The organism is Haliea atlantica (assembly GCF_054779855.1).
This window is the reverse complement of sequence record NZ_BAAGXL010000018.1, coordinates 1-42,842: the sequence shown is the minus strand read 5'-3', so window position 1 is coordinate 42,842 and position 42,842 is coordinate 1. Positions and strand designations below refer to the sequence as shown.

The following is a 42,842-nucleotide window of genomic DNA, read 5'->3' as shown; positions in this document are numbered from 1 at the left end:
TCGGTGCGCGGTAGGATGCCCCAGCATGTGGTCTAATTCCACTCAGAGTGACGAGGAGCCCCGGATTTTCTGCCGGCGTCCCCGGTGGCCGCGCCCTTGCTCTCGGCCCGGTCAGTTCCTGGGCATGCCGCGATTCCGCCGGGATATCATGTTAAGGTTGTGTTCAGCTAAAACGGCAGACGTGGAGTCAACAGGCAGTCAGCAGGATGTTTAACAGGCTTTCAGGTACGACAATCGCGGCCGCACTGCGCGACAAACCGATGGTCGCAGTCGGTGGGGTGGTCGTGCTGTTCCTCTTCGGTTGGTGGTTTTTCGCAGCGGATTCACGTCCCCTGCCGGACTTCTCGCGCTACGACCAGGTGCCGGAACTGAAACAGGCCTTCTATGACTACCTGACGCCGATTGTACGCGAGCAGAACGACCGGTTGCGCGAGGAGCGCCGCTCCCTGCTGGCTCTGGCTGACAAACAGCAGCTCGGGGAGCAACTCAATCTGCTGGATCGCTGGCGGGTGCGGCGTCTCGCCGAGACCTATGCAGTGCCCGAGGAGCTGACGGTTGCGGAGCAGCTGGAGATCCTGCTGCAACGTGTCGATGTGGTCCCCCTGGAGCTGGCCCTGGTGCAGGCGGCCAAGGAGTCAGCCTGGGGGCGTTCGCGTTTTGCGGTCAAGGCCAACAACCTCTTCGGCCACTGGTGTTTTGAGCCCGGTTGCGGTCTGGTGCCGCTGGCCCGCGGCACGGGGAAGCGCCACGAGCTCCGCGTCTATGCTTCGGTGAGTGACGCTATCGCCAGTTACATGCACAACCTGAACACGCACCCCAGGTACCGGGCTTTCCACGAGCTGCGCGCGCGCCAGCGCGACCGCGACGTCGCGCTGTCGGCGCGGTTTCTCGCCGACGGCCTGCTCTACTATTCCGAGCGCCGGGAGGACTACGTTCAGGAGGTCAAGGCGATGATTGGCCAGTATCGCGAATTCACCACCCGACAGCTTGAGGACACTCAAGCGTGAGCCTGCGCACGCTTGCGGCGATACTGGCGGTGGGCTTGTTTTCCCTGTCGCCCGTGCTGCGCGCCGCCGACCATGCCGTCATTCTGCTTTACCACCACGTCAGTCAGGAGACCCCGGCCAGCACCAGCGTGACTCCCGAGCGCTTTACCGCACATCTGGACTACCTCGAGGACCATGGCTTCACCGTCATGCCGCTACAGCTTCTTCTGGAGAAGGCCCTGGCGGGAGGGCCGCTACCTGACAATGCCGTGGCCATCACCTTTGACGATGCCTACCGATCAGTGTTCACCGAGGCCGCACCCCGCCTGGCCGATCGTGACTGGCCCTTCACGGTGTTTCTCGCCAGTCAGCCGCTCGACGACCAGGTGCCCGGCTACATGTCCTGGCAGCAGGCCCGGGAGCTGCTTGCCATGGGTGCCAGTATCGGTGGCCACTCCCACAGCCACGATTACCTGGCGCGGCGTCGGTCCGGCGAGAGTGACGCCCAGTGGGCGCAGCGCATAGACGATGAGATCGACCGCAACCGCGAGCGAATCCGTGCGGAACTGCAGGTGGATATCCAGGCCTTTGCCTACCCCTTTGGCGAATATAACAGCCAGCTCAAGGGCGCGCTTTCCCGTCGCCAGCTGCTCGGGCTGGCACAGCAGTCAGGCGCCGTTGGCGCAGTTACTGATCCGCTGCAGATTCCACGCTTTCCAATGGCGAGCGGTCAGGACAGTCTGCAGCGTCTGCGCCAGGGTGTTCACAGCCGGCCACTGCCGGTGGTACAGGAGCGGGTAGATGACGGGGTGCTGAGCATCACGCTTTCCGGTGAGGCCCTGGCCGGGCTGGCCTGTTTCGCCTCAAGCGGTGAGGCCCTGTCTCTCCATCAGATGGGAGAGCGCCGTTACGCTGTCGACTTGCCGCCGACCCGCGGCGGCCGCAACAAGGTCAACTGCACGGCCCCCAGCAGTGAGGGTGCAGGTGAATTTTACTGGTACTCCTATCTTTGGCTGGGGGATTAGGGGCGCCGCTTTTTCTCAGCTGCCGCCACATGCGCGCTTGCCCGGGCCACCGAGTCGGGGTTCAGACTGATCGAGTCAATCCCGCAATCCACCAGGAACTCGGCGAACTCCGGGTCATCGGAGGGAGCCTGGCCACAGATGCCCACCTTGCACCCATGCTGGTGGGCCACCCGGATCACCTGCTCGATCATCCGTTTGACGGCTTCATCCCGAGCGTCGAAAAGCGTTTTCAGAACCGCGGAGTCGCGGTCTATGCCCAGTACTAGCTGGGTCAGGTCATTGCTGCCAATGGAAAAGCCATCAAAACGCCCAGCGAACTGGTCCGCGAGAATCACATTGGAGGGGATCTCGCACATCACATAGATTTGCAGCCCGTCCTTGCCGCGCCGCAGGCCCGCTTCGGCCATGGTGTCAAGAACCCGGTCTGCTTCCGCCGGCGTGCGGCAGAAGGGAATCATCACGATGATGTTGTCGAAGCCCATACTTTCGCGGGCTCGCAGGATGGCGCGACACTCAAGTTGAAAGCCCTCGCGGTACAGGGGGTGGTAATAGCGTGAGGCACCGCGAAAGCCGAGCATGGGGTTTTCTTCTTCCAGTTCGAAGAATTCACCGCCCAGCAGGCCGCGATACTCGTTCGATTTGAAGTCCGACATGCGCACAATGACGGGGCGCGGATACTGTGAGGCAGCAATTCGCGCCACGCCCCGCGCCAGCCCATCGATGAAGTAGTCGACCGGCTGCTGGTGACCGGCATGCAGCTCGGCAATGTCCTTTGCGACCTGTGGATCGCTTACCTTTTCCGGGTGGACCAGCGCCATGGGGTGGACGCGAATCTGGCTGGAGATGATGAACTCGATCCGCGTGAGCCCGATACCGGACACAGGCAGTTGCCACCACTGCAGGGCGCCGTCTGGAAGTGCGGCATTGATCATCAGTTGTGTGCGGGAGTGCGGCAGCTCGGCGAGGCTGATGGAGTCGCAGTCAAAGTCGAGCAGGCCCGCATACACCTTGCCGGTCGCGCCTTCTGCGCCACTGATGGTGATCTCCATCCCATCCCGCAGCATAGCGGTGGCATCGCCGCAGCCAACGATGGCGGGTTTTTTCAGCTCCCGGCTGACAATGGCCGCGTGGCTGGTGGTGCCGCCGCTATTGGTCACGATACCCGCCGCCCGGCGCATGATGGGTACCCAGTCCGGGTCGGTGCGCTCGGTGACCAGGATGGCACCCTCGGGAAAGGCATCGACATCACCCGGCCGGTCCACCACGCAGACCGGCCCGCCGGCGATGGCACTGCCCACGGCTGCCCCCTCAAGCAGCACCCGACCTTTTTCCTTCAGGTGATAGCTCACCAGGACGCTGCGGTCCTTCTGCGATTCTATGGTTTCCGGCCGGGCCTGAACAATGAACAGCTGCCCGTCGCTGTCCCGGGCCCACTCGATATCCATGGGCCGCCCGTAGTGCGCCTCGATTCTGGCTCCCCAGCGGGCCAGGTGCAGGACCGCTAGGTCATCCAGCACCCGGCTGCGTTGTTCTGCCGTGCTGGTAGGGACGGTGACAGTGGGCCCCTGATCATCGTCGGCATCCGAGGGCTGGCTATCCTCCGGTAGCGCATAGCGCATTTTCACCAGCTTGCTGCCCACGCTCGCTTCAATCACGGGGCTCAGTGCGCGCTCCTCGAGGAAGGGCTTGTAGGCCATGTAGCGGTCGGGATTGACCGAACCCTTCACGACGGTTTCCCCCAAGCCCCAGGCAGCACTGATGAGCACCACGTCGGGAAAGCCGCTCTCGGTATCCAGGGTGAACATCACGCCCGCCGCGGCGGATTCCACCATCTGCTGGACACCGACGGACAGGGCGACCTGTTCGTGTTCGAAGCCTCGCTCTTCCCGGTAGGCAATGGCGCGATCGGTGTAGAGGGAGGCGTAGCATTCGCGGCAGGCCTGCAGAAGGGCCTCCTCGCCGCGGACATTGAGGAAGCTCTCCTGTTGTCCGGCAAAGGAAGCCTCGGGCAGGTCTTCCGCGGTGGCGGAGCTGCGCACGGCGACAGCCAGGGAGGGGGTCTGCAGGCGCTCACAGAGTTCGCGGTAGGCGCCCGTGATCAGGGTGCGCTGGCGGTTGGAAAAATTCCCCCTGCGGATCAGCTCGCGGATGGCTCCGCCGGTGGCTTCGAGCGATTGGCTGCCTCGACGCATGGCAGCCACAGCCTCGCGGATGGGGGCCTCCAGCCGGTTGTCCGCCAGGTAGTCGCGGAAGGCCTGCGCCGTGGTGGCAAAACCGAAGGGGACCCGGATCCCTTCCTCGCTCAGGCGCTGGTACATTTCCCCCAGGCTGGCGTTCTTGCCACCGACTTGCGGCAGGCACGAGAGGTCAAGGGTGTCGAACCACAGGACGGTTTCTGGTTGGTTCACCGCATCATCTCCTGCTTGTGGGCTTGCCGCTACAGGATAGACCAGGGCAGGCGTTGTGGCGCGCAGGCATGGCGCCGGAGCCATCAGGTCCCGTGCAGGCTGAGGAAGCGGTCCACCACCTGCTCGACATGCGTTTCCAGGGACTCGCCCGTGAATTTTGCCGGCTGGCCGTAGAGTAGCCGGATCAACTCCAGTCCCAGCAGCATGCCAATCAACAGCTCCGTGCTTTGTGGCGGGTCCGGTATGCGCAGCAGGCCGGCGGCATCGGCCCGGGTCATCCAGTGTTCCAGCTGCGCGTGAGTGGCTTCCGGTCCCGAGCGGTAGATACGCGCCAGGATCGCCTGGGAAGAAGCGGGGCTGGCCAGTACCAGGCGCAGGAAGCCCTGGTGCTCCTCACCGAGGACGAAGCTCAGCAGCTGTTGGCCGAAGCTGCACAGCGCCTTGCGGGCACTGGAGGCGTCTTCCGGTTGCAGATTGAGGCTGTCCATCAGGCTGTTGGCCTGGTCGCCAATTACGGCGTCGAGCAGGGCTTCGCGATTGGCATAGCGGGCGTAGATCGTCACCTTCGAGACACCCGCCCGGCGCGCTACGGCCTCCATGGAGAGCTCACCCGGGCCCCCCTGGAACAGCAGTGACCGCGCGGCGTCGAGAATGGCGCGTTGCTTGGCCGGGTCGGGCGGTCGCCCGGGCCGGGCGTTGCTCGCGGTAGAGGACGGTGCGGCTTTGGCCTGCTTGCTTGACACTGGTGCGTACCTCTTAATTACTGTACGATACCGTACACTAAATTGGCGGATGGATCACCTTTCATGTTGCGAGCAAGGCTGGTCGCCATTCTGGCGGCGTTTACCCTGGCTGCCTGTGGCGAGGATACCGGTAATCAGGCCCAGGCGCCCGCGGCCCACTGGGTTTTGACGGTGCCCCTGAGGGCGACCTCGGATCAGCGCCTGCAGCTTTCCGGCACCGTGCGGGCGCGGTTTGAAACGCCACTCGCCTTCCAGGTTGGCGGGCGCATCCTGCAGCGCCGGGCCAATGCGGGGGAGAAGGTGACGCCTGGCCAGGTTTTGTTTCGCCTCGACCCGCGGGATTTCGACCAGGCGCTGCGCATTGCCGAGGCGGAACTGGCTGCAGCCAGGGCGGCACGGGAGACGGCCGTCAGTGAACTCTCGCGTCAGGAACAACTGGTGGCGCAGAATTTTGTCAGTGCCCAGAGCCTGGCGCGCTTTCGCCTGGCGGAGCAGGATGCCCGCAGCCGGGTGGACGCGGCTGCCGCCAGTCTCGCCAGTGCCCGCCATCAGCGCGAATATGCCGATTTGCGACTGGCGCAGGGCGGGGTGCTGATCGAGGTCAGTGGCGAGCCCGGTCAGGTTGTGGCGGCGGGCGAGCCGGTCGCTCTGCTGGCCCAACGGGGCGAGCGCGAGATTGAGGTGTTCCTCCCCGACGTGGGGCCGGCTCCGGTTCAGGGCACGGTTCGCTGGCGCGACCAGCCGCCCCGCGCGATACACCTGCGTGAAGTGGCGGGCTCTGCGGACCCGGCGAGTCGTACCTGGCGCGCGCGCTACCAGCTGGATGACAGCGACGAGAGTTTGCCGCTTGGGGTTGTGGTTCAGGTTGATCTCCACGAAACCGGCAGTTCGCAGCGCTTTGCCCTGCCGTTCTCCGCGCTGGATGAACGTGGGGAGGGTCCCCGAATCTGGACCTTGCGCGACGGTGAGGCGCACCCGGTGTCGGTATCGATCGCCGGTTTGCGCGACGATCGTGTGCTGGTGGCGGTGGATCTGCCCGCCGGCACGCCGGTGATCCGGCTCGGTACCCATCTGCTGGAACCCGGCCAGGCGGTGCGGGAGCGCAGGCAATGAGTTTCCCCAATCTCTCTGCCCTGGCGGTGCGCGAGCGTGCCCTCACGCTGTTCTTTTTGCTGCTGTCAGTAGTGGCCGGGGTCTATGCCTTCACGACGCTGGGGCGCGCCGAGGACCCGAGTTTTACCGTGCGCATCATGGTGGTCTCCGCCCTGTGGCCGGGGGCGACCCCGGAAGAGATTGAGGAGCAGGTGGCCGACCGTCTGGAGCAGCGCATCCAGGAGGTCGAGAACCTCTATCGCATCGAAACCGTGATTCGTCCGGGGCGTGTCGATCTGCAGGTGGAGTTCGAGGACTATACGCCCAGTGAAGCGGTGCCCGACCTCTTCTATGAAGTGCGCAAGCGGATGTGGGACGAGGCGCCGAACCTGCCTGAGGGGGTGATTGGCCCGATCGTCAACGATGATTTCTCCGACGTCTACTTCTCGCTACTGGCGCTGACTGCACCGGGCCTGCCGATGGCCGACCTGACCCGCGAGGCGGAGGCTATCCGTGACCGCTTGCAGCGCCTGGACGGCACGCGCAAGGTGCTGCTCCTAGGTGAGCGCAGCGAGCGGGTTTTCGTGGAGTTCGATCCGGCGCGTCTGGCCAACCTTGGGGTTCGCCCCGAAGTGATTTTTGATGCCATCGCGGCGCACAACCAGCTGGCCCCCGCCGGTTTCATCGACCGCGAGGGGCCGCGAACCTACCTGCGTATCGACTCGGACCTCTCCGCCCGCGGTGCGCTGGAGGCGGTCCCCGTCGCCATTGGTGATCGACTGCTGCGCCTGGGGGACCTCGCGACCGTCCACTCCGGTTACGAGGACCCGCCAAGTTACCTGGTCAGGGCACACGGGGAGGATGCCATTCTGCTGGGTGTGGTCATGCGCGAGGGTGAGAACGGGCTGGATTTTGGGGCGGAGTTATCCGCCTTCCTGGAGCGCGAGCGCGGCCGTCTGCCCCTGGGCATGACCCTGCATACCCTGACCAACCAGACCGACATGATCCGGGCGGCGGTGGACCTGTTCCAGGTGAAGTTCCTGGTCGCGGTGGCCGTAGTGATGGCGGTGAGCATTCTTTCCATCGGCCTGCGAGCTGGCCTGATCGTGGGGATCGCCATACCGGTGACCCTGGGGCTGGCCTTCCTGTTGATGAAACTGACCGGGATCAACCTCGACCGAATCACCCTGGGGGCCTTGATTATCGCCCTTGGCCTGCTGGTGGACGACGCCATCATTGCCATCGAAATGATGATTGTGAAGATGGAGGCCGGCTGGGACCGGGTCCAGGCGGCCACCCATGCCTGGAACGTTACCGCGGCGCCGATGCTCTTCGGTACCCTGGTCACGGTGGTGGGCTTCGTGCCGATCGGTTTTGCCCGCTCCGGCGTCGGTGAGTACGCGGGAAATATCTTCTGGGTCATGGCCTTCTCCCTGCTGGTGTCCTGGCTGGTGGCGGTGACCTTCACCCCCTGGCTCGGCGTGAAGCTGTTGCCGGACCTGCACAGTCAGGGGCACGGTGAGGACGCCTACCAGACGCCACTCTACCGTTGCCTGCGCGGGCTGATCCTAGCCTGCGTTCGCCACCGCAAGAGCGTGGTGGCGGTGACCGTCGCTCTGCTGGCGCTGGGTGTGGTGGGCATGAATACCGTGGTACAGAAGCAGTTCTTTCCCGCCTCGGACAGGCCCGAGGCCCTGGTGGAAATCTACCTGCCCCAGGGCAGTGCGATCGGTGTGACCGACCGCGTGGTGCAGCGCCTGGAGGCTGTCCTCGAGGACATGCCCGAGGTGCGCAGCCTGTCCTCCTATGTGGGCGCCGGGGCTCCCCGCTTTTTCCTCTCGGCCAACCCGGAGCAGCCGAACCCCGCATTTGCCAAGATTATCGCCATTGGCGAGGATGCCGATGGGCGTGATCATATCCTGAAGACCCTGCGGACCCACGTGGATGCCGGCGAATTTCCCGAGGCCCGTATTCGACTGACTCGTCTGTTCTACGGCCCACCCGTGGTCTGGCCAGTTACCTTCCGCATACTTGGTCCCGACCCCCTGGTCCTGAGGGAGCTGGCGCGGGAGGTCAGTGCACGGGTCGACGCGCATCCGAACACCACGGGCACCCACCTGGACTGGGACGAGAGGGTGCCGGTGGTGCGGCTCAAAATGGACAGCGAGCGACTGCGCCTGATGGGCCTGACACCCAGCGAGGTCGCCAGGCAGGTGCAGTTCCAGCTGGACGGCCTGCCGATCGATGAACTGCGCCGGGATGTCCGCACAGTAGAGCTGCGAGCACGGGCACGGCGCGATACTCTGCCCGACCTGGAGCACCTGGAAATACGCAACCAGTCCGGCGACAAGCTGCCGTTGATTCAGCTGGGTGAGCTGAGCGTGGAGTTTGAGGACCCGGTGATCAAACGCCACAACCGGCAGCGGGTGCTGGCGGTGCAGGCGGATGTGCGCGGCGCCCAGGCGCCGGCGGTGCAGATGGCCATCTGGCAGCAGCTGGAGAGTTTCCGCAGCCAGCTGCCCCTCGACTACCACATGGAACTGGGGGGAAGTATCGAGAGCTCGGCCAAGGGGGAAGGCTCGATCCAGGCAATGCAGCCGGTGATGGTGATCCTGACGCTGATTCTCATCATGCTGCAGATGCGCTCTTTTTCGGGGCTGTTTATCGTGGTGGCCACGGCGCCCCTGGGGCTCGTGGGAGCGGTAGCCGCCATGGTGCTGTTCGACCAGCCCTTCGGGATCAATGCCCTGCTCGGGCTGATCGGCCTGTCCGGCATTCTCATGCGCAACACGATGATCCTCACCCAGCAGGTGCAGGACAATCTGGAGGCAGGGCTGGAGGCGGCCACCGCGGTGATCGAGGCGGCGGTGCAGCGCGCCAGGCCGGTCGTGTTGACCGCGCTGGCCGCGGTATTCGCCTTTGTGCCCCTGACCCTAGACAGCTTCTGGGGGCCGTTGGCCTACGTTCTGATCGGCGGCATTGCCGTGGGCACGGCGATTACCCTGTTGTTTGTGCCGGCTCTGTACGCCCTGTGGTTCCGACTTCAAGTGCCCGAGCGCTGATGCGGGGATGGCGGCGTGCCCTCGGTGTTCGCGGCAATCGTGGACGGCGCCGCGGTCGGTATGGCCAGCCTGCTGGCGCAGGACATGGACACTCGCCCCGAGCTGACGCCCTGGCTGGCCTCGGTGTTCGTGCTGCCGGCGTGGCGGGGGCGGGGGATCGCCTCGCAGCTGGTGCGGCGAGTGGAAGGGGAGGCCCGCGACAACGGGATCGATTGCTTTTACCTGTTCACCCCAGACCAGCAGTCACTGTATCGACGACTCGGCTGGCGCGACAGGGAAGTGTGTGAGTATCACGGCGAGTCGGTGACAATCATGTGCCGCCGACTCGCCGAGGGCGTTACGCCAGGTCGAAGCGGTCCGCGTTCATGACCTTGTTCCAGGCGGCCACGAAGTCGCGCACGAATTTCTCACGGTTGTCGTCCTGGGCGTAGACCTCTGCGTAGGCGCGCAGGATCGAGTTGGAGCCGAACACCAGGTCGAGGCGGGTCGCGGTCCACTTCAGCGCGTCGCTATTGCGGTCGCGAATCTCGTAGAGGCCGTTGCCCGCGGGCTTCCAGGTATTCCCCATGTCGGTCAGGTTGACGAAGAAGTCGTTGCTGAGCACACCCTCGCGATCGGTGAACACCCCGTGTTGGGTGCCGCCGTGGTTGGTGCCGAGCATGCGCATGCCGCCCACCAGCACGGTCATCTCCGGCGCCGTCAAACCGAGGAGCTGGGTCTTGTCGAGCATCAGTTCTTCCGGCTTGACCACATAGTCCTGCTTCAGCCAGTTGCGGTATCCGTCGTGGATCGGCTCCAGGGGCGTAAAGGAGTCGGCGTCGGTCATCTCGTCGCTGGCATCGCCACGACCGGGTGCGAAGGGCACCTCGATCTCGATTCCCGCGGCCCGGGCGGCCTGCTCGATGCCGACGTTGCCCGCCAGCACAATGGTGTCGGCCAGGCTGGCACCCGCTTCCGCGGCGAGGGGCTCGAGCACTGACAGGACCCTGGCAAGGCGTTCGGGCTCGTTGCCTTCCCAGTCCTTCTGTGGCGCCAGGCGGATACGGGCACCGTTGGCGCCACCGCGCAGGTCGGAGCCGCGGAAGGTGCGCGCGCTGTCCCAGGCAGTCGCGACCATCTCGCCAATGCTCAGCCCGCTGGCAGCGAGCTTTTGCTTGAGCGCAGTCACGTCATAGTCGGTGGGGCCGGCGGGTACCGGGTCCTGCCAGATCAGATCCTCCGCGGGGACATCCGGCCCGATGTAGCGGACCTTCGGCCCCAGGTCGCGATGGGTCAGCTTGAACCAGGCGCGGGCGAAGACCTCGGAAAAGTATGCCTGATCGCGGGAGAAGCGCTCGGAAATCTCGCGGTAGACCGGGTCCATCTTCATCGCCATATCGGCGTCGGTCATGATCGGGTTGAGTCGGATCGACGGGTCTTCGACGTCCACCGGCTTGTCCTCTTCCCGGATATCGACCGGCTCCCACTGGAAGGCTCCGGCGGGACTTTTCTTCAGCTCCCAGTCGTAGCCGAGCAGCAGCCGGAAGTAGCCGTTGTCCCAGCGGGTGGGGTGGGTCGTCCAGGCACCCTCGATCCCGGAGGTGACGGTGTAGCGGCCCTTGCCGCTCTCGTGGGGGTTCTTCCAGCCAAAGCCTTGCTCCTCGACGTCAGATGCCTCGGGCTCGGGGCCGAGCTTGCTGGCGTCGCCGTTCCCGTGACATTTGCCCACGGTGTGGCCGCCGGCGGTCAGGGCCACGGTTTCCTCGTCATTCATGGCCATGCGGGCGAAGGTCTCGCGCACCTGTGCGGCGGTTTTCAGGGGGTCGGGCTGACCATTCACGCCCTCGGGGTTCACGTAGATCAGGCCCATCTGCACCGCGGCGAGGGGATTGTCCATGGTGTCCGGCTTGTCCACGTCGCCGTAGCGCTCGTCAGAGGGGGCGAGCCACTCCTTCTCGGCACCCCACCAGGTGTCCTTCTCGGGGTGCCATATATCCTCGCGGCCAAAGGCGAAACCGTAGGTCTTCAGCCCCATGGACTCATAGGCCACGGTACCGGCGTAGACGATCAGGTCGGCCCAGCTGATCTTGTTGCCGTACTTTTTCTTGATCGGCCAGAGCAGGCGGCGCGCCTTGTCCAGGCTGACGTTGTCGGGCCAGGAGTTGATCGGTGCGAAGCGCTGGTTGCCGGTGCTGCCGCCACCGCGACCGTCGGCGATGCGGTAGGTGCCCGCGGCGTGCCAGGACAGGCGGATCATCAGGCCGCCATAGTGCCCCCAGTCCGCTGGCCACCAGTCCTGGCTGTCGGTCATCAGCGCGTGCATGTCGCGCTTGAGGGCGTCGAAGTCCAGCGTCTTGAGCGCCTCGCGGTAGTTGAAGTCGGGGTCCATCGGGTTGGTCTTGCGGTCGTGCTGGTGCAGGATGTCCAGGTTCAGGCTCTCCGGCCACCAGTCCATTGAGGTTTTGCCTGCGGATGTGTTGCCGCCATGCATGACCGGGCATTTGCCGGCGGGGGCCTTGTCACTCTGTGTCATGATGTTCTCCTTCCTGAAGAGCTGTGGACCCACACTACCGCGACTCTCTGTTTCAGAGAACTGGATTTGCTCGAAGTTCACGATCGAAAAATTGAAGGGATCCGCGCTATCATCGCGCCGGCATGGTGTGAGGATAGGGGGAGCAGTGACCTTCAGCGATGATCAAGACTGGATGGCGCGTGCGCTGCAGCTGGCCGATCTGGCGGCGGAGCGGGACGAGGTGCCTGTCGGCGCCGTGGTGGTGCGCGACGGTGAGCTGCTGGGTGAAGGTTTTAACCAGGTGATCTCGGCCCGCGACCCGACTGCCCACGCCGAGATTGTCGCCCTTCGGGCTGCGGCGACGCAGGTGGGCAATTACCGCCTACCTGGTGCGGTTCTCTATGTGACGCTGGAACCCTGCACCATGTGCGTGGGGGCCATGGTGCACGCGCGGGTGCAGACGCTGGTATTCGCGACCCGCGAGCCCCGGGCGGGTGCGGTGTGCAGCCAGTGTCAGCTGCTCTCCAGTGACTTCTATAACCACCGGGTGAACTGGCGGGAGGGCGTGCTGGCCGATGAAGCATCTCGGCGGCTGCGCGACTTCTTCCGTGCGCGGCGTCAGCCTCGCGTCTGATACCGGGCCCGGTGCCCGCGTGTTGCGCTAGAGTGCCTGCAGGCGGACACCCCGTAAAACCTCAGGCAGAAACTCCCGGGTATCCAGCGGGGGGCTGGGTTTCTCGGCGGGCTGATCCTGCCACTGCAGAATGCTGTAGTAGTGGCGGATGTTCTGCACATAGTTGACGGCCTCGAGGCCCCGGGCGAAGCCGTATTTGGTGGTGCGGTAGTACTCCCGCTTCTGCAGCAGGGGCAGGTACTCCATCAGGTCCGCCCAGCGGTGGGGGTCGCCCCCCATCCGCTCGGTCAGGACGCGGGCGTCGGAGAGGTGGGCGCGGCCAATGTTGTAGGCGACCAGGGCCATCCAGGTGCGGTCCGGTTCGGGAATGTCCCCCGGCAGTCGCCGGCGCAGCTGTTTGAAGTAGCGGGCCCCCCCTCGCAGGCTCTGCAGGGGGTCGGTGCGATTGCTGACGCCCATTTCCTCCGCCGTGGGCGTTGTCAGCATCATCATGCCCCGCACTCCAGTGGGGGAGGTTGCCTCCGGGTCCCAGTGGGATTCCTGGTAGGCGATGGCCGCCAGCAGGCGCCAGTCCAGCTGGTATTCCGCTGCCACCTGGCGAATCATTGATCGCCACTCCGGCAGCTGGGTGCGAATGCTGCGGGCAAAGGTGTGGGAGCCGATGCGGGAGAGGGCGCTGGCGTGGCCGAAATGGCGGTCCTTCAGCAGCTCCAGCCGTCCCTCTTCGCGCAGGCGCTGGAACAGATCATTGACCCGGGCCTGCAGGGCTGCCCCGGGCTCCCCTGGCGCCATGTACCAGACCATTTCCTGGACCTCGCCGAGATCGAAAGCGACCGCCAGGCGTGGATAGAGTGCCTGCTGGATGCGGAACTCATTGGCGTCCAGCATGGCCAGCTCGGCCTCGCCGTTTTCCACGCGTTCCAGCAGCTCGGTCGAGTCCGCCTCCGCCAGGGATTGCCAGCGCAGACCCGGCTGGGTGGATGCCTGTAGCCGTTCCAGGGTCTGCTCGTGGGAGCTGCCGGCCAGTACCACCAGGCGCAGATCGCCCAGGTCGTCCATGTCCGCGGGGCGTCTCTGGCCGGTGCGGTAGATCACCTGGGTGCTGATCTCGGCGTAGGGCACGGAGTGGTGGAAACGGGCCGCGCGTTCCGCTGTCAGGCTGAGGCCGGCCGCGGCCAGGTGGGCTTCCCGACGTTCCAGGTGCGACAGCACCTCGGTCAGGGTGAAAGCGGGTTCCAGGCGCAGCTCGACGCCCAGGTCCTCGGCGAGGAGTTGCGCCAGATCGTACTCAAAGCCGGTGGGGCCTTCGCGCCCCAGGTAGAAGGTGGTCGGGCTGCTGCGGCTGACCACCACCAGCTCGCCGCCATCGAGAATATCGCGCAGGCTGTCCCGCTGCTGGCATCCCGCCAGCAGCAGAGCGAACAGTAAAAGAGCGAGATAGGAACGCATGAGGCCATGGTAACCGGGTCGGTGGAATCTGCGAAGCTCTACGGAAAGTGGACAAAGCCCGACTGATCCCCTATTCAAGGTATGGGCGGAATCTGTTTCAGCGCTAGGCTTGAACCTGTCAACCGTCAACCCGGAGAACAATAGTATGACACTTCCCGCGCTTCCCCTGACTCACCGCCCCGAGACCGGTGCCAATGAGGTTTTTGCCAAGGTGGCTGCCCTGGGTGAACTGTTCCGGGGCAATGCCGGCCGCGCCCGCGAGGAGCGCATGGTGCCCCAGGAAAACATCGATGCGCTCAAGGAGGCCGGCTTCTTCCTGGCGCTGCAGCCGAAGCGCTGGGGTGGCCTAGAGGTGGACCCCCAGGACTTCTTTCGCATGCACCTGGCGATCGCGGAAAATTGTATGTCCACGGCCTGGGCCGCGGGCATCGTGGCAGTGCACGCCTTTCAGATTGCACTGATGGATGAGCGCGCCCAGGAGGAGGTCTGGGGTGATGATATTCACGCCCGGGCTTCCTCCGCCTATGCGCCCATGGGCAAGGTGACCGAAGTCGAGGGCGGTTTCCGCTTCAGCGGCCGCTGGGGCTGGAGCAGCGGCAGCGACCACTGTACCTGGGCCCTGCTGGGTGCCATCTGCCCGGACGGGGGCTTCCGCACCTTCCTGGTGCCCCGCCGCGATTACGAAATCGTCGACACCTGGCACGTCATGGGTCTCCAGGGCACCGGCTCCAAGGATATCGTCGTGGAGGATGTCTTCGTGCCCGACTATCGCACCCACAAGGCCGAAGACGGCTTCCAGGGCACCAACCCCGGCGTGACCGCGGACAGCGCGCCGCTGTATCGTCTGCCCTGGGCCCAGCTCTTCGTGCGTGTGGTCTGTACTCCGGCGATCGGCGCCGCCCGTGATGCCGTGGATATCTACCGCCGCACCGTGCTCGGCAAGGCCAGCGGTGATGTCACCAAGCTCGCCGGTGACACTGCCACCCAGGAGCGTATCGCCGTCGCGGTCAACACCCTGGACGAACTGGAGGCGATTCTGTTCAGCAACTTTGATCGCATGATGGCGCAGGTGCGTGCCGGGGAGTCGGTGCCGGTGCTGGAGCGCATCAAGTACCGCTACCAGGCCTCCCTGGTCATCGAGCGCTGCATGGGTGTGATCGATAGCCTGTTCTCCTCCGCCGGTGGCAGCTCGGTCTTCCTGGGTAACGAGTTGCAGCAGCGCTTCATGGATATCCACACCGGCCGGGCCCACGTAGCCAACAACCCGACCGCCTTTGGGCGCAATTTCGGTTCCGTGCTCCTGGGCGCCGACTCGAGCGACTTCTTCGTCTAGTGTAGATATGTCGCCTTAACCGGGGCGCCGGGATCACGTACAATAGCGAGCTTCCATTTGATCCCTCCTGGAGCTCGCCACAGCATGTTGATCCTGCGCGGTGCCCCGGCCCTGTCTCCCTTCCGGGCTGACAAGCTGGCCGAAAAGCTGTCTGCCATTCACCCCGATATTCGCCTGCTGGACAGCCAGTTCGTCCACTTTGCCGAACTTTCCGCAGCGCTCGCCGACGGCGATGATCTGCGGCTGAGTCAGTTGCTGGGGGACGCTTCTCCGGCCGCCGGTGCACCGCCCGCTCCGAGTGCGGCGGCTATCGCCGCTTCGACACTGTTGCTGGTCGTGCCGCGCCCGGGGACCATCTCCCCCTGGGCCAGCAAAGCCACCGACATCGCCCACAACTGTGGTCTGGGAGCGGTTCGCCGCCTTGAGCGGGGCACCGCCTTCTGGCTGAAACTGCCGGAGGGCCTGGACGCCGCGAGTCGGCAGCAGGTGAAGGCGCTGCTTCACGATCGCATGACCGAGAGCGTTCTCGACAGCCTGGAGGCGGCAAGTTGCCTGTTCGAGCATGCCGAGCCTGCCCCCATGGGCAGTGTCGATGTGCTTGCGGGGGGGCGCTCCGCCCTGGAGCAGGCGGACCGCGCGCTGGGCCTGGCCCTGGCGGATGACGAAATCGACTACCTGGTAGAAAGCTTTACCGCCCTGGGCCGTAACCCCAGTGATGTGGAGCTGATGATGTTCGCCCAGGCGAACTCCGAGCACTGCCGGCACAAGATCTTCAACGCCAGCTGGAGCATCGATGGCGAGGAGCAGAGCCACTCGCTGTTCGCGATGATCCGCAACACCCATGCCTGCGGCGGCGAAGATGTGCTCTCGGCCTACTCCGACAACGCCGCGGTAGTGCGCGGACACCGGGCGGGGCGCTTCTATCCCGACCCGGAGAGCGGCGAGTACGGCTTCTCCGACGAGAACATTCACCTGTTGATGAAGGTGGAAACCCACAACCACCCGACCGCTATCGCCCCCTTCCCCGGGGCCGGTACCGGCTCGGGGGGCGAGATTCGCGATGAGGGTGCCGTGGGCCGGGGCTCCAAGCCCAAGGTGGGCCTGACCGGTTTCTCGGTCTCCAACCTGTGCATTCCCGACCTGCCCCAGCCCTGGGAGTCCGACTACGGGCGGCCCGGTCGCATTGTCTCTCCCCTGCAGATCATGCTGGAGGGGCCGATTGGCGGCGCCGCCTTCAACAATGAATTTGGCCGCCCCAACCTCTGCGGTTACTTCCGCAGCTTCGAGCTGGATGCCCCGGGGCCGGATGGCGAGGAGCGTCGCGGCTACCACAAGCCGATCATGATCGCCGGGGGCTATGGCAATATCCGCGAGGAACACGTCGAGAAGGGCCAGTTCAGCGCCGGCGCCAAGCTGGTGGTGCTCGGTGGCCCGGCGATGCTGATCGGTCTCGGCGGCGGGGCGGCGTCCTCCATGGCCAGTGGGGCCAGCGACGAAGACCTGGATTTCGCCTCGGTGCAGCGCCAGAACCCCGAGATGGAGCGCCGCTGCCAGGAAGTCATCGACCGCTGCTGGCAGCTGGGTGCCGATAACCCGATCGCCTTCATCCACGACGTCGGCGCCGGTGGCCTGTCCAACGCGCTGCCGGAGCTGGTCAAGGACGGTGGCCGCGGTGGTCGCTTCGACCTGCGCGCGGTGCCCAATGACGAGCCGGGCATGTCGCCCCTGGCCATCTGGTGCAATGAGTCCCAGGAACGCTACGTGCTGGCGGTGGAGCCTCGCGACATGCCGCGCTTTGCCGCCATCTGCGAGCGCGAGCGGGCACCCTATGCCGTGGTGGGCGAGGCCACCGAGGAACAGTGCCTGGTGCTGGCGGATCCGCATTTCGACAACCGTCCGGTGGACCTGCCCATGTCGGTGCTGTTCGGCAAGCCACCGAAGATGCATCGGGAAGTGGTACGCCGTCCGGTAGCGCACGCGCCCGTGCATATCGACGCCCCCCTGGAAGAGGCCCTGGAGCGAGTCCTGCAGCTGCCCACCGTGGCCAGCAAGCAGTTCCTCATTACCATCGGTGACCGCACGGTGACCGGGATGGCGGCCCGGGACCAGATGGTCGGGCCCTGGCAGGTTCCGGTGGCCGACTGTGCGGTGACCACGGTCTCCTATGACAGCCATGCCGGGGAAGCGATGGCCATGGGCGAACGCACGCCGCTGGCGCTGATCGACGGGCCGGCTTCGGGCCGCATGGCGGTGGCCGAGGCGATTACCAACCTCTGTGCGGCGCCGGTGGCGCGGCTGCAGGACATCAAGCTTTCCGCCAACTGGATGTGCGCGGCGGGCCACGGCGTGGAGGATGTCACTCTCTACGACACCGTGCGCGCGGTGGGCCTGGAGTTCTGCCCGGCCCTGGGTATCACCATTCCGGTGGGCAAGGACTCCATGTCCATGCGCACCCAGTGGCAGGAGGATGATCAGGCGAAAGCGGTGACGGCGCCGGTGTCGCTGATCGTCTCCGCCTTTGCTCCGGTCACCGATGCCCGCCTGGCGGTCACGCCGCAGCTGCAGCCCGAGGCGGATGCCGTGCTGGTACTGCTCGATCTTGGCCGCGGCGCCTGCCGCCTCGGCGGCTCGGCGCTGGCCCAGGTCTATGGCCAGTTGGGGGACCGGGTGCCGGATGTCGAGCGTCCGGAAGATCTGCGCGGCTTCTTTGCCCTGGTCCAGGAACTGCTGGCCGGCGAACGCCTGCTGGCCTACCACGACCGCTCCGACGGCGGTCTGCTGGTAACCCTGCTGGAGATGGCCTTTGCCGGCCACTGTGGCCTGGAGCTGGATATCCCCGGTGCTGGCGCTGAGCCCCTGGCCGCGCTGTTTGCCGAGGAGGCCGGGGCCGTCCTGCAGATCGCCCGGGCCGATCTGGCGCAGCTGCAGCAGCGCGCGGCGGAACTGGGCCTCGGCGACTGCCTGCAGGTCCTGGGTCGGGCGGTGCCCGGTAACCGTGTGCGCCTGCAGTCCGGTGACAGCCTCTTGCTGGAGGACCGTCGCGACCGCCTGCAGGCCCTGTGGTCGCGCACCAGTCACGCCATGGCGGCGCTGCGCGACAACCCCGCCTGTGCCGACGAGGAGTTTGCCCGCGTCACTGCCGAGGACCCGGGCTTGTCGGCTGGGCTGAGCTTTGACCCGGCCGAGGATGTTGCCGCTCCCTTCATCGCCACCGGCGCCCGTCCGCGGGTGGCGGTCTTGCGCGAGCAGGGCGTGAATGGCCACGTGGAAATGGCCGCGGCCTTCCATCGGGCCGGCTTCACGCCGGTCGATGTGCACATGAGCGACCTGCACAGCGGGCGCCATCACCTGCAGGACTTCAAGGGCCTGGTCGCCTGCGGCGGCTTTTCCTACGGCGACGTGCTGGGTGCCGGCGAGGGCTGGGCGAAAAACATCCTCTTCAACGAGGGGCTGCGCGAGCAGTTCGCCGCCTTCTTCCTGCGCGATGACAGCTTCACCCTGGGTGTCTGCAACGGTTGCCAGATGGTCTCCAGCCTGCAGTCGCTGATTCCGGGTACCGAGCACTGGCCGCGCTTCCGCCGCAATCGCTCGGAGCAATTCGAGGCGCGCCTGGCCCTGGTGCGGGTGGAGGAGAACCCCTCCATTCTGCTCGCCGACATGGCGGGTTCACACATGCCGATCGCCGTGGCCCACGGCGAGGGCCGCGCCGAATTCACCGACGAGCAGGCGCAGCGCAGCTGCGACAGTGGCGGCCAGGTGGCTCTGCGCTACCTGGAAAACGACCTGTCGGTGGCCGAGCGCTACCCGGCCAACCCCAACGGGTCGCCGCTGGGTATCGCCGGGGTGACCAGTCGCGACGGACGGGTCACGGTGATGATGCCACACCCGGAGCGGGTGATCCGCACCGTCCAGCACTCCTGGGCACCGGCGGAATGGGGCGAGGACGGTCCCTGGCTGCGCCTGTTCCGCAACGCACGCCGCTGGCTGGGATAAGCTGCAGGGCCGCCCGCCGGGCGGTCCTTGTGACCCCTGCCTGTTTCTCTATAATGGACGGCCTTTTTCGGGCCCGAGTAATGTCATGCTGAATTCCTACCCTCTGTGGAAATACCTGCTGGTACTCGCCGTGCTGTGCCTTGGGTTGTTCTACGCGGCTCCCAATCTCTACACGCCCGATCCGGCCCTGCAGGTAACCGGTGCCAGCAGCGCCCAGGTGATCGACGAGCAGACCCTGGCGCGAGCCACGCAGGCCCTGGAGGAGGCTGGCATTGAGCATTTCGGCGAGGAGATCGATCCTAGTGGCCGCAATGCCCTGATCCGTCTGCGCAGTGCCGACCAGCAGCTGGTAGGCCAGGCGCGCCTGCAGCGCGCCCTGGGCGACGGCTATATCGTCGCCCTGAACCTCGCGCCCACCACGCCGGAGTGGCTCAGTGACTTCGGTGCGCAGCCGATGAAACTGGGGCTGGATCTCAGTGGCGGGGTGCACTTCAAGCTGGAAGTGGATATCGATGCCGCGGTGGAGCGGCGCCAGGAGTTTTATCAGAACTCGGTGCGGCGTCTGCTGCGGGAGGAGCGTATCCGCGGCATGGTTGGCCAGGACCGCGAAGGGCGGGTCGAGGCCCGCTTCCGCAGTGAGGCGGACCGCGATCGAGCCCGCGAGCTGGTCGCCGACGAGCACCCCGAGCTGTTCCTGGACCGGGTGGAGGAGGGTGACAGCTGGATCCTCTACGCCGCCATGACCGAGCAGATGATCAGCGAGATCGCCGATTACGCCGTCAGCCAGAACCTGACCACCCTGCGCAACCGGGTCAACGAGCTGGGGGTTTCCGAACCCCTGGTACAGCGCCAGGGCCGCAGCCGTATCGTGGTAGAGTTGCCCGGCATCCAGGACACAGCGGAAGCCAAGCGTATCCTGGGTACGGTGGCCAACCTGGAATTCCGCCTGGTGGCGAACCTGGATGCCCCGGAGTCCGAGAAGCAGGAATTCGAGTACCGCGGTGAAGAGCGTGCCGGGATGAGTGAGTGGCTCGAGCGTGACGTGATCATCACCGGCGAGCACGTCGCCAATGCCCAGGCCAGTTTCGACGAGAACGGTCGTCCCAACGTGCAGATCAGCCTGGACAGCGAGGGGGGCACGCTGATGTCCCGGGCCACCCGCAACAACATCAAGCGCCGCATGGGCGTGTTGTTCATCGAGCGCAAGTACCGCACCCGTTACGAAGTCCAGGAGGACGGCACCGAGAAGCCAATCCAGATCCCCTACGACGAGAAAAAGCTGCTCACTGCGCCGGTGATCCAGTCGGCACTCGGGGCACAGTTCCAGATTACCGGTCTGGACAGTCCGCTGGAGGCCTCCGAGCTGGCGCTGATGCTGCGCGCCGGTGCTCTCGCCGCGCCCATCACCTTCGTCGAAGAGCGTACCGTGGGCCCGTCCCTGGGTGCGGAAAACATTCGCCTGGGGGTCAAGTCAGTACAGTACGGTCTCGGCCTGGTGGTATTGTTCATGATCTTCTACTACCGCCTGTTCGGTGTCATTGCCGTAGTCGCTCTGAGTGCCAACCTGATTCTGCTGGTGGCCTTCATGTCGCTGATCGGGGCAACTCTCACCCTGCCGGGTATCGCCGGCATCGTGCTGACGGTGGGTATGGCGGTGGACGCCAACGTGCTGATCTTCTCGCGGATACGTGAGGAGCTGAAGCAGGGCCGAAGTCCCCAGATGGCGATTCACCAGGGCTATGATGCAGCCCTGTCGACCATTCTCGACGCCAATATCACCACCCTGATCGTCGCGGTGATTCTCTATGCCGTGGGCACTGGCCCGATCAAGGGCTTCGCAGTGACCCTGTCGGTGGGCATCGTGACCTCGATGTTTACCGCCATTGTCGGTACCCGCGCACTGGTCAACCTGATTTACGGTGGCCGCAAGGTGCGCACTCTGTCCATCGGGTCTGTCAAGGAGGCGCAGGCATGAAAGTCTTGAACTTCATGGGTCAGCGCAAGCTGGCCCTCGGCCTGTCGGTGGTCCTGCTGGTCCTGTCGATCGGCTCTCTCGCGACCCGCCAGTTGAACTGGGGCCTCGATTTCACCGGCGGCACCCTGGTCGAGGTGCACTACAGTGAAACCGCCGACCTCAGTGCCATTCGCGGGCTGCTGGACGGCAATGGCTTTGCCGGTGCGGTGGTCGTGGCCTTTGGCACCGACCGCGATGTGCTGATCCGTCTGCCCCAGGGCAAGTCGGATGCCGATGCCCGGGCCATGCTGACGCTGCTGCAGGACAACTTCGAAGGCACGGTGGAGCTGCGTCGGACCGAGTTTATCGGCCCCCAGGTGGGCGCGGAGTTGCGGGAGCAGGGCGGCCTGGCCATTCTATTGGCCCTGGGCCTGGTGATGCTCTACATCGCCTTCCGCTTCCAGATGAAATTCGCCGTCGGCGCGGTGGCGGCCCTGTTCCACGATATCGTGATTACACTGGGCTTTTTCTCCATCACTGGCATGGATTTCGACCTCACCGTGCTGGCAGCCCTGCTGGCGGTCATCGGTTACTCCCTCAACGACACCATCGTGGTTTCCGACCGCATCCGCGAGAATTTCCGCAAGGTGCGCGGCGAGGGGCCGGTCTCGATCATCAACATTTCCCTCTCGGAGACCCTGGGCCGCACCCTGGTGACCTCCTTGACCACCCTGCTGGTGCTGGTGGCCCTGGCGGTATTCGGCGGCGACATGATCTACGGCTTTGCCATCGCCCTGCTGGTCGGCGTGGTCATCGGGACCTACTCGTCCATCTATGTGGCGGCGAATACCCTGCTGATGCTCAATGTCAGCAAGGAGGACCTGATGATTCCGGTCAAGGAAGGGGCAGAGCAGGACGACTTGGCGCCCTGACAGTCTCTATTGCGGCCGCCTGCCGCACCGGTTGTAAGCAAACCCGGGCGGCAAGGTAGCCAAGGGCGTTCCGGGACACGCTGTGTATACATCCCTGTACGCTCATTGGCGGCCCTCCCTGGCCGCCGACGGTCCCGGAACGCCCTTGGCTACCTCGCCGTCCTCCGTGTTCGAAGTACCCGGGCAGAGCAACCAGCCGGGCAGGCCGGCCGGCGAGGTCAGGCGAGGGTGCTCAATCCTCGGCGGAATCGGAACCGGCAGCTTCGCGGCGAGCGAGGAGGGGGCGGGTGACCTGCAGGACCGCCTTGAAGCACTTGGGGTTGCCGGCCACGATGTTGCCCGAATCCATAAAGCGGTCCGAGGCATCGACGTCGGCCACCAGCCCGCCGGCTTCCTTGACCAGCAGTGCCCCCGCGGCCATGTCCCAGGGGGCCAGGCCCAGTTCCCAGAAGGCGTCGAGGCGGCCGGCGGCAACGTAGGCCAGGTCCAGGGAGGCGGCGCCAGCGCGGCGGATGCCGGCGCACTGGGCGGCCAGCAGCTCCAGGGACTTGGTGTAGTTGGGCAGCTGGCTGTCGCAGTGATTCTTGAAGGGAATGCCGGTACCCAGCAAAGCGCCGTCCAGGCTCGGGCGGCTGCTGACGCGGATGCGGTGGCCGTTGAGCTGGGCGCCGCGGCCGCGGGAGGCGGTGAACTCTTCCCGGCGCACCGGGTCGACCACGACCGCGTGTTCGACCTTGCCGCGGTACAGGCAGGCAATCGAAATCGCGTAGTGGGGAATGCCACGCAGGAAGTTGGTGGTCCCGTCCAGTGGGTCGATGACCCAGCGGTATTCGGCGTTCTCGTCGCCGATCAGTCCCTCCTCCTCGCCCAGGATCGCGTGGTCGGGGTAAGCCTTGTTCAGGTGGTAGCGGATTTCCCGCTCCGCGGCGTGGTCCACTTCGGAAACGAAATCGTTGCGGCCCTTGCTGCGCACGTTGAGCCGGTCCAGGTCATCCGAGGCGCGCACGATCTGTTCTCCGGCCTTGCGGGCGGCGCGCAGCGCGATGTTGACCATGGGTTCCATAGGACAGTCCTGGGTGCGGTATGTGGGGCGGCGGATTATAGCAGCAGTTATGCGCCGGGCGACACCGGCAATCTGCTATACTCGTTGGCTTTTCTCGCGCGGCGACGGCAGCTGAATCCATGGATTTTGACAATATCCGTATCGTACTGGTGAACACCTCCCATCCCGGCAATATTGGCGGGGCTGCCCGGGCCATGAAAAACATGGGGCTGTCGCGGCTGGTGCTGGTGGCGCCGCGACAGTATCCCGACGAACGCGCCACCTGGCGGGCAGCGGGCGCACTGGATGTGCTCGAGCAGGCCGAGGTGGTCGATTCCCTCGAGGAGGCAATCGCCGACTGCCAGTTCGTGGTCGGCACCAGTGCACGCGGCCGGCGTATCCCCTGGCCGGTGCTGGACGGGCGGCGCTGCGCCGAGCAGGTGGCCCAGCGCTCGAGTCGCGAGCAGGTGGCCGTGCTCTTCGGGCGCGAGGATCGCGGCCTGACCAACGATGAGCTTCAGCTGTGCAACTTGCATTTACACGTGCCCACAAATCCGGATTACAGCTCCCTCAATCTGGCCATGGCGGTGCAGATTGTCTGCTACGAGCTGCGCATGCTGCAGGTGGCGGGTGAGCTGCCGGAGCAGCCGGAGGACCAGTGGGATGCGCCCTTCGCCACCCGCGAGAACATGGAGCGCTTCTACACCCATCTCGAAGAAACCCTGGTGGCGATCGGTTTCCTGGACCCCGCGGCGCCGCGCCAGTTGATGACCCGCTTGCGTCGGCTTTACGGGCGGGTGCGGCTGGACGAGATGGAGCTGAATATCCTGCGTGGCATCCTGACAGAGACCCTCAAGCAGACCCCGCGGGACAAAAGTTGACCTAAATAGTCGGGTATTGCATACTCGGGCCTTTCTCAGACCGGGGGTCGCCATGCGCCTGACGACCAAGGGCCGCTACGCCGTCACTGCCATGCTGGATCTCGCCCTGCACGGGACTGCCGGGCCGGTCAGTCTGGCGGATATTTCCAGTCGGCAGGACATCTCGCTGTCCTACCTCGAGCAGTTGTTCTCGCGTCTGCGCCGGCGACAGCTGGTCACCAGTGTCCGCGGTCCCGGCGGCGGCTATCGCCTCAGCCGCCCGGATGACGCCATTTTCGTGGCCGAAATCATCGACGCCGTCGACGAGGCAGTGGATGCCACTGGCTGCGCCGGCAAGGCCGACTGCCAGCAGGGCGAGGTCTGTCTGACGCATCACCTGTGGGAAGATCTGAGCCGCCAAATCCATGGTTTCCTGAGTGGCATCAGTCTCGCCTCACTGGTGCGCCGCAGTGAGGTGCAGTCCATCTCCGCACGTCAGGATGCGCGCGCCCGGGTTGACGGCATGCTGACCCTGAAACAGCTCTGACCACCATGCAATCACCGGTCTACCTCGACTATCTGGCGACGACGCCAGTTGACCCGCGAGTCGCCGAAGTGATGGCGAAGCATCTCGCGATGGATGGCGTGTTCGGTAATCCCGCCTCCCGTTCCCACGTCTATGGCTGGCGCGCCGAGCAGGCGGTGGAGCAGGGGCGGCGCCAGGTCGCCGACCTGCTGGGTGCCGACCCGCGGGAGATCGTGTTCACGTCCGGTGCAACCGAAGCCGACAACCTCGCCATCAAGGGCGTGGCGGAATTTCACCAGGGGCGCGGACGCCATATCGTCACCACGGCGATAGAGCACAAGGCCGTTCTCGACAGCTGTGCCTGGCTGGAAACCCGCGGCTTCGAGGTGACCTACGTGGCACCCGATGCCCAGGGGCTGATTCAGCCCGAGACCATCGCGCGAAGCCTGCGGCCGGATACGATTCTGGCCAGCGTCATGCATGTCAACAATGAGCTGGGTACCATCAACGACATCGCTGCCATCGGCGAGATCACCCGGGAGGCCGGGGTTCTGCTGCATGTCGACGCCGCCCAGTCGGTGGGCAAGCTACCCTTCTCGCTGCGGGACCTGCCGGTTGATCTGCTCTCCGTCTCCGGGCACAAGTTCTACGGCCCCAAGGGGGTTGGGGTGCTCTGGGTGCGCCGTCAGCCGCGGGTGCAGCTGGCTGCGCAAATGCACGGTGGTGGTCACGAGCGCGGCATGCGTTCCGGCACCCTGCCGACGCACCAGATCGCCGGCCTGGGTGCGGCGGCTGCCATTGCCGCGGAGGACATGTCCCGGGACAGCGAACACCTGGCGGCGCTGCGCCAGCGTTTCCTGGCGGCGATCGCCGGCCTTGAGGGGCTGCGTTTCAATGGTCACGCGGAACAACGCCTGCCCGGCGTGGTCAATCTGAGCGTGGAGGGCGTGGACGGCGAGAGCCTGTTGGCGGCCCTGGGGGAGCTTGCTGTCTCCAGCGGTTCGGCCTGCAATTCCGAGAGCCTGGAGCCCTCCCATGTGTTGCGTGCGATCGGTGTTTCCGATGCGCTTGCCCACAGCGCCCTGCGTGTCAGTTTCGGTCGTTTCACCCGGCCCGAAGAGGTGGATCGCGCCGCCGCGCATTTCAGCGAGGTCGTCGACCGCCTTCGGCGCTGACCGTGAAATTGTCGCTTTTTCCCAAGTGATTGATTTCAGTGGGGAAGTGATAAGACGTGTCGCAGCGTTCAGGGTGAAACCCGGACGCAAATTCCGTATAATCGCGCGCTTCGCGATCCGGGGCTTTTCCCGGGCTCTTTTTTGTCTTTCCTGGAGAATGTTACATGGCCGTAGAACGCACCCTGTCCATCGTCAAGCCCGATGCCGTCGGCAAGAATGTCATCGGCCAGATCTACTCGCGCTTTGAGGGCGCGGGGCTGCGGGTGGTGGCGGCCAAGATGCTGCGTCTCAGCGAAGAGGTGGCAGGTGGTTTTTACGCCGAGCACCGCGAGCGCCCCTTCTTTCCGGCGCTGATCGAGTTCATGACCTCCGGTCCGGTCATGGTCCAGGTCCTGGAAGGTGACAACGCCATCGCCAAGAACCGCGAACTGATGGGCGCAACCAATCCGAAGGAAGCCGAGGCGGGTACCATCCGCGCCGATTTCGCCGAGTCCATCGACGCCAACGCCGTGCACGGTTCCGATTCGCCGGCCTCCGCCGAGCGCGAGATCGCCTACTTTTTCGCCGCCAGCGAGATTTGCGCCCGCGCCTGAGCGCGGGCCGGGAGTCACAGCATGAGCACGGATCTTATCGCCAGCTCCACCACCGCCAGGGTCAACCTGCTGGGGATGAACCGTGCGCAGCTGGAAGCTTTCTTCCTCGAGCTGGGGGAGAAGAAGTTCCGCGCCCAGCAGGTGATGAAATGGATTCACCACGCCGGCATCACCGACATCGGCGCCATGTCCAACCTGGGCAAGGCGCTGCGTGAAAAATTGCTTGCCGTGGCCGAGGTGCGCCCGCCGGAGATCGTCAGTCAGTACGACTCCAGTGACGGTACCCGCAAGTGGGCGATCCGCGTGGATGGCGGCGGTCTGGTCGAGGCGGTGCTGATCCCCGATGGCAGTCGCGCTACCCTGTGCGTGTCCTCCCAGGTGGGTTGCAGCCTCGATTGCAGTTTCTGCTCCACCGGCAAGCAGGGTTTCCAGCGCGACCTCAGCGCGGCGGAAATCATCGGCCAGGTGTGGTTGGCCATCAAGTCCTACGACGCCTTCCAGTCCGGCAAGGGCAGGGTGGTGACCAATGTGGTGATGATGGGCATGGGCGAGCCCCTGCTGAATTTCGACAACGTGGTGGCGGCCATGGACATCATGCTGGATGACCTGGGCTACGGTATCTCCAAGCGCCGGGTAACCCTGAGCACCTCGGGTGTGGTACCCGCCCTGGATCGCCTGGCCGAGCTGAGCGAAGTGTCCCTGGCGATATCCCTGCACGCACCCAACGATGCGCTGCGCAATGAGCTGGTGCCGATCAATCGCAAGTACCCCATCGCCCGGCTGCTGGACAGCGCCCGGCGCTACATCGACGCCCAGGCGGACACCAAGCGGGTGGTCACGGTGGAGTACACGCTGATGGCGGGTGTCAACGATCAGCCGGAGCACGCCCGGGAACTGGCCGCATTGCTGCGGGACTTTCCCTGCAAGATCAACCTGATTCCCTTCAACCCCTTCCCCAACTCGGATTATCGCCGCCCCAGTGGCAACGCCGTGTCGCGTTTCTGGCAAGTGCTGGTCGATGCAGGCTATATTGTCACGGTTCGGACCACCCGCGGCGACGATATCGACGCGGCCTGTGGTCAGCTGGTCGGTCAGGTGGTCGATCGCACGCGGCGCAGCGAGCGCTACCGCCAGGCGGCGAGTATCGGGGAGGTGGCATCAGGGTGAGTGTGACAGCGCAGTGGCGAGGCTTGTGGTGGTGCTGGCTGTTGCCGGCACTGTGGCTGACGGGCTGCGTGACGACTACCGAGCGGGTATTCACCGATCCCCCGTCCCCCGAACGCGCCCTGGAGCGGCGGGTGGAGCTGGCCCGCAAGTACATTGGCGAGGGTGACTGGGAGAATGCCAAGCGCAACCTGAAGCACGCCGCCGAGATCAATGATCGCAACGCCGAAGTCCACGAGGCTTTCGCGCTGGTCTACCAGAGCACGGGCGAGAAAGAGCTGGCGGAGGAGAGCTACCGCAAGGCAATTCGCCTGGACCGGGACTTCTCCCGCGCTCGCAACAACTATGCTGCCTTCCTGTTTGCCGAGGGTCGCTACCGCGAAGCAGAGGAACAGCTTGAGGCGGTGGTTGCCGACTCGCTCTACAATGCCCGTCCACGCGCTTTCGTGAATCTGGGGCTGTGTCGCCTGCAGCTCGACAAGCCGGCAAAGGCCGAGGAGGCTTTTACCCGCGCCCTGGCCATGGACCGCACCAACAGCGTAGCGCTGCTGGAACTGGCGATCCTGCGTTTGGCAGCGGAGGATATCGCGAATGCCTCCCGGTACTACAACACTTACCGCCTCGTGGTCAGGCAGCAGTCGCCACGGGGGCTGCTGTTCGGCATCCGCCTGGCCAGGGCCCAGGGCGATCGCAATGCCGAGAGCAGCTACGCCCTTGTCCTGAGCAACCTGTACCCGGATTCCCCGGAACACCGGACCTTCCAGAGGATGTTGCGGGATGGGCAGTGAAGAGCCGTATGTCGACAGCCAGTCGCGCCCTTCGCCCGGCGCCATGTTGCAGGCTGCCCGCCAGGCACGGGGCATGACGCCCCAGGAGGTCGCCCAGCAACTCAACTGGCTGCGCGAGTACGTCACCTTCATCGAGCGCGATGACTTTGCCAGCCTGCGTCGGCCCGCCTTTGCCCGCGGTTATGTGCGTGCCTACGGGCGCCTGCTGCAGCTGGACGAGGCAATGCTACTGGCGGCTTTCGATGCGGTGCGCCCACCGGCCTCGCCGCCGCGGGTGCGGCGTCGGCCCCAGCAGCTGCAGAAGACCGGTCTGGGGATTGCCCTGGGGCTCGCCGTGCTGGTGCTGCTGGTGTTCGGCCTGTGGTGGTTTCAATCCAGTCTGACTGTAGGAGGTAACTAGTCATGCAGCAGGCATCACCCATTGTGCGCCGCAAGAGCCGCAAGATCTTTGTCGGTCGCGTGCCAGTCGGCGGGGATGCGCCGATCAGTGTGCAGAGCATGACCAACACCGAGACCTGCGATGTCGAGGCGACCGTGGCCCAGGTGCGGGCGATCCAGGCGGCCGGTGCCGATATCGTGCGCATCTCGGTGCCCAGCATGGAGGCCGCCGAGGCTTTTCGGCGCATTCGCGAGCAGGTCGACGTCCCCCTGGTGGCGGACATCCACTTCGACCACAAGATCGCCCTGAAAGTGGCGGAATACGGTGTCGACTGCCTGCGTATCAACCCGGGCAACATCGGCAATGACCAGAAAGTGCGCGCGGTGATCGACAGCGCCCGGGACCGCGGCATTCCCATCCGCATCGGGGTCAACGCCGGATCGCTGGGTAAGGAGCTGTTGCGCAAGTATCCCGAGCCCACCGCGGAGGCCCTGGTGGAGTCGGCGCTGCGCCACGTGGATATTCTCGACCGCTTCAACTACCCCGATTTCAAGGTCAGCGTGAAGGCCTCGGATGTCTTCATGGCGGTGGACGCCTACCGTCTGCTGGCGCGCCAGATCGAGCAGCCCCTGCACCTGGGTATCACCGAGGCCGGCGGCTTGCGCGGGGGTACCGTGAAGTCCGCGGTGGGTCTGGGCATGCTGCTGCGGGACGGTATCGGCGATACCCTGCGCATCTCTCTCGCTGCGGACCCGGTGGAAGAGGTCAAGGTTGGCTTCGAGATTCTCAAGAGCCTGAAGCTGCGCAGCAATGGCATCAACTTTATCGCCTGCCCGAGCTGCTCGCGGCAGAATTTCGACGTCATCGGCACCATGAATGCCCTGGAGCAGCGGCTCGAGGATATCCGCACGCCGATGGACGTGGCGGTCATCGGCTGCATCGTCAACGGCCCCGGCGAAGCCCGCGAGGCTGACGTGGGGCTGACCGGTGCCAGCCCGAACAACCTCATTTACATTAATGGCGAGCCCGATCACAAGGTCAGCAATCGCGACTTCGTCGATCACCTGGAAGCGGTGATCCGGGAGCGTGCAGCGGCCATCGAGGCCCGGAACAGCGAACAGGACGAGCGGCTGATCGCCAGCTCCCGTACCTGACAGAAAACAGACAGGAGAGCAGGTGAGCAGTATCCGAGCCATCCGGGGAATGTCCGACATTCTTCCGGAGGAAAGTTGTTATTGGCAATTCCTGGAGGCGCAGGTACGCGCTCTGCTGGCCAGTCATGGCTACGCCGAAGTGCGCCTGCCGCTGGTAGAGTTGACGGCGCTGTTTCGCCGCTCCATCGGCGAGGTCACCGACATCGTCGAAAAGGAGATGTATACCTTCGAGGATCGCAACGGCGAGAGCCTGACCCTGCGCCCGGAAGGTACCGCGGGATGCGTACGCGCGGTGATCCAGAACGGCCTGCTGGGCACCAGCCAGCGACTCTGGTACAGCGGCCCCATGTTTCGCTATGAGCGTCCGCAGAAGGGCCGCCAACGCCAGTTTCACCAGATAGGTGTGGAGGCCTTCGGGGTCGCCACCCCGGACATGGATGCCGAGTTGATCGCCATGAGCGCGCGACTGTGGCAGCGGCTTGGGCTGGCATCGCACGTGCGCCTGGAGCTGAACAGCATCGGCAGCAGCGTGGCGCGTCAGGCTTACCGCGAGGCACTGGTGACCCACCTGGACGGCCACCGCGAGGCGCTGGACGCCGACAGTCAACGGCGTCTGGAAAGCAATCCGCTGCGCATCCTGGACAGCAAGAACTCGACGACGCAGGAGATTCTTGCCGGTGCGCCGGCGCTGGCAGATTTCCTCGACAGCGAATCGCGCGCCGATTTTGAGCGCTTGACCGAGCTGCTCGATGCTGCGGGGATACCCTACGTGATTAATCCTCGCCTGGTGCGCGGCCTCGACTACTACAACAAGACCGTGTTCGAGTGGGTCACTGATAGCCTCGGTGCCCAGGGCACGGTCTGCGCCGGCGGCCGCTACGACGGCCTGGTGGAACAGCTGGGCGGCAAGCCCACCCCGGGCATCGGGTTTGCCATGGGGGTGGAGCGCCTGGTGCTGCTGTTGCAGGCGGCCGGCATTGCAGTGCAGGATGCCGCCCGGGCACAGGTTTACGCGGTGTGTGTCGGTGAGGCGGCCACAAGTGCTGCGTTTGCCAGCCTCGCCCGTCTTCGGGACGCACTGCCTGACCTGCATGTTGTGCAGCATACGGGCGGCGGCAGTTTCCGCAGTCAGATGAAGCGGGCCGACCGCAGCGGCGCCGATTATGCCCTCATCTGGGGTGACGATGAGGTCGCCAATGGTGTGGTTACCCTCAAGGCCCTGCGCGGCGAGGGCGAGCAGCGTCAGCTGCCGGTCACGCAGCTCGTCGACGAGCTGGCGGGCCTGAACCGGGCCTCCTAGGTTCGAAAACCGATAAACAACACAGGAAATCCCGCAGTGGAAGCATATCGTACCGAGGAAGAACAGGTAGAAGCGCTCAAGCGCTGGTGGCAGGAGAACGGTCGCAGTACCGTGATTGCGGTCGCGGTGGCCTTGTCCGCAGCTTTTGGCTGGCAGGGCTGGCAGCGCTACCAGGAAAACCAGGCGGCTGAAGCCTCGACCCTGTTTAGCCAGCTGATGGAGTCTGCCGCCGCCGTGGAGGAGGGGGCCGAGGCTGGGCGTTTCCAGGAGCTGGCAGCGACCCTGCGCGAGCAGTTTCCGCGCAGCAGCTATGCCCAGTTTGCCGCCCTGCACGAGGCCCGTGTTGCGGTGGCCGCGGGGCGCTCCGCCGAGGCGGAAGGTGATTTGCGCTGGGTGCTCTCCCGGGCGGATACCGGCAGCGATATCCATCAGGTCGCCCAGTTACGTCTGGCCAGGGTGCTCGCTGACCGCGGTCAGACCGATGAGGCACTGACTTTATTGCACTCAGGCACTGGCTACTATCGGGCCGCCACGGCCCTGGCTCGGGGCGATGTCCTGTTGCAGGCACAGCGCGAGGCAGAGGCGCTCGCGGCCTACCGGGAGGCGCAGGCCCTGCTGGCCGAATACCCCGGCCAGTTGCAGGTCGACACCCTGGCAGCCAAGCTGCAGCTCCTCTCCGCGGGTCTGAATACAGAGCAGGAGGCGGAATGATGAGCAAGGCGGTGTGGCGGAACGGTTGTTTTGTCCTGGCGCTGGGCCTGTTGTCCGGGTGCAGCACCATCGGTGGCTGGTTCAGTGTCGACGATGATGAAGATCCCCGGCAGCCCGCGGAGCTGCAGGATATCGACGAGTCGGTGAAGGTGTCCCGGCGCTGGTCGACGGGCGTTGGCGACGGACAGGGCGAGGGCCGCTACTCGCTAGAGCCAGTGATTGCCGGCGACAGGCTCTATGTCGCCTCCGCCGACGGGGAGGTGCAGGCGCTGCAGCGCAGTAACGGCAAGCGTCTGTGGGAGCGCGAATTGGACCGGGGACTTTCCGGGGGCGTGGGTCACTACAGTGGCGATCTCTTCCTGGGTGGCGCCGACGGCTCGGTGCTGCGTCTCTCGGCTGACAGTGGCGAGCTGATCTGGCAGGTGCCGGTGAGCAGTGAGGTGCTGGCGCCGCCGCAGTCCAACGGTCGCGTGGTGGTGGCGCAGACCTACGATGGCAAACTCCACGGCCTCGATTTTGCCAGTGGCAAGCGGCTGTGGACCCACGATAGCAATATGCCGGTATTGACCATACGCGGTACCAGTACTCCGATCCTGCGTGACAATCTCGTATTTGTGGGCTTTGCCACCGGTCGGGTGCTGGCGCTGGATGTGGCCACGGGCGCGGTACAATGGGAGGCCCGGGTGGCGATTGCCCAGGGCCGCTCCGAGATCGAGCGTATTGTCGATATCGACGGCAGTATGGCCCTGGCCGGTGGCGACCTGTACGCCGCCAGCTACCAGGGCAACCTGGTGGCGATGGAGGCCAGCAGTGGTCGCAAGCTGTGGCAACAGCCAGTCTCCTCGGTGTCTGGTGTGTCAACCGGTTTTGGCAACGTTTATGTGGCGGACGAGGATGGCAGCGTGCACGCTTGGCTGCGCAATGGCCAGGGCCTGCGCTGGCGTCAGGATGCGCTCGCCTGGCGTGGGCTGGGCCGGCCGGTGCCGGTGAGCAGCTATCTGGCGGTGGCAGATTTCGAGGGCTACGTGCACCTGCTGTCCCAGGTCGACGGCGAGTTCGTCGGGCGCATCAAGGTTGACGGGGATGGTGTCCGCGCTGACATGTTGAGCGACGGGAACATCCTTTATGTCTATGGCAACAGCGGCAAGCTGGCGGCCTACGAAATTCGCGCGAGGTAGTCAAAACACCCATGCTTCCGGTTATCGCCCTGGTCGGGCGCCCGAACGTCGGTAAATCGACGCTGTTCAACCAGCTGACCCGCAGCCGCGACGCACTGGTTGCCGACTTTGCCGGGCTGACCCGCGATCGCAAGTACGGCGAAGGCCGTCTGGGCGAGCGGCCCTTCGTGGTCATCGATACCGGTGGTATCAGTGGTGACGAGGCGGGTATCGACGCCCAGATGGCAGGTCAGTCCCTGCAGGCGATCGAGGAGGCGGACATTGTCCTGCTGATGGTCGACGCGCGCGAGGGGCTTAACCCCGGCGACGAGTCCCTGGCGCGGCACCTGCGCCAGCGCAACAAGCCCTTCCAGGTGGTGGTCAACAAGGTTGACGGCTTACAGGAGGAGGTGGCTCTCGGGGAGTTCTACCGCCTGGGCATGGACACGCTGTTTGGTATCGCCGCCACCCACGGTCGCGGCGTGCGCAGCATGCTCGAGTCGGTGCTGGCGCCGTTTCCCGCGGATCAGCCAGGCGAGGAAATCGACGGTGTCGACCGCAGCGACAGTATCCGCGTGGCTGTGGTGGGGCGGCCCAATGTGGGCAAGTCCACCCTGGTCAACCGCCTGTTGGGCGAGGAGCGGGTGGTGGTTTTCGACCAGCCAGGCACGACCCGCGACAGCATCTACATCGACTACGAGCGAGACGGGCAGCAGTACACCCTGATTGACACCGCGGGCGTGCGTCGGCGCAAGAACGTGCGCGAAGTGGTGGAGAAGTTCTCCATCGTCAAGACCCTCAAGGCCGTCGACGATGCCCATGTGGTGGTGTTGGTGATGAATGCCCACGAGGGTATTGTCGACCAGGACATGCACTTGCTGGGCCACTGCATCGAGGCGGGCCGCGGCCTGGTGATGGCGGTGAACAAGTGGGACGGTATCGAGGCGGACCAGCGGGACTGGATCCGCAGCGAGCTGCAGCGTCGTCTGCAGTTTGTCGACTACGCCGATACACATTTCATCTCCGCGCTGCACGGCAGCGGTGTCGGGCACCTGTACCGCTCCATCCTGGCGGCGCATCGCTCCGCCACGCGCAAGCTGTCTACCAATCACCTGACACGGATTCTGGAAGGCGCGGTGCACAGCCATCCGCCCCCCATGGTCAACGGGCGCCGAATCAAGCTGCGCTACGCCCACGCCGGCGGGCAGAACCCGCCGCTGATCGTGATCCACGGCAACCAGACCGGCAACGTGCCCAACAGCTATCAGCGCTACCTGGAGAACGTCTACCGGCGCGAGCTGCAGCTCACGGGTACGCCGGTACGCATCGAGTTCCGCACCGGGGAAAACCCCTACGCCGACCGCCGCAACAAGCTCACCCAGCGACAGGTGCAGCGCAAGCGGCGGATGATGGCGCATGTGAAGCAGCAGAAGAAGAAGCGCTAGGTGGCGGGTAGCCATGCCGAGGCCGGATCTTGACACACGCCCCCGGGTCGAAGCCTTTGTCGACCAGTTCTATGCCCGCCTGCTGAAGGACCCGGAAATGGCCCCGATCTTCTTCGACGTGGCCAGGATCGACCTCGATGTGCATCTCCCGCATATCAAGGATTACTGGTGCAAGCTGCTGCTGGGGGAGCGCGGCTATCAGCGCCACACGATGAATATTCATCGCCGCCTGCACGCCCGCCGCCCCTTGACTGACGCGGACTTCCAGCGCTGGCTGTCACATTTTGACGCGGCGCTGGATGCGGGTTTCGCGGGCCCCAACACTGAACGCGCCCGCCGTCTTGCCCACGCCATCGCCGGCAACATGCAGAAGACCTTGCATTACCCGGCTTAGGTGATATAGTTTGATATAACACCATAGCAACGGGGTGATGTCATGGCTTCAGCTCCCTATCCGCGTCAGCATTTTCCCGCGAGCGTCGGCGGCCGCTTGCCGACCGCGCTGGCACTCTGCCTGGCGGGCCTGCTTCTGGCGCTGCCCAGTGCGGCGGAAACCCGCCGTGTCCAGGGCCTCGCGGGCGTTCAGAGCGTACAGATTTTCGGCGCTGTGGAGGTCGAGATCAGCCAGGGCCCGGAGGCGGAACTGCTGTTTCGCGGCGAGAAAAGCCGCCTGTCGCCGCCCCCCTTCTACCGCTCGGATAACACCCTGGTGTTGGGGCGCTCGGCCGAGGCGCCCGAGCGCAACATCGGTGGTATCCAATATCGCCTGAGCCTGCCGTCCCTGGAGGCTCTGCAGATCCTGGGTTCTGCCGATGTCTACCTGCGGCCACTGGAGACGCCGCTGCTGCGCGTGACGCTGGAGGGTTCGGCCGACCTGCGTCTGTTTGAGCTTACCGCCGAGCGCGCGGAGTTCAGCCTGCGCGGCAGCGGTGACCTGCATGCCGCGCGCCTGCGGGTCGACGACCTGCAGCTGTCGCTGGCAGGCTCCGGGGACCTGATGCTCGGGGAGGTGCAGGCGCGGTGGTTGCGCGCGACCATCAACGGCTCCGGGGACATTGCGGTCACGGAAGCGGGTTGGTCGGATCGCCTGGATGTCAGCGTGCTGGGTTCCGGTGACGCAGACTTTCGCGGGCTGGATGGCACCAATGCCGAGGTCAATATTATTGGTTCCGGGGAGGTTCGCCTGGGCGTGCTGGAAGCGCTGGAGGCGAATATTCTGGGGAGCGGTGATGTGATCTACCGCGGAGAGCCACAGCTGGAGCAGCGCATCATCGGTTCCGGCAGCCTGAGCCGGAAGCCCTGATCGGGGTACAGCGTGAGTATCGAGTGGAATGACCGCCAGCCCATCTACCGCCAGCTGCGGGATCTGGTGGTGGAGCGCATCATGGATGGCAGCTTTGCAGAGGGCCAGCCGGTGCCCTCTGTGCGCCAGGTTGCCGCCGACTACCAGATCAACCATCTGACGGTAGGCAAGGCCTATCAGGAGCTGGTGGACGCCGGGCTGCTGGAGAAACGGCGGGGCCTGGGCATGTTCGTGACCGACGGCGCCCGGCAGTCGCTGACCCGAGAGGAGCAGGCGCGTTTTTTTGCCGAGGAATTGCCGGCTTTTGCCGAACGGGTACAAAACCTGGGCCTGGACATGCAGGTGGTGGTGGACGAATTGCAGGGCAGGGGGAGAGATAATGACTGATGCCATCATTGCCGCTCGCGGTTTGAGCCGGCGCTTCGGTGAGACACAGGCGGTCGATGCTGTCGATCTGGACCTGCCGCCCGGCAGTGTGCTTGGCCTGATCGGCCCGAATGGCGCGGGCAAGACCACACTGTTGCGCGCCCTCCTGGGCCTCACCCGCTGCGAAGGCGAGCTGTCCGTTCTGGGACTGGATCCCCGCATGCAGCAGACGACGCTCATGCAACGGGTGTGTTTTATCGCGGATACCGCGGTGCTGCCGCGCTGGATGAGCGTAGCGCAGCTGCTGGACTACGTTGCCGGCGTGCATCCGCATTTTGATCGCGCCCGGGCAGAAAGTTTTCTCGCCAGTACCGAGGTTACGCCCAAGCGTTGCGTGCGGGAGCTGTCCAAGGGCATGACGGTCCAGCTGCACCTGGCCCTGGTCATGGCCATCGACGCCCGGCTGCTGGTGCTGGACGAACCGACCCTGGGGCTCGACATCCTCTTTCGCAAACGCTTCTACGAGCAGTTGCTCAACGACTACTTCGATGACGGCCGCAGCATCATCATCTCCACCCATCAGGTGGAGGAGGTGGAGCACATCCTGACCCACGTCATGTTCATGCATAAAGGCAAGTCGGTGCTGTTCTCGCCCATGTCGGCACTGGAGGAGCGCTTTGTCGAGCTGCGTGTGGTGGGCCCCGATGTGGCTCGCGCAGAGACCATTCCACACCTGGGAGCGCGGCCGATGCTGGGCGGCAAGGCGCTGATTTACGAGGACATCGATCCGGATGCACTGGCGCCACTCGGCGAGCTGCGCACGCCCACGTTGTCCGATCTGTTTGTCGCGAAAATCTCGGGAGGGCAGTCGCATGTCGTCCAATGACAGTCGGCGCTGGTTCAGCCTGATACAGCGGGAGCTGCGGGAGTACCGCCTGTCCCTGGTGTGGACACCCTTTGTGCTGGCCGGGGTGCTGGCCCTGATCATGCTGGCTGGCGTGGTGGTGGCCAACCAGGTCAGCACGTTTGGCGAGGCTGTCCTGTCCGCGATCCTGCAGGCGGAGGGTGATGGTGAGGGCCTCGAGCTCGGGGTGATCATCATCGACAGCGACGGCAAGTCGGCCTCACCGCCCGCAACGTCCGGCTTGCCCGCGGTACCTGATGCCAGTGATCCGGCCCTGCAGATCGAGCGGGTGCCGGAGGCCGAGGAGGAGGCCTGGAATTTTTCCCGGGAGTGGCGCTTCAGTCCGCCGGGGCGCGGCGACCGCACAGCGGAGAGTAGCGAATCGGATTCGCCGGTGGAAACCCTCAATCCGCTGCTGCAGGGGGTGCACATGCTCATGCTGCTGGTCCTGCTGGTGGTCAGCGTGCACTACGCCCTGGGCAGCCTGTTCAACGACCGCCGGGACCGCAGCATCCTGTTCTGGAAGTCGATGCCGGTGGCGCCGCGGGAAGAGGTGCTGGCCAAGCTCGTGGTCTGTCTCCTGGTTGCACCGCTGATGTTCCTGGCGGCCTCCCTGCTGGCGCAACTGGCGATGCTGTTGCTGAGCGTGGCCCTGGTCTGGCGCATGGGGCTCGACCCGCTTGAGCACGTACTAGGCAATCTTGAATTTGCCCGCCTGCTACTGGATCAGATCGGCGGCTGGCTGGTAACGGCCCTGTGGGTGGCACCGATGTACGCCTGGTGCCTGCTGGCCTCCGCCGCGGCGCGGCGCTCGCCCTTCCTGCTGGCGATTGCGCCGGTGCTGATCGCGATGCTGCTGGAAAGCCTGCTTTTTGGCAGCAGCTACCTGGCCTCTGCCGTGCAGAACCATGTGCCGCATTACGCCGGCGCGCGCAATGCGGTGGGTTTTTACCTGTTCGGGCCGGACTGGGGGGGGCTGGATCTCTGGAGCATGTTGCTGGGCCTGCTGGCCACGGGTCTGATGCTCTGGGCCGCGATCTGGCTGCGCCGCCACCGCTGGGAGATATAATTCATTTGGTGAATGGCTGAAATGTAAACTATAAATTACAAATATGTAACTGGGGCGACTAGCATGGCTCTCACTGAAAACAACGCCAATGCAGAGGCCCGCCATGTCTACTTATCTTCAGGATGTTGCCCGTTTTACTGAACTGCGCGCCGCCCAGGGCGGGCAGTGGGATACCGTAAACGCCGAGTACGCCGCGCGCATGGCGTGCCAGAACCGCTTTCGCACGGGGCTCGACATCGCCCGTTACACCGCCGCTATCATGCGCCGCGACATGGCGGAGTACGACGCCGACCCGGCGCAATACACCCAGTCGCTCGGCTGCTGGCACGGCTTTATCGCCCAGCAGAAAATGCTGGCGATCAAGAAGCACCACGGCAGCACCCGCAAGCGCTATCTCTACCTCTCGGGCTGGATGATTGCGGCCCTGCGCAGCCAGTTCGGCCCGCTGCCGGATCAGTCGATGCACGAGAAGACCGCGGTGCCGGACCTGATCGAGGAGATCTATACCTTCCTGCGGCAGGCGGATGCGCGCGAGCTGGGCCACCTGTTCCGGGAGCTGGATGCCGCCCGCGCTGCCGGCGACCAGGTCCGCGAGCAGGCCACGCTCCAGGCCATCGACAATTACGAGACCCACGTGGTGCCGATCATTGCCGATATCGACGCCGGCTTCGGCAACGAGGAAGCCACCTATTTGCTGGCGCGGCGCATGATCGAGGCCGGCGCCTGCGCCATCCAGATCGAGAACCAGGTTTCCGATGCCAAGCAGTGCGGCCACCAGGACGGCAAGGTCACCGTGCCCCATGAGGATTTCCTGGCCAAGATCAACGCCGTGCGTTACGCCTTCCTGGAGCTGGGGGTCGACGACGGCATCATCGTCGCGCGCACCGACTCCCTGGGTGCCGGTCTGACCCAGAAGATCCCGGTCTCCCGGGACCCCGGTGACCTGGCCCACAAGTACAACGCCTTCCTGCAGACCGAAGCCGTTGCCCGCGCCGAGGATGTCCGCGAAGGCGATGTGGTGATCAAGCAGGATGGCGGTCTGGTTAGACCGGTGCGTCTGCCCAACGGGCTCTACCGTTTCAAGGACGGCACCGGTGAAGCCCGGGTCATCCTCGATTGCATCACCAGCCTGCAGCACGGGGCCGATCTGTTGTGGATCGAGACCGAGAAGCCCCACGTGGGCCAGATCGGTGACATGGTGCGTGAGATCCGCAAGGTGGTTCCCGACGCCAAGCTGGTCTACAACAATTCGCCGTCCTTCAACTGGACCCTCAACTTCCGTCAGCAGGTTTTCGATGCCTGGCAGGCGGAGGGTCGCGATCTGGCTGCCTATGACCGCGACCGCCTGATGAGCGTCGACTACGACAGTACTGAACTGGCAGCAGAGGCTGACCGCCGTATCCAGTCCTTCCAGGCGGATGCTTCCCGGGAGGCGGGGATCTTCCATCACCTGATTACCCTGCCGACCTATCACACGGCTGCGCTGTCGACCGACAACCTGGCGCGGGGCTACTTCGGCGAGGAGGGCATGCTGGCCTACGTTCGCGGTGTTCAGCGGGAGGAGATTCGCCAGGGCATTGCCTGCGTGAAGCACCAGGACATGGCCGGCTCCAACTTGGGCGACGACCACAAGGAGTACTTCTCCGGCGAGGGCGCGCTCAAGGCCGGTGGCGGGGCCAACACCATGCACCAGTTCGGCTGAGGCCAGTTTGGCCGCGCGACCATTCTCGGCGATACTGTTCGCCGGGAATGGTGCAGGAAGGGGCGCATGCGCTGGTCAGACATAGACAAGCAATTCTGCTCGGTGGCCCGGGCTCTGTCAGTGGTCGGCGAGCGCTGGACCCTGCTGATACTGCGGGACGCCTTCCTGGGCACGCGCCGTTTCGAGCAGTTCCAGCACAACCTGGGGATCACTCGGCACCGGCTTTCCGAGCGCCTGGGCAAGCTGGTGGAGCAGGGTGTGCTGGTGCGTGTGCCCTACAGCGAGCGCCCCCTGCGTCACGAGTACCGGCTCACCCGCAAGGGGCTGGCCCTCTACCCGGTGCTGATGAGCCTGTCCCGCTGGGGCGACGAGTGGATGGCCGACGAGCGCGGAGCGCCGCTGGAGTATGTGCACCGCCGCTGTGGCAAGCGCACCCACCCCCAGCTGTCCTGCTCCGAGTGCGGGGAAACCCTGCGCCCGGAACATGTGCAGCCACGACTGGGTCACGCCCTGCAGATCCTGGCCGATGAACTGGCCCTGGATGGCGAGACCGACCTCAGCCTGCCCGCGGTGATCGCCCGCTCCCGCGAGTCGAATACTATGAAAAAATAACAGTGCGGGAACTTTTACTTCGCTAGCCAGGCGCTAGACTCGGAAGGTGATTCCCATACCAACAAGCAAAAAGGAAGTCGCCATGTCAGCGTTCCGCAAGTCGGTGCTCGCCACCGCCGTGATTGCTCTTTCGCCCCTTGCCCAGTCCCAGATGCTCGAAGAGGTCGTGGTCACCGCGACCAAGCGCGAAGCCTCGGTGCAAGACCTGCCTTTTTCCATCAATGCCCAGTCTGCCGCCGATATCCGTCGCACCGGCGCCACCACCCTGGAAGACCTGTCGCGCAATGTCGCCGGCCTGGCCATCCAGAACCTCGGTCCCGGCCAGAGCCAGGTCGCCATCCGCGGTGTTTCCGCGGGGCAGATCGTGCGCGACCAGCCGGGGGTCAAGGAGCAGGTGGGTGTCTACCTGGACGAGACGGTGATCTCACTGTCGCTGTTTACGCCTGACCTTGATCTGTACGATCTGAACCGGGTGGAAACCCTGCGCGGTCCCCAGGGCACGCTGTTCGGTTCCGGTTCGGTCGGCGGTACCGTCCGCTTCATCACCAATCAGCCGGAATTCGGTGTCTTCGAAGGTTCGGTGGAGGGCAACCTGAATACCGTGAAGGACGGGGAAACCCGCGGACATCTCAAGGGCGCGGTGAACCTGCCCATGGGGGATAACGCCGCCCTGCGGGTGGTCGCCTACGATACCGAGTATCCCGGCTGGGTGGATGCCCTGCGCGAATATGGCAGCACGCGGGAGGACGTCAACAGCGGCAGCCGCCGCGGGGGCCGCGTTGCTCTCGCCCTGCGCCCCAGCGACCGCCTGACCATCACACCGCGGGTGGTGTTCCAGGAGATCGAGACCGACGGCTACAACCGCCAGGAGGTCTACAACCTGTTTGCCAATCCCTACACCACGACCCGTCCGCCGATCCAGTTGGGTGAGAATGAGCAGTACCTGCTACTGGATGAAGGCTTCGAGGACCGCACCATCATCAGCGACCTGCTGGTGCAGTGGGCCGGGGACACTGTGGACGTGACCTACGCCGGCAGCTATGTCGACCGCGATATCCTGGCCAGCCGCGATGCCAGTGCCCTTAGCGGCTCGGTATCGGTGGATCTCGGCTTTCCCGACATCGCCGTGAGCCTGCCTTCCAACCTGCGCGACAGTACGGATCTGCAACAGGTCACCCACGAGATTCGCCTGGCCTCGGCGGGGGAGGGCCCGCTGCAGTGGGTCACCGGCGTGTTCTATTCCGACGTCAAGCGCAAGTACGAGCAGCGCCTGCCGACCCCGGGCTATGACGCCTGGACCGACTTCGTGCTCGGCGCGGGGACCGCCGCGGCGGTCGCCAATGGCTATGGCCCCGACTCCCCCTACAACTCCGACCTGCCCTACGATATCGAGCAAATGGCGGTGTTCGGCGAGGCCAGCTACGATTTGACCGAGCGGCTGACAGTGACCCTGGGTGGGCGCTTCTACGACTTCGAGGAGGAGCGGACTTTCACGTCCGGCGGCCTGTTCGCCAGCGGTGACAGCCAGACCGACGCCACCGAGTCCGACGGCTTCAACCCGCGCCTGATGGCCAGTTACGATGTCAGCGATACCGTCACGGTCAACGCCCAGGCCTCCCAGGGCTTTCGCCTTGGCGGGGTGAATGACCCTCTCAACCGCCCGCTCTGCAACGAGGGCGACCTCCAGGTGTTCGGCGGTTTCCAGTCCTACGATGATGAAACCCTGTGGAACTACGAGCTGGGCTTCAAGGCGCAGAACGACTGGCTGCGTTTCAACGCGGCGGTGTTCTACACCGATATCGAGGACCTGCAGGTGACCCTGGACGCCGGTTCCTGCTCCTCGCGGATCAGCTTCAACGTGCCCGAGGCCCATACCCTGGGTCTGGAATGGGAACTCAGCGCTTACCCGGTGGACAGCCTGATGCTGACCCTGGCGGGCAGCTACCTCGAGGCGGAGTTTGACTCCACGGTGACGGATAGCGAGGGCAACGTGCTCGGTGGGGTTGCCGATGGCAATCGCCTGCCTTCGGTGCCGGAGTTCCAGGTGTCTGCGTCAGCGACCTGGACGGTGACTACCGAGCTGTTCGGCGCGCAGGAGATGGTCTTCTCGCTGCTGGCGCAGCATGTCGGCGACCGTTACACCCAGCCCAGCGACCAGGTGCCCGGTGCCGGTAATTTCGTCTCCGGCCTCCCCTTTGGGGGCGCGACCGGCAACGAGGTGACATCCGTTGACCTGAAATTGCCTTCCTATGAGCAGGTGCGCCTGAGTGCAGGCTTGAACTGGGAAACCTGGGAGGCGGTCGCCTATGTCGACAACCTGACCGACGAGAACGCGCTGCTGTCCTTTGACCGCGAGCGCGGGGGGCGGGCGCGCCTGGCTTACCGGGTGATCCAGCCGCGCACCTTTGGTGTGACCGTGCGCAAGTTCTTCTAGCAGGCCGTTGAAAAACTGTAGAAATCAATGAATCGACAGCTCAGCATCGAAGTTGA

The 42,842-nt window shown here is 65.0% G+C and carries 35 protein-coding genes; 30 read left to right on the top strand and 5 right to left on the bottom strand.

What is annotated here, in order from left to right:
* The first annotated feature begins 260 nt into the window (after nucleotides 1–260).
* On the top strand, nucleotides 261–1,007 hold the full coding sequence (locus ACYVGS_RS11765) for a glucosaminidase domain-containing protein (protein ID WP_460588879.1): 747 nt from the start codon (nucleotides 261–263) through the stop codon (nucleotides 1,005–1,007).
* The gene (locus ACYVGS_RS11760) at nucleotides 1,004–2,011 is read left to right on the top strand and encodes a polysaccharide deacetylase family protein (protein WP_460588878.1); all 1,008 of its coding nucleotides are present in this window, start codon (nucleotides 1,004–1,006) and stop codon (nucleotides 2,009–2,011) included. Before ACYVGS_RS11765 ends, ACYVGS_RS11760 begins: the two co-directional genes overlap by 4 nt.
* On the opposite strand, the gene ppsA is transcribed toward ACYVGS_RS11760, so the two are convergent.
* Together ppsA and ACYVGS_RS11750 are read right to left on the bottom strand one after the other, a co-directional pair.
* Nucleotides 2,008–4,419 (bottom strand): phosphoenolpyruvate synthase, encoded by a 2,412-nt coding sequence (gene ppsA / locus ACYVGS_RS11755; RefSeq protein WP_460588877.1) that lies wholly within the window; start codon nucleotides 4,417–4,419, stop codon nucleotides 2,008–2,010. The two genes, ACYVGS_RS11760 and ppsA, sit on opposite strands and share 4 nt — an antisense overlap.
* 83 nt (nucleotides 4,420–4,502) lie before the next feature.
* The gene (locus tag ACYVGS_RS11750; protein WP_008250649.1) at nucleotides 4,503–5,162 is read right to left on the bottom strand and encodes a TetR/AcrR family transcriptional regulator; all 660 of its coding nucleotides are present in this window, start codon (nucleotides 5,160–5,162) and stop codon (nucleotides 4,503–4,505) included.
* A gap of 63 nt (nucleotides 5,163–5,225) precedes the next feature.
* Here ACYVGS_RS11750 and ACYVGS_RS11745 point away from each other — a divergent pair, with 63 nt between their 5' ends.
* From ACYVGS_RS11745 to ACYVGS_RS11735, 3 genes are read left to right on the top strand one after another with little or no spacing between them, the layout of a single operon-like run.
* Nucleotides 5,226–6,275, top strand: coding sequence for an efflux RND transporter periplasmic adaptor subunit (locus ACYVGS_RS11745; protein WP_008250648.1), 1,050 nt, complete (start codon nucleotides 5,226–5,228; stop codon nucleotides 6,273–6,275).
* Complete coding sequence (locus ACYVGS_RS11740) at nucleotides 6,272–9,316, top strand: efflux RND transporter permease subunit (protein ID WP_460588876.1); 3,045 nt, start codon at nucleotides 6,272–6,274, stop codon at nucleotides 9,314–9,316. Before ACYVGS_RS11745 ends, ACYVGS_RS11740 begins: the two co-directional genes overlap by 4 nt.
* 15 nt (nucleotides 9,317–9,331) lie before the next feature.
* Nucleotides 9,332–9,685, top strand: coding sequence for a GNAT family N-acetyltransferase (locus ACYVGS_RS11735; protein ID WP_460588875.1), 354 nt, complete (start codon nucleotides 9,332–9,334; stop codon nucleotides 9,683–9,685).
* Here ACYVGS_RS11735 and katG read toward each other — a convergent pair.
* Nucleotides 9,654–11,828, bottom strand: coding sequence for a catalase/peroxidase (katG, locus tag ACYVGS_RS11730; RefSeq protein WP_460588874.1), 2,175 nt, complete (start codon nucleotides 11,826–11,828; stop codon nucleotides 9,654–9,656). The genes ACYVGS_RS11735 and katG overlap by 32 nt on opposite strands.
* 145 nt (nucleotides 11,829–11,973) lie before the next feature.
* Between katG and tadA the strand changes: the two genes are divergently transcribed.
* Nucleotides 11,974–12,441 carry a nucleoside deaminase gene (tadA, locus tag ACYVGS_RS11725; RefSeq protein ID WP_460588873.1) on the top strand — a complete coding sequence of 156 codons (468 nt, stop codon included), beginning with the start codon at nucleotides 11,974–11,976 and terminating at the stop codon, nucleotides 12,439–12,441.
* A gap of 27 nt (nucleotides 12,442–12,468) precedes the next feature.
* Here the strand turns inward: tadA and mltF are convergent, their stop codons facing one another.
* Nucleotides 12,469–13,890, bottom strand: a complete 1,422-nt coding sequence (mltF, locus tag ACYVGS_RS11720; protein ID WP_460588872.1) for a membrane-bound lytic murein transglycosylase MltF — start codon at nucleotides 13,888–13,890, stop codon at nucleotides 12,469–12,471.
* Between the two features lie 145 nt (nucleotides 13,891–14,035).
* On the opposite strand from mltF, the gene ACYVGS_RS11715 reads away from it, so the two are divergent.
* The 4 genes from ACYVGS_RS11715 to secF all read left to right on the top strand — a co-directional run bounded on the left by ACYVGS_RS11715 (nucleotide 14,036) and on the right by secF (nucleotide 22,102).
* On the top strand, nucleotides 14,036–15,223 hold the full coding sequence (locus ACYVGS_RS11715) for an acyl-CoA dehydrogenase family protein (protein ID WP_460588871.1): 1,188 nt from the start codon (nucleotides 14,036–14,038) through the stop codon (nucleotides 15,221–15,223).
* A gap of 84 nt (nucleotides 15,224–15,307) precedes the next feature.
* Nucleotides 15,308–19,216 (top strand): phosphoribosylformylglycinamidine synthase, encoded by a 3,909-nt coding sequence (gene purL / locus ACYVGS_RS11710; protein ID WP_460588870.1) that lies wholly within the window; start codon nucleotides 15,308–15,310, stop codon nucleotides 19,214–19,216.
* Between the two features lie 85 nt (nucleotides 19,217–19,301).
* Nucleotides 19,302–21,191, top strand: a complete 1,890-nt coding sequence (gene secD, locus ACYVGS_RS11705; protein ID WP_460588869.1) for a preprotein translocase subunit SecD — start codon at nucleotides 19,302–19,304, stop codon at nucleotides 21,189–21,191.
* Nucleotides 21,188–22,102, top strand: a complete 915-nt coding sequence (gene secF, locus ACYVGS_RS11700; RefSeq protein ID WP_460588868.1) for a protein translocase subunit SecF — start codon at nucleotides 21,188–21,190, stop codon at nucleotides 22,100–22,102. Before secD ends, secF begins: the two co-directional genes overlap by 4 nt.
* Nucleotides 22,103–22,334: 232 nt before the next feature.
* Here secF and ACYVGS_RS11695 read toward each other — a convergent pair whose 3' ends face one another.
* Nucleotides 22,335–23,165 carry an inositol monophosphatase family protein gene (locus ACYVGS_RS11695; protein ID WP_460588867.1) on the bottom strand — a complete coding sequence of 277 codons (831 nt, stop codon included), beginning with the start codon at nucleotides 23,163–23,165 and terminating at the stop codon, nucleotides 22,335–22,337.
* Nucleotides 23,166–23,284: 119 nt separating this feature from the next.
* Between ACYVGS_RS11695 and trmJ the strand changes: the two genes are divergently transcribed.
* The 20 genes from trmJ to ACYVGS_RS11595 all read left to right on the top strand — a co-directional run bounded on the left by trmJ (nucleotide 23,285) and on the right by ACYVGS_RS11595 (nucleotide 42,786).
* Complete coding sequence (gene trmJ / locus ACYVGS_RS11690) at nucleotides 23,285–24,025, top strand: RNA methyltransferase (protein WP_460588866.1); 741 nt, start codon at nucleotides 23,285–23,287, stop codon at nucleotides 24,023–24,025.
* Nucleotides 24,026–24,077: 52 nt separating this feature from the next.
* Nucleotides 24,078–24,551: a Fe-S cluster assembly transcription factor gene (gene iscR / locus ACYVGS_RS11685; protein ID WP_460588865.1), complete on the top strand. Its 474-nt coding sequence runs from the start codon at nucleotides 24,078–24,080 to the stop codon at nucleotides 24,549–24,551.
* Nucleotides 24,552–24,556: 5 nt separating this feature from the next.
* Entirely contained in the window at nucleotides 24,557–25,705 is a 1,149-nt protein-coding gene (locus ACYVGS_RS11680) for a PLP-dependent aminotransferase family protein (protein ID WP_460588864.1), read from the top strand.
* A 164-nt stretch (nucleotides 25,706–25,869) separates the two neighbouring features.
* On the top strand, nucleotides 25,870–26,298 hold the full coding sequence (ndk, locus tag ACYVGS_RS11675) for a nucleoside-diphosphate kinase (RefSeq protein WP_460588863.1): 429 nt from the start codon (nucleotides 25,870–25,872) through the stop codon (nucleotides 26,296–26,298).
* Between the two features lie 21 nt (nucleotides 26,299–26,319).
* Nucleotides 26,320–27,465, top strand: a complete 1,146-nt coding sequence (gene rlmN / locus ACYVGS_RS11670; RefSeq protein WP_460588862.1) for a 23S rRNA (adenine(2503)-C(2))-methyltransferase RlmN — start codon at nucleotides 26,320–26,322, stop codon at nucleotides 27,463–27,465.
* On the top strand, nucleotides 27,462–28,250 hold the full coding sequence (gene pilW / locus ACYVGS_RS11665) for a type IV pilus biogenesis/stability protein PilW (RefSeq protein ID WP_460588861.1): 789 nt from the start codon (nucleotides 27,462–27,464) through the stop codon (nucleotides 28,248–28,250). The genes rlmN and pilW overlap by 4 nt, the downstream gene beginning before the upstream one ends.
* A complete protein-coding gene (locus ACYVGS_RS11660) occupies nucleotides 28,240–28,650 on the top strand; it encodes a helix-turn-helix domain-containing protein (RefSeq protein WP_460588860.1) in 411 nt (136 codons plus the stop codon). The genes pilW and ACYVGS_RS11660 overlap by 11 nt, the downstream gene beginning before the upstream one ends.
* A 2-nt stretch (nucleotides 28,651–28,652) precedes the next feature.
* Nucleotides 28,653–29,783, top strand: a complete 1,131-nt coding sequence (ispG, locus tag ACYVGS_RS11655; RefSeq protein ID WP_460588859.1) for a flavodoxin/ferredoxin-dependent (E)-4-hydroxy-3-methylbut-2-enyl-diphosphate synthase — start codon at nucleotides 28,653–28,655, stop codon at nucleotides 29,781–29,783.
* Nucleotides 29,784–29,805: 22 nt separating this feature from the next.
* Nucleotides 29,806–31,083 carry a histidine--tRNA ligase gene (gene hisS, locus ACYVGS_RS11650; protein WP_460588858.1) on the top strand — a complete coding sequence of 426 codons (1,278 nt, stop codon included), beginning with the start codon at nucleotides 29,806–29,808 and terminating at the stop codon, nucleotides 31,081–31,083.
* A 36-nt stretch (nucleotides 31,084–31,119) separates the two neighbouring features.
* Nucleotides 31,120–31,794, top strand: coding sequence for a YfgM family protein (locus ACYVGS_RS11645; RefSeq protein ID WP_460588857.1), 675 nt, complete (start codon nucleotides 31,120–31,122; stop codon nucleotides 31,792–31,794).
* Complete coding sequence (gene bamB / locus ACYVGS_RS11640; protein WP_460588856.1) at nucleotides 31,794–32,972, top strand: outer membrane protein assembly factor BamB; 1,179 nt, start codon at nucleotides 31,794–31,796, stop codon at nucleotides 32,970–32,972. The genes ACYVGS_RS11645 and bamB overlap by 1 nt, the downstream gene beginning before the upstream one ends.
* A gap of 11 nt (nucleotides 32,973–32,983) precedes the next feature.
* Complete coding sequence (gene der / locus ACYVGS_RS11635; RefSeq protein ID WP_460588855.1) at nucleotides 32,984–34,396, top strand: ribosome biogenesis GTPase Der; 1,413 nt, start codon at nucleotides 32,984–32,986, stop codon at nucleotides 34,394–34,396.
* A 13-nt stretch (nucleotides 34,397–34,409) separates the two neighbouring features.
* The gene (locus tag ACYVGS_RS11630; RefSeq protein WP_460588854.1) at nucleotides 34,410–34,790 is read left to right on the top strand and encodes a group III truncated hemoglobin; all 381 of its coding nucleotides are present in this window, start codon (nucleotides 34,410–34,412) and stop codon (nucleotides 34,788–34,790) included.
* Nucleotides 34,791–34,832: 42 nt separating this feature from the next.
* Nucleotides 34,833–35,699, top strand: a complete 867-nt coding sequence (locus tag ACYVGS_RS11625) for a head GIN domain-containing protein (protein ID WP_460588853.1) — start codon at nucleotides 34,833–34,835, stop codon at nucleotides 35,697–35,699.
* A gap of 12 nt (nucleotides 35,700–35,711) precedes the next feature.
* On the top strand, nucleotides 35,712–36,086 hold the full coding sequence (locus ACYVGS_RS11620) for a GntR family transcriptional regulator (RefSeq protein ID WP_460588852.1): 375 nt from the start codon (nucleotides 35,712–35,714) through the stop codon (nucleotides 36,084–36,086).
* The gene (locus tag ACYVGS_RS11615) at nucleotides 36,079–36,951 is read left to right on the top strand and encodes an ABC transporter ATP-binding protein (RefSeq protein WP_460588851.1); all 873 of its coding nucleotides are present in this window, start codon (nucleotides 36,079–36,081) and stop codon (nucleotides 36,949–36,951) included. The genes ACYVGS_RS11620 and ACYVGS_RS11615 overlap by 8 nt, the downstream gene beginning before the upstream one ends.
* A complete protein-coding gene (locus tag ACYVGS_RS11610) occupies nucleotides 36,938–38,038 on the top strand; it encodes a hypothetical protein (protein WP_460588850.1) in 1,101 nt (366 codons plus the stop codon). Before ACYVGS_RS11615 ends, ACYVGS_RS11610 begins: the two co-directional genes overlap by 14 nt.
* A 103-nt stretch (nucleotides 38,039–38,141) precedes the next feature.
* Complete coding sequence (locus ACYVGS_RS11605) at nucleotides 38,142–39,740, top strand: isocitrate lyase (protein ID WP_460588849.1); 1,599 nt, start codon at nucleotides 38,142–38,144, stop codon at nucleotides 39,738–39,740.
* A 66-nt stretch (nucleotides 39,741–39,806) separates the two neighbouring features.
* Nucleotides 39,807–40,352, top strand: a complete 546-nt coding sequence (locus tag ACYVGS_RS11600; protein ID WP_460588848.1) for a winged helix-turn-helix transcriptional regulator — start codon at nucleotides 39,807–39,809, stop codon at nucleotides 40,350–40,352.
* An 82-nt stretch (nucleotides 40,353–40,434) separates the two neighbouring features.
* Entirely contained in the window at nucleotides 40,435–42,786 is a 2,352-nt protein-coding gene (locus tag ACYVGS_RS11595; RefSeq protein ID WP_460588847.1) for a TonB-dependent receptor, read from the top strand.
* Nucleotides 42,787–42,842 lie beyond the last annotated feature (56 nt).

Bases quoted from the DNA above. Each gene is read 5' to 3' on its own strand.
- ACYVGS_RS11765 (WP_460588879.1), top strand. From the start codon at position 261: ATGGTCGCAGTCGGTGGGGTGGTCGTGCTGTTCCTCTTCGGTTGGTGG.
- ACYVGS_RS11605 (WP_460588849.1), top strand. From the start codon at position 38,142: ATGTCTACTTATCTTCAGGATGTTGCCCGTTTTACTGAACTGCGCGCC.
- ACYVGS_RS11715 (WP_460588871.1), top strand. From the start codon at position 14,036: ATGACACTTCCCGCGCTTCCCCTGACTCACCGCCCCGAGACCGGTGCC.
- purL (WP_460588870.1), top strand. From the start codon at position 15,308: ATGTTGATCCTGCGCGGTGCCCCGGCCCTGTCTCCCTTCCGGGCTGAC.
- ACYVGS_RS11680 (WP_460588864.1), top strand. From the start codon at position 24,557: ATGCAATCACCGGTCTACCTCGACTATCTGGCGACGACGCCAGTTGAC.
- ACYVGS_RS11595 (WP_460588847.1), top strand. From the start codon at position 40,435: ATGTCAGCGTTCCGCAAGTCGGTGCTCGCCACCGCCGTGATTGCTCTT.
- ACYVGS_RS11740 (WP_460588876.1), top strand. From the start codon at position 6,272: ATGAGTTTCCCCAATCTCTCTGCCCTGGCGGTGCGCGAGCGTGCCCTC.
- der (WP_460588855.1), top strand. From the start codon at position 32,984: ATGCTTCCGGTTATCGCCCTGGTCGGGCGCCCGAACGTCGGTAAATCG.
- rlmN (WP_460588862.1), top strand. From the start codon at position 26,320: ATGAGCACGGATCTTATCGCCAGCTCCACCACCGCCAGGGTCAACCTG.
- iscR (WP_460588865.1), top strand. From the start codon at position 24,078: ATGCGCCTGACGACCAAGGGCCGCTACGCCGTCACTGCCATGCTGGAT.
- ACYVGS_RS11660 (WP_460588860.1), top strand. From the start codon at position 28,240: ATGGGCAGTGAAGAGCCGTATGTCGACAGCCAGTCGCGCCCTTCGCCC.
- ACYVGS_RS11745 (WP_008250648.1), top strand. From the start codon at position 5,226: ATGTTGCGAGCAAGGCTGGTCGCCATTCTGGCGGCGTTTACCCTGGCT.
- secF (WP_460588868.1), top strand. From the start codon at position 21,188: ATGAAAGTCTTGAACTTCATGGGTCAGCGCAAGCTGGCCCTCGGCCTG.
- ACYVGS_RS11695 (WP_460588867.1), bottom strand. From the start codon at position 23,165: ATGGAACCCATGGTCAACATCGCGCTGCGCGCCGCCCGCAAGGCCGGA.
- katG (WP_460588874.1), bottom strand. From the start codon at position 11,828: ATGACACAGAGTGACAAGGCCCCCGCCGGCAAATGCCCGGTCATGCAT.
- ispG (WP_460588859.1), top strand. From the start codon at position 28,653: ATGCAGCAGGCATCACCCATTGTGCGCCGCAAGAGCCGCAAGATCTTT.
- ACYVGS_RS11630 (WP_460588854.1), top strand. From the start codon at position 34,410: ATGCCGAGGCCGGATCTTGACACACGCCCCCGGGTCGAAGCCTTTGTC.
- ACYVGS_RS11615 (WP_460588851.1), top strand. From the start codon at position 36,079: ATGACTGATGCCATCATTGCCGCTCGCGGTTTGAGCCGGCGCTTCGGT.
- bamB (WP_460588856.1), top strand. From the start codon at position 31,794: ATGAGCAAGGCGGTGTGGCGGAACGGTTGTTTTGTCCTGGCGCTGGGC.
- ACYVGS_RS11600 (WP_460588848.1), top strand. From the start codon at position 39,807: ATGCGCTGGTCAGACATAGACAAGCAATTCTGCTCGGTGGCCCGGGCT.
- ACYVGS_RS11610 (WP_460588850.1), top strand. From the start codon at position 36,938: ATGTCGTCCAATGACAGTCGGCGCTGGTTCAGCCTGATACAGCGGGAG.
- ACYVGS_RS11625 (WP_460588853.1), top strand. From the start codon at position 34,833: ATGGCTTCAGCTCCCTATCCGCGTCAGCATTTTCCCGCGAGCGTCGGC.
- ndk (WP_460588863.1), top strand. From the start codon at position 25,870: ATGGCCGTAGAACGCACCCTGTCCATCGTCAAGCCCGATGCCGTCGGC.
- secD (WP_460588869.1), top strand. From the start codon at position 19,302: ATGCTGAATTCCTACCCTCTGTGGAAATACCTGCTGGTACTCGCCGTG.
- mltF (WP_460588872.1), bottom strand. From the start codon at position 13,890: ATGCGTTCCTATCTCGCTCTTTTACTGTTCGCTCTGCTGCTGGCGGGA.
- trmJ (WP_460588866.1), top strand. From the start codon at position 23,285: ATGGATTTTGACAATATCCGTATCGTACTGGTGAACACCTCCCATCCC.